This window comes from Brachyspira alvinipulli ATCC 51933 (assembly GCF_000518245.1).
Lineage (GTDB): Bacteria > Spirochaetota > Brachyspiria > Brachyspirales > Brachyspiraceae > Brachyspira > Brachyspira alvinipulli.
The window spans coordinates 267385-325055 of record NZ_JADF01000008.1; the positions used below are offsets into that span (position 1 = coordinate 267385).

Consider the following 57671-nt stretch of genomic DNA (forward strand, 5'->3'; position numbering starts at 1 on the left):
AGGTGAAATTACAACTCTTATAGTAAGTAAAGTTGCTAATTTAGCTGTGGATTTGCCTGATGCCAATGTTCTAATACAAATTTCCGGTACATTTGGTTCTAGACAAGAAGAAGCACAAAGACTTGGAAGAGTACTTCGCCCTAAAAAAGGTGAAAATAAAAGTTACTTCTTTTCTATAATTACAACTGATACCAAAGAAGAGGATTTTGCACATAAAAGACAATTATTCCTTACAGAACAAGGTTATCACTATGAACTTCTTGATAAAGATTCATTTGAGGAATTGGAATTCAATAATTAAAAAATTAGATTATATAGCCTTGTAAAACTACCCTATTGATATTCCATTTTCGCATTCTTCTTTTGTTGTTAATAGTACCACTTCTCCATTATCTTTAACTGCACCTAGTACTAAGCATTCAGAAAAAAAGTTAGCTATTTGCTTTTTTGGAAAATTAACAACAGCTATTATGCGTCTTCCTATTAAATCTTCTTTTTTATATAATTTAGTTATCTGAGCAGATGATACTTTAACTCCCAATGCTCCAAAATCAATTTTTAATTTATATGCAGGTCTTTTAGCTTTAGGAAAATCATCAGCTTCTATTATAGTACCTGTTCTGATATCAAGTGCCATAAAGTTATCAAAACTGCATTCTTCTTTTTTATCTTCTATTTCCATTATAAACTCCAAAACAAAACTATTTATAATATTTTATTTGTATATTAAAAAATTGTCAATTATATAAAAATATAAAGTTCTTTAGTTTAGTATTAAAATTTCGATATTAGTAACACTATTAAGGAATATTTTAAATTAAATAAAAAGGCAATATTTAATGAAAGGCAAACGTATAATAATAATAGGAGCTGGGCTATTGCAGGTTCCAGCCATACAAATCGCACAGGAAATGGAACTATATACAATAGTTTTTGATTATAATAAAGATGCTCCAGGTATGAAGATAGCAGATTATCCTATGATAATGTCAACTAGAGATGTTGATGGAAGTGTAAGGGCAGCAAGAGATTTGAGTCAAAAAATGGAAATACATGGGGTTATTACAGTAGGTACTGACGCTTCTACAACTGTTGCTGCTGTTGCAAATGCTTTGGGACTTCCAGGAAATAGATTTGAAGATGCTTATGCTGCATCCAATAAAATTAGAATGCGTGAAAGATTTAAGAAAAATAATGTCCCTCAACCAAATTTTTTTCCTGTATGGAATTATGAAGAAGCAATGGAAGCATACAAACACTTAAATACACCGGTTGTTGTTAAACCTGCTGATAATATGGGAGCCCGTGGTGTAATGAAAGTATCAAATGAAAATGATATATTAGCTGCTTTTAACAGAGCAAAAAGTGCATCACCTTCTGGAGAAGTTATAATAGAAGAATTTATGGATGGTCCGGAACTTTCTATTGATATGCTTATATATAATGATGAAATATATGTTACTGGAGTTGCTGATAGAATAATAGAATTTCCTCCATTTTTTATAGAAACAGGACATATTATGCCTTCTGCTTTAGAAAAAGAAAAACTAGATGACGCTATTAATGTAATGAAAGCAGGTATAAAAGCATTAAATCTAAAAATCGGGGCTGCTAAAGGTGATATAAAAGTAACAAAAAATGGTGCTATGGTTGGTGAAATTGCTGCTAGACTTTCAGGTGGATTTATGAGTGCCTATACCTACCCTCTTGCTACTGGTGTAAATTTAATAAAAAATGCCATAGAAATAGCTTTAGGAAATCCTCCAAGCGATTTAAAACCAAAATGGGATAAAGTATCAGTAGAAAAAGCATTTCTTCCAGGTACAGGAATAATAGAATCCATTGATGGTGTTGAAAATGCTAAAAAAATAGAAGGTATTAAAGAAGTATTTATTAAAACAAAATCTGGAGATATATTAGTTACACCTACAAACAATTTAGAAAAAGCAGGTAATATAATAGCTGTAGGAGATACAAGAGATGAAGCTATAGCAATAGCAAATAAAGCTATGAGCTGTGTACATTTCAAATTAACAGATGAAAAAAGTATTACTATAGATGAAATCAAAAAAGTCGCTAAAGAAAAACTATCATCTAATTCAAATGTTTCATATTTATTTGCAGAGGATACTGAAGATAAAACAGGACTTTCTGAATATAATTTCAGCCCTAGTGTAATTCATAAAGAACCAGAGGCAAATATAGAAACCAATCTATTTAATATGCATTTATCTCAGCCTACTATAATAGATACAATTCACAATTTAAAAGAAGCAATAAACGGCATTATGGATATAAAAGAATATTATGAAACAATTATAGATGTGGCCTCTAATTGTGAAGTACTTGCCATATTTAATGACTTTAATGACAATGAAATATTTGAACTATCATTAAAAACTATAAGTGGAAGAAAAAGAGGCATTATTATGATAGATGCCAATAATACCTTAGAAATAGTAACACAAAAATTACAATTAGCAGAAAAAAATGGTGCTTGCGCTGTTGGTATAGATTTTTCTTACTGCTATAATATAAATGAATTAAATAAGATACATTTTAAATCTGAAAAAGATTTAGCAAAAATAGTTAAGCAATTAGATATACCTTTAATCATAAAAGGGATATCTAGTAATAGAGATTTGGATAATATAAAATTATCTCATATAAATAATGTTTATCTTTCAAATAATAATAAGTATGCATTAAAAGGTATGGAAAAAGTTGCCGATACTGTTGATAAAGTGGATTTTAATTCAAATCAACACTTTAATATACTTGCAGAATCTCCTAGATATGGAGTTGATGTATTTAAATATTTAGTATTGGGAACAAATGCTGTTTGTGTTACTGAAGAAAGTTTTATTTCTATTATAGGAAAAGGAAGAAAGGGACTTGAATATTTATTATATTCAAATAGAGATAAATTAGAAAAGATGATAAAGCTATTTGGACAAACAGGCGATGTTAATTATATTAAATATTAATTAGCACAAAATTAGGTAACTATTATGGAAGCTAAACAAATAAACATGTCAAAATCATATATATACGGTTTCTTTGCCGCTATGATAAGTACATTGATATACAGTGCCGTTATTATACCTATTTACATACTGCTAATATCATCAAATCAGCAAAATTTCATGGTATATTTATTGTATGCTCTTGATGTATGGGTATGGATATGGATTGGTATATCTATATTATATGCATTTATAATAGTATTAATGCAGCCTACTAAAGCATATAGTTCATTAAGTAAAAGCATAGAAAATTTACTTTTCTTTATAGTTACTTCATTGATAATTATACTATCTCTTAGTTATGTACCAGAAATACAAAAACTTTTATATAAAAAAGATTATACATTTTACAGCAGTATATTAGCTATAGGATTATTTTTCATATCAATACAATTAGCATATAGTATAAAGAAATTAATTATATTTATGTATAAAACTATATTATATAATTTAGGATATAGTATAGAAGATGAAATATTAGATTCAGATAATGAAGATGAAAATGATGAAAACTACAGTACTATAAAAATTAGAAATGCAGAATATGAAATATTTTCTAATACTATAAAAAATGTTATAGCATTTTCACAAAGATATAAGCATGCTGTTGGAATAATAGCCTTTGGCATATCAAATAATAAATCTATAATAGAAGATTTTGGAGTTGATGGATATAACAAAATTAAAGATGAACTTATTAAGGCAATAAAGAAAAATGCTAGAATAGGTGAAAATCAATGCTTGGTTAATGAAAATGTTATATATTCAATAATATATGCTAATGAAGAGGAATCTTGGAAAGCTACAAAAAGATATTATAAAGCATTAAAAAATTATAACTTTGAATATAATGGCGAAAGTGTAGATATTAATATATCTATGGCCGTAAGCGGATTTGATTTTTCAAGTAATAAATCGAACAAGATGTCAGTTTATGTCATCAAGGAAAATTTAATGAAGAAAATTAAAGACGCTTTAAATGAATCAGAAGAAACTGGAAGTCCAGTTATATATTATGAATAATAAAAAGGGAAAAGAATCGTGGAAGCTTCATTAATTATAATATTAGTGCTAATAGTTTTATTGGGTTTCGCAACCAATTATGTTATAAAAAGTGGGTCATATCCTATAAAACTAAAAAAAATTGTTCAGGCTTATAATGATCAAAATTATGATGTAGCCATGAGAGAAATAAATAATTTAGACCCTAAGTATAAAAAAGATGCAAATATATTATGGATGAGTGCTAATATATATTATAAGCAGCAGCAGTATATACTGGCTATGGCAGCATTGCAGAATATGATAGATGGTGCATATTTTTCTAAAGAATTAACAGAATTAACTGTAAGAGAATTCCTAGCAAAAATATATGAACAAACAGGCAATACTAAAAAAGCAATAGATGAATATGATATGATTACAAAAATAAGAGATAATGATTATGATTCTCTATTTAAAGCAGGTAATGTTTGTTATCAATATGGAGAATGGGTACAAGCTCAAAAATATTTATCATTAGCTGTAGGACATAATGACAGTAACCCTCAGTTATTATATATGTTGGCATACTGTTTTTATAAAATCCGTTCATACCATGCTGCCCAGCAAAACATAGAAAAAGCTATAGCATTGGATTCTACAAATGCTCAGTATCACCTATTACTTGGTGAAATATTATCTTCAAGCAGAGACTTCCAAAATGCTATTAAAGAATTAGAAATTGCTTATGACAGTAATGAGATATCAGATAAAGATAGTATATCTTTAAATCTTGCTAATTCATATTATGAACTTGGAAATTATAGTAAGGCAAGAGAATATTATGGACAGGTATTAAATAAAGAAAATGTACCTAATGAAAAAGTAGTAGATGAAAGATATAGATATGCAGAAACTTTAGTTAAAAATAAACAATTTGAAGCTGCAGTAAAACAATGGGAAATAATAAAATCAATTAGAAATATATACTTAGACGTTGATCAGAAATTAAAAACATATAGTTCTATCATTGCTAATAATGCATTCAGAACTGCTTTGGAAATGGATATTATAGAATATTTGGAAAAGTATTTCTACAGAATATTAACATTAAATGGTTATGTAGTTACAGATCATACTAAGAAATCAGATACATTAGTATTTTTCGTTACTATAAAGAAATTTGGTTCTGAGGGACAATCATATAAGAGTACATTTGCTTTAGATACTTCCGGATATCCTATGAGACAGGAAACTGTAGATCAATTTATGGAATATGCAAGAGTATATAAGAGTGCTCACTCATTCCTAATAAGTATAGGTGACTTTGCACCTAACCTAAAAATTGATGATACAGTAATGATTATTGAACCAGAAAGATTTGAAGCTATTATTGAAGGTGTTATATCATTTAGTGATTAATGTAAGTAAGATTAGCTCATTTATTATACTCTATTAATAAAAAAGGTTATGATAATATTTTTATCATAACCTTTTTTAAGTTTAATTAAAATCTCTATTATTAATTTAAACCTAAAGAAACTATTACAAAGTTTTTAATGTTTGCAGTAGCACCTGCTTCTTTAGATATTTCATCTATCAAACTTTTAATAGATATTTTGTTATCAGTAAATAATTTTTGGTCTATAAGAACAGACTCAGAATACCAAGAACTCATTTTACCTTCAACTATTTTTTCTACCATATTTTCTGGTTTTCCAGCATCTCTAACTTGTTTTTCAAAGATTTCTTTTTGCTCTTTAACAGCATTTGCATCAACACCTTCTCTATTCAAAGCTAAAGGTTTTTCACTAGCAACATGCATAGCAATTTGATCAGCTATTTCTTGACATTTTCCTTTAGGCTTAACATCAAATTCAACTACAGCAACTAGTTTATTGTTAAAGTGAGCATAAGTACCGAAGAAACCGTCTGTTTTCATAACTTTTACATCTGCAAGAACAGTTTTTTCACCCCATTTCTGTATACCTTCATTTATCATGCCTTGAATAGTATCTCCGTTAGGACCTTTAGCATTTAAAAGTGCATCTACAGAAACATCAGAAAGCTCCATAGCTGTATTTGAAATTGCTTTAGCTAAATTTATGAATAATTCATTTTTAGCAACGAAATCTGTTTCACATTGAAGTTCTATACAAGCAACTTTAGTTTTATCATCATTAACACAAAAACCTATAGAACCCTCTTTAACTGTACGTTCATTTTTTTTAGCAGCAACAGCCGCACCTTTTTCTTTAAGAAGGCGAATTGCCTTATCCATATCACCATCAGTTTCTTGAAGAGCTTTTTTGCAGTCCATTATACCTACACCAGTACGCTCTCTAAGTTCCTTGATAGTATCCATACTAATATTTGCCATTAATTTTATCCTTTATATTAAAATATTTTATTTATAGTTTGCAAATTAATCATCATCTTCCTGAGAAACACCATACTGTTCAGCAATAGCCTCAGCAGCTTCTGTAGCACTATTATCATAAACTTCTTCAACTATCTCAGAAGAAGAATCTGTTTTAGCTAATGTTTCTTTACCTGCTTCATTTTGTCCTTCTATAACAGCAGAAGCAACAACACCTGCAAATAAGCTGATAGCTCTAATAGCATCATCGTTACCAGGTATAGGATGATCTATAACTTCAGGGTTACAGTTAGTATCAACAACAGCAACAACTGGTATTCCTAATTTTCTAGCTTCACTTACAGCAATGGCTTCCTGCATCGGATCTATTACAAAAAGCATATCTGGTAAATTTTCCATATCTTTAATACCAGCAAAGTTTTTCTCTAATCTTTCTTTTTCTTTAAGAAGAAGTATAACCTCTTTTTTAGGAAGTTTATCAAATGTACCATCAACCTCTTCTTTTTCTATTCTTTTAAGTCTTGCAATACTTTTTTTGATAGTAGCAAAATTTGTAAGCATACCTCCAAGCCAGCGATTATTAACATAGTACATATCGCATTTCTCAGCAGCTTCTTTGATGCTTTGTGATGCTTGTTTTTTAGTTCCAACGAAAAGAACATTTCCGCCGTTTCTAGCCATTTCTTTAACAGCATCATAAGCTTTTTTAACATAAGTTAAAGTTTTCATAAGGTCAATGATATAAATATCATTTCTCTCTTGGAAAATAAAAGGCTTCATTCTAGGATCCCATTTTCTAGTTGGGTGTCCGAAATGTACGCCTGCCTCTAAAAGGTCTTTCATAACTGGTAATGACATAATCATATCCTTTAAAATAAAAATAGAGTACCGACTACGGCACCCTATCCATAAATTCCAGACATTATTTTAAAACATTAATAGTATAAAAAATCATAATGCTTTGATTACTAATTTAAGTAACAACGTCTTTTCTATATTCAAAATTTATAATGAATAATTAAGAACGTTTTGCTATTATGGAAAAGTTTACCAATATAATCGGTGTATAATATACTATCATATAATAAAAAAAATGTCAATTATTTTTTATTAAAGTAAATTAGATTTTATATTTACCATAATAACTTTATAAAACTATAAAATAATTGTATATTACTCACCTGCTAATACAATTAACAATACAATACTGATTATTATTATAAATGTATTGATTAAAGCTAATATGAATAATATACGTTTAATATATAGAATTATTTTTTTATTTATACTATCATCTTTAATACTCTTTTGAACAATATGCAATATTGCGGACAATGAAAATAATATAATTATAAAAATAATAAAAAACATAAACTCATTATATTACAAGTACAATAAATATTCAATTATCTTGACATTAAGAATAATTTAAAAACATTTTACTATTATGGAAAAGTTCTCCAATACAGCCGTCATCATATATAAAAGTTAATAATGTTTTAAATAAATTTGTAAAAAATATAAATAGCATTATAATATTATAAATAAAAGTTAGAGGTATATAATAAATGGAAAAAAGAGAACTTACAGAAGAAGAAAGAAATGTCATTATTTTCAAAGGCACAGAATACCCTTTTATAGGTGAATACAATGATTTTTTTGAGGAAGGTATATATTGCTGCAAACAATGCGGGGCAGAATTATACCGCTCTGAAGACAAATTCAAATCTCATTGCGGATGGCCTAGTTTTGATGATGAAATAAAAGGTGCAGTAAGGCGCTCATTAGATGAAGACGGATACAGGATAGAAATTACATGCAATAACTGCGGCGGGCATTTGGGACATGTATTTCAAGGAGAACATCTTACAGAAAAAAATATAAGACATTGTGTAAACTCTATATCATTAATATTCAAACCTAAAAAATAAATTTTATTAGGAGATTATTATGGAAAATAAAGAAAACATTATAAAACTAATAAATGAACTTAGTATAAATAACTCTACCAGTGAAACATTAAATATAAATAATACGGTTTTTTATAAAAATAAAATGCTTTAATGATGGCATCTTATTTTGGTTTTGATGATATAGTTAAGAATTTAATAGGAAATAATAGAACATTAATATTATATAAATCAATTCTAAGCAAGTAAAGATTCTATTTTTCACTACTCATAAATATAATAAGTAAAAATATATATTATACAAAACAAAATATTTTTAATAAAATAAAAGGGCTTATATAAAAATATATAAGCCCTCTATATTCAGAAACTATAAATTATATATTTATTTTTCTTTACTATCTCTTTCTTTCTTAAAGTCCTGATAACCTTTAGATAAAACAGCAACTGTACCACTTAAAGCCAATACACCTATAATGTTAGGAATAACCATCATAGCGTTAAAACAGTCAGATAAAGACCATACTAAATCAACTTTTAAAGTAGAACCAATAAATATAAATATTATAGCAAGAATAGAATAAACTCTTACAGCTTTTTCACCAAATAAATATCTAATGTTCTGTTCACCGAAGAAATACCAAGCAATGATTGTAGAAAATGCAAAGAAGAATAAAGATATAGCTACAAACATAACACCTATGCTTCCAAATTTAGTTTTGAAAGATTCCTGTGCTAAACCTATACCTTTAAGTGTTTCAGGAATAGTAGCTTGAGTTACATTACTATTATATACTTGATCTAAAACTCCAGAAGTAAGCATTACTAAAGCAGTTAAAGTTACTACTAGGAATACAGCAAATACACCCATTATAGCAACAGCACCTTGTTCACATGGATGTTCAACGTCAGCTAAAGCGTGAGCGTGAGGAGTAGAACCCATACCAGCTTCGTTAGAGAATAAACCTCTTGCGATACCTAAACGTACAGCATTCATTACAGCAATACCTATAGTACCGCCTACTACAGCCTGAGGATCAAAAGCACCTACAAATATCATTCTGAAAGCCTCAGGTATTTTACCTATATTAAGAATTAAGAAAGCAAGAGCACCTAATATGTATAATACACCCATTATAGGAACTATTTTTTCTGTAGTCTTAGCTATTCTTCCTATACCTCCTAAGAATATGAATCCTGCAAGTACAGCAACTACTATACCGATTATCACTTTATTAACACCAAAAGCGTTATTGAAAGCAACACCTATAGAGTTTGACTGAACCATATTACCCATAAATCCTAAAGCAAGAATTATCAATATAGAAAATAATCCTGCTAAAAATTTACCAAAACTATTTTTAAATGCCTGTCTTATATAATATGAAGGACCACCTATCCATTTACCTTCTTTAGTTTTTTCTCTAAAATGAATAGCTAAACTAGCTTCAGCAAATATAGTAGCCATACCCAAAAATGAAGATACCCATAGCCAGAATACCGCACCAGGACCGCCTGCTAATAAAGCAGTAGCTGTACCTGTTAAGTTACCTGTACCAACCTGACCAGCTATAGAAGTAGCTAATGATTGGAAAGAACTGATTTTTCCTTCTTCTGTACCTGATTTTTTTGATGTTTTTGTGAAACTGCGTTTAGCACTATAAACAAACTCTCTTACTTGAACAAATTTTAATCTAAAAGTAAGAAATAGACCTGTACCTACTAATAATATAATTAGTAAAGGATCCCATAAAAACCCGGCAACCTTATTAACTATTACTAATAATTGATCATTAAATTGTTCAAATGTCATAACTTTTACCTCTTAATTCTTAGATTTTTTAATAAACAAAACTTCATTGAATGTCTAAAATAGACAAAAAAATGAATAGCCCAAACTTAAACCAATAACTAATTTCTAATAAAAATCAGAAATACCAATGAATAGTTATATTGGATAAGCTGCATGATAAAGTACAAGCATAATAAACTCCTATAATTTTAATATTTTTTAATGAAAATAAAAAAAATGGAAACACTAGATATTATTTTTAATAACTAATGTTCCCATAATTTGCAAAACTAGTAAAAGAGATTACTATAATTGTAATTAGTCTTTATGATGGATAATCTTAAACTAAGATATAAATCCGCCTTTTTTCAAAATAGATTCTGCATTTTCTTTATTCTTTTCACTCACTAATATGATAGGCCCAGTACAACCCATACCAGACTCAGCATATATACCATTTTCCATAACTAATTCTACAGCTGCATCTAAATCCATAACTTCTACACCAGGTATTTGAGCAGTTACAACTTCTTTTGCTACTGTAGGTTTAGCCTTCTCTCCACTGCCAGCAGCAGCGGCTTTAGGTTTTAAACTATCTAATATAGCATCAAAACCATATTTTTTCACTTCTTGTTCCTCTTTATTCATAACGTCTATTAAGTTACCACTAATACATTGATATGCATATTCAATAGCACCAGCAATAACATTAGAACCAGAAGCTCTAGAAATAATGAATATAGGAGTCTTAAATCCAAAACCTATTCCAGGACCATAACCATAACCTATAGCTTCATAGCTTCCGCCACTATTAAATGAAGAGAACATTTTTATAAGAATGTTTCCAGTAAGAGAATCACAAACTACAACATCAACAGCACCAGTAATAAGGTCATTACCTCTTAATACTGCTCCTCCGTCAGCACGGTTAGAAGCACCAAATTTGATGTTATAGCCGTTAGATGCTAATTCTTTTAAAGCTCTTTCTACAGTTCTAGCAGAATCTATATTTAATATACCAACAGTTGGTTCTTTAATACCGCATGCTTTAGCAGTAATAATACCATATATTGCATTTTTAAACATAGCCTGATCTCTTACAGTAGCTGAAGTACCTGTAGTTGTAGCAATAAAAGCCTCTTTACCATTAGCCTGAGAAATAACTCTTCCAACAGTAGATACTCCTATAGGGAAAGGATAATGCATAGTAACACAAGCATCTAATTCCCCTTTAGCAAGCATTTCTTCCATTATCTTATGAGCTTTTTCATCACAATCAGTTTCTATTGTTTGTAAACCAGTAGAATTTTTCTCACCGATTAAAACAACCTCAACATTTTTGTTTCTGCTCATAGCTATAACGCCGCCAAGAGATACTGCCTCTGCACCATGCTCAGAACCTCTGTTTGTAATACCAACTCTTACTTTTTTACCAAACTGGCCAGTTTCTAAAGCATTAGCTAATGAGAGAAAAGTCTCTCCTATCATAGATTTTATAGCTGAATTAGAAGCATCACTCATCTAATACCCCCTTACTCACCTAACATAGATTTAGCGAAATCTCTCATAGCATTAGCAATAAGTTTGTTAACTTCTTCTTTTGAAACGCCTTCGCTTGAACTCTTATCTCCGCTATTTTTTTCTATAATAACTGATATACCATCAAAAAGGTTAGTCATTCTTCCCAAGAATAATGAACCTTTACCTACTAACATTATACGATTTATTTTACCAGACATAATATCATCTATAGCAAAACCTAAATAAGGTACTCCAGATGGAATATGACCTTGAGTAGGAGCCCAACCAGACATACCATGTTTTTCAACAAATTCAGCTAATTGACTTCTATCTATATCACCTTTTTTAACACCTATAGCAGCTATCATTTTGTAGTTAGCTTCTGGAACATCACCAGCACCAGCAGGTTTAGTTACATCAGGATTTTGCATTTCTACTGTATATTTATCTATATCAGTAACTTTTAAATTAGCTTTTTCTAAAGGATTAACAATTAATGAAGTCATAACAGCCTGAGGAGCAGAACCTGTAGCAACAGTGTGAGTACCAAGTGCATCAGTTCTTATAACAGGATGTTCTCCGTCATTTTCACTAATTAATACAGCAAAAGCACCTAAAATATCTTCAATAATAGGAAGTTTTTTACCTACATGGCTTTTACCATTCATACCTAATTTTGCAGTAGCACCTCCTGCAACTATTACAACGTTTTTATAAGATCCAGCTTTTACTAATGAAGCAGCTGTTACCAAAGCATGTGAAGGAGCAGCACAGAATCCTCTAACATCAAATCCTGTAGCATTAGGTATTCCAGCTATTTCTGCAATACTTTTAGCGAAGTTACCGCCGCCTCTTTGGTTCATATCACCGCAAGCCTCTTCAGAACATTCTATAACTAGATCTACACATTTAGGATCTACATTTTTCTTTCTAATGAGTTCTTTTAATGCCATAACACCAGAAGCTTTAACTGCTAAATTTTCAAACATAACATGTGCACTTAAATTGATATCAACATCATGTGCTCTTTTTATACATCCAATAACTTTATCATTAAAATATAAAGGTTCAGCATGTTCTTCTTTAATTAATTTTTCGATATCAGCTATTTTAGTTTCACATTTAACATTTTCTAAATCTTTTTTTAATTCATCTTCACTTTTAAATTTAGATTCTCTTGCAACGTAATTGTCTTTCATTTTCTTTTCAAATTCAGCTTCTAAATATACTAATTCAAAAACGTCGCATATTTTCATCATAAATATAAATTCATCTTCTGGGAAAATTTCACCAAATTTACCGTTTCTGTCACCTTTGCAAGGAACACCTATCCAACTTCCGCCAGCTTTTTTTACCTCTTCAGAGCATTGAGAAGCTAATTTTTTTAATTCCTCAGGATGCATATTACCTATATAAGTTTGGTTAGGAGCATAATTTACAACATCTTCAAAAGGTCTTAAGTAGTTTTTTATCTCCTTTAAATATTCAGAATTAGGATTAACTTCCTTTTCAACTGTTTGTGTAGTACCATTGTGTATAACCATATCAGGTGCATGCACTATGGCATAAGCAGCAGCTTTTAATACAGCATAACTCATTTTTACATCTCCATTTTTTATTTTTTTATAAAAATAAGGGGATATACAAGTATAATTAAATATTTGTACTCCCCCTTAATTTTTACAAATATTTATATATTATTATATATAAATATTTTTATTTTTCAATATAATTATTATTTTTCAAATACTGTTTGTGAATCTACAGGAGTTGTTAAAGCTTTTAATGCTCTCTCAACTAATTCACGTCTAAGTTTTTTCTCATCCTCTTTAGACATATTTGGATTACCTAATGGGTGAGGTATTGCAACTGCTGGAACTATTCTGTTAGCACCAACTGTTAAAGATATAGGAACAATAGTACAAATATGAACTACAGGTATTCCAGTAGCTTCTATTGCTTTAACCATCGTTGCACCGCAACGAGTACAAGTTCCTCAGGTTGATGTTAATATAACAGCCTGAACACCATCTTTAACTAAAGTTTGAGCAAATTCAGTAGCAAATGCTTTAGAATTTTTAACTGATGTACCGTTACCAACTGTAGTATAGTAATAAGGATAAAGTTCTCCTATCTTACCTTCTTTTTGTATTTCTTTCAATACATCAACTGGTAATACTCTGTTAGGATCTTGGTTAGCATAAGTTGGGTCATAACCACCATGTGCTGTCTCAGCCATATCATTTATAGAATATCTTCCGAATTTAGAAGCAGAAGAAGATTCAATATGGTCTGGGTTACCAGCTGGTACTATACCACCACTTGTAACTAATGCTATTTTAGCTTTGCTTAAATCTTTAATAGCTTCACCAGGAGTTACTCTGTCAAAGTCTGGCATTGGATATTCTGTAGTAAATGCTTCGCCTTTAAGTTTGCTAACAAGCATATCAACAGCTCTTTCAGCACCAACTTTATCTCTAAATAATGGAACACGTACGCCTCTAGGCATATAACCTTCAGCTTCTGGAGCACCAATTTCTTCTTTTTTAAGAAGTTTAGAAGCTAATTTAGCTATAACTGGTAAAGCGTCTCTCATACCAGCAGCAGAATCTTTAGTAGAAACGATATAAACATCTTTCTTAAACATATCTGCACCTGGGTTTTCAATGTACATACCAGTAACAGCTGGGATTTTTAATTCATCTTGAACCATTTTAGCAACTGTACCGCAAGCTGTACCATAACGTCCAGCATTGAAAGCAGGACCTGCTATAACCAAATTTGGACTATAGCTTTTAATCATATCTAAAACTTCTTTTTTAGCTTTTTCCAAATTTTCATTGAAGTAAGAGTCACCGCAGATAACTGTAGCAACTACTTCAGCATCAATACCTAATTTCTTTAATTCGCCTTGTAATCCAGCACCTGGACCTACAACTCCATCTCTTTTTTCTGGAGCTATATCAGCTTTCTCTTCTCCACCAATATTAGCGAAGAACTGATTTATATAATGAACTATTTTATATTGTGGCATTTAAGCCTCCTAATTTTTTAATTTAGGCAACCCCAAATCGAGGCTGCCGGATTTTTTAAAAACCAAACTGGTTTTAACTACAATGGATTTTATTTTTTAGAGAATTTATTTTTTATCAAATTTTAAAAGTTTATATAGTTTGTATTACTTATATTTGCAGTTTTCATCACGCATTTTTTTGATTTCTGCGATGATTTCATCTACATTTAATGTCATTTCAGCCATACCAACCTGTTCATCATAAACACCAGCATCAACTGCTTCTTTGAATTCAGGTTCTACAGCGTGATAAGCAGCTAAGCCTAATGCAACTCCAGACAAAGCTCCAGCATAAGTAGGGTCTCCTATCATTACTGTTTCAGCTGCTAAGCCAGTAGCTTCTGCTTCTGCTGCTCCAAATAATACTACTATATTTTCTCCTCCAAATTTTTCAACAAATTCTTTAATTCTCTTTTGGTTCTCTAAATCCATCGCTCCTGCGGCTGTTCAAACAAAACACTCCGTAGCAGCAAACAAAACTTCTGCGTCTTTTACTGTTTCAACGCATGCTTTGATAGCTTCTCCAGGAATGCCGTCTCTATCGCCAATGATAATTACTTTTTTACCATTTAAAATACTCATGGCTTTCCTCCTAAAATTTTGTTTATATTTTAAAAATTCAGTATAACAAAACTAAATTATAGTCCTGTAGCACTAAATTTGTTAAAACCTAATTCGTTTGTAGCACCAGTAATAACTTGTATTTCTGCTTCAATAGAACCATCTGGTTTTAATGATCCGTCAAATCCGCCAGCAATTTTATCTGTGTAATCTAACATACCTATTATTTTATCCATTTTTGGTAAATTAATGATAACGTTAGCATTACCGCCTGATACAACAGCATTAGCAGATACATCAGCATCAGCTAAAGATTGTGAAGAACCATCTCTACCTGCATACTCATCTGTTACAAGACAAGTTTTGATACCTAAAGCTTCAATTTTCTTACAGTTCATTATCAAGTCTGTATCTGGGTTACCGAATCCTTCTTCAGATACTATTACACCATCTAAACCAAAGTATTTAGCTAATTTAGATGACCAGTCTGAAGAACGCATTTTATCTGCTAAGAATACGTTTTCATTTGTAATTATTACACCCATAAAGTTATAGTCTTTACCATGTCTTTCATATAAAGCTTTAATTATAGGGTTATTTAAGTGGTGATAAGTTGTGTTTTTATCACAAGCTGATACACAGTTACCACTTACTATAGCACCATCCATAACTTCTGTTGGATAAACAAATGTTGGAACTATTTTTTTAGCATCAACACCATAAACATAAGTATCATGTAACAAACCTTGAGTCTGAAGCATATATACATAACCTACTTTTGGTAAGTTAGGATACATTGCTGCTTGTTCAAATATAGGTTTAGTTTCATAAGTATAAGTTTTTTCAGGTTTTAAGTCTTTAGCTAATTTACCTAAATAATCAGCTACTCTTAAACCAGCACCTCTTACTGCTGCTTCATAATCATGTCTTTCTATAGGCTCAACAGGCTCTATAACTAAACATAAATTATTAAGCTTTGAGAATGGAGTATAATCAGCACCAGGACCTGTCATATCGATGATACCTTCTTGGAATCCAACGATTTTACCGCAAGTAACAACAGCTGCACCTTTTAATACATTAGTTTTACCTTCGCCAACTGTATCTACTTTTGCGATCATTCCTGGAAATATTCCGCCTCTGCCTTCAACTTTTACTCTTGGTTCAATTACGTCTTTTACAGGTGTAATACGTACTGATTCACCAGGACGAGCTACTTCAACTTTTACGCTTTTCAACTTATCGTCTTCAAGCACTATTTTTGTAACCTCTTCCTCATTTACGTAAAGCACGCCATTCTCGACTTTTGAAATTTTGTCAAGCTTTATATCTTTAATATAAATCTCGCCTACTTCTAACTTCATATAGTCTCCTTTTTTTAAAGTTTTTTATAAATAATATATTAATTATAAACAAACAAAAAAAGAGTGACAAATATATTATGCAATATATTTATCACTCTTATTTACCACAACTAACCCAGAAGAAAGTAAAGATTTAACTGTTAAACAATTTAATATATGCATATTATAAAACCCTATTTTATTAAATATATTATTAACAAAAAGATTACTAATTGCACCGCAATATAAATTGTTTACTCAAATATTAAATCTCATCACTTTTCTTCCTTAAATATTTATTTTAAATATAACATTATTTTTAAATAATGCAACTTTTTTATTTTTTAATCAGCAAATTTTTCTTCAATATATTTATTAGCAGAGATAGCTGCTATAGCACCATCAGCTGTAGCTGTAATAACTTGTCTCAACATTTTTGGTCTTAAATCTCCGCAAGCAAATACACCTTCAACATTTGTTTTCATTTCTTCATCTGTAATAATATATCCATCTTGCATGTTTACTTTACCTTCAAACAATTTTGTCAAAGGAACATAACCTACAAAAATGAATACACCAAATGTTCCATCATTTTCATCTGCTTTATATTCATATTGTTCGCCTGTTTCATTATTTAAGAATATAGCAGATTCAACTATACCATCACCTTTAACTTCTAAAAGCTCTGTTCTAAATTTAATTTCTACTTTAGGATTAGATTTAGCTTTCTCTTCTATAGAGTTAGCACAACGTACATAATCTTTTCTTACTATCAATGTTACTTTTCTAGCAAATTTAGATAAATACATTGCTTCTTCAACTGCAGTATCACCACCGCCTACACAGAACACTTCTAAGCCTTCAAAGAAGTTAGCATCACATGTAGCACAATAAGAAATACCTTTACCAGTATATTCTACCTCACCTTTACATCCTAATTTTCTAGGCTGAGCACCTGTTGCTATTATAACAACTTTAGACTCATAAGTAGCACCGTCAGCAAGTTTTACTTCTTTTATCTTGCCATCTAATTTAACATCTACTACTTCTTTATGTTCTATTTCGGCACCAAATTTTTTAGCCTGTTCTATCATTTTATTTATAAGGTTTTTAGGATGCTGCCCTTCTTCTGTTCCTTCAAAGAAACCAGGATAGTTAGCTATCTCATCAGTTATACTAATTTGTCCGCCGAAACTGCCTTTTTCAAAAAGAACAGTTTTTAATCTAGCTCTAGCAGAATATATGGCAGCAGCTAAACCTGAAGGACCACCGCCTATTATAATACAGTCATATAAATTACCCATAAAATCTCCCTTCTATTATTCAATTTTATAATAAACTTTCTATAGCTCCAACTACAAGTTTAAAATCTATTAACTTAAAGTCTTCATCTATAGTTTCCGTTAATTTCCTTCTAGGCTTATCTAAAAAGTTTTTTGTTAAAGCTATAGAACTCTCTATCATTTCTAAAGATTCTATATCAACAACATCATTATTATAAGCAAGAACTATACTTTTATATGGAGTTTCATAAGGCTTTATACTGCTTACTATAGGATGAGTCAAAAGCTTATAACACAAATGAACATGATCCCTAGCCTTATAAAGTATATCCATAAAATCCGAATCAGAAAAATACATTATCTCTACATTCTTACTATTTACTTCTTCAGCAATTTTTGGATTGTTAGTTATTAATATAGTTTTTTTACTGCTCATATTATATGTACATGTTATATTATTTTAAATATTTGTCAAGTTATTATTACAACAATATTCTACTTTATTAAAAAAATATTTATATAAAATAAATAATTACTATTTATAATATTTCACTCTAAAACTATTTAATTTAAAATAAAATCAATATTATGTATAATAAGTGTATTATTTTTAGAAACATTATTTATATATATAATATTTTATTTCACAGAAATATGTATATACCATTATATTTTTTTATATTTCTAAAATAATAATATATAATTACATAAAATCATAATTTCATTCATATAAAAACATATTTTTAAACTTTATACATTTTAAGCATTTTATAATAATTAAAAATATATACAATTATAAATTACTGCTTGATACAAATACAAGTCTTTTAAAAATATTTAATGCAAAATCATGATGCGCATGCATCATTTCAGGATGAAACTGCACACCAAGCACAAAATTACCATTTTCCATATATTCTATACTTTCAATTATATCATCTTCAGAATAGCCTGTAGCTTTTAAATTAGTTCCTAAATCTTTTATAGCTAAATGATGATATGAATTTACTCTTATTTTCTCTCCTAATATATCTCTTATTACACTGCCTTCCTTAGTTATAAAAGTATGAGTTGTCTCATAAGGTTTAGCACTTTGATTATGTTTTATATAACAATTCTCTATAAGTGACAAATCCTGATATAAAGTACCTCCAAAATATACATTTAAAATTTGTAGCCCCCTACATATTCCAAGTATAGGTTTTTTCATCTCCAAAGCAAATTTTATAATCTTTAACTCATACTCATCTCTTCTAGGGAAAATTCTTTCTAATTTATAATGAATTTCTTCATTCCAATAGAAAGGATCAATATCATATCCTCCTGACAGTATAACACCATCTACACGAGATACTTGAACCTTTATATCCTCTTCATCATCTACAATCGGCATAATATATGGAATTCCTCCAGCTCTTGTTACAGAAAGCACATAATCATCATTAACATAAGCTCTTTCATAACCGCAAAACTCATCATCGCTTTTAATACTTAATAAACTTCCGCTTATTCCTATTATAGGTTTCATATAAACTCCAACTTTTTTATATTATTTTTTAATGAAAATTGATTTAATTTTAGATAAAGTTTTTAACATCTTTACTTTTTTATTATTATGAACCTTATCAAAATAATATAAAGCATCTTTATAAAATGATTGTTTATAGTAAGCAAACCCAATATTAAAATAGACATCCTCATTTGCATTTCCTAACTCTATAGATTTTAGTAAATCTTCTGCTGCCTCTTTATACAATTTTAATTTTAACTTTGCTTCTCCTCTTTTCTGATAAGAAAAAGAACATTTTGGATCTAATTCTATGCTTTTATTAAGATCTTTTATAGCCTCTTCATAAAATTCTAATTTAATTTTTGATACAGCTCTATTATAATAGGCTTTAGGATAGTAGGGAGACAATTTCAATGCTTTATTAAAATATTCTAAAGACTCTTCATACATTCCTAAATCCTGCTTAACTATCCCTATATTATTATAAGCATATACATAATTATTATCCATTTTTATAGCTTTATTGAAATATTCAAGAGCCTCATCATATATTTTTAGATTATACTTTGATAACCCTATATTATAATAAGCTTTAAAATAGTTTTTATCCAATTCCAATGCTTTATTAAAATATTCTATAGCCTCTTCATACATACCCAAATCATTTTTTATCAATCCTATATTATTATATGTATGAGCATTCGGCGATATTTCTATGGTTTTATTATAATATCTAATAGCTTCTTCATAATTACCCAAATTATAATTGGAAAGCCCTATATTATTATAAGCCTGAATACAATTAGAATCTATTTCTATAGCTTTATTATAGTATTTTATAGCCTCTTTATACTCTCCAAGATTGTGTTTAACCAATCCTATATTATTATAAGCATGAACATAATTAGGATCCATACTTATAACCATTTCAAAATCTTTTATTGCATCTTCATACATTCCTATACTACTTTTAGATAATCCTCTATTGTTATAAAGCTCAATAATATCTCCATAATAAAAAATTAACTTATCAAAATATTCTATGGCTTTATTATAATCTTGTTTATTAAATGCCTCATCAGCTAATTTTAATAAATACTCAAGATTATTCATAAATAAACTCCTAAAACAAATAATACAGAATATATATACCTACAATTTCAGCTTATTTATAAAAATAAATAAAAAAGATTTACATATAAAATGAGTAAAAATATTTATCTATCGTAAAATTATATAGCAGCTTTTATATTTTTCAACTATTTTATCCTATTATACTCTATAATGTTCACATTTATATCATTATATGTGAAGTTACTTAATTGATTGGAATTAAATAATTTTTTATCAATATCTGGGAAAAATCTATCACAGTTATAATCTTTATTTATATGAGTAAGATATACTTTATCAGCATAATCTAAAGCCTTTCTGTATATAGATTCTCCCCCTATTATAAATATTTGATTATTCTTATCCAATAATAATTTAGAAATAGTATTCTCAAAAGATTTTTCATAAATTAAATTATCATACTGTTTTATAAGTTCTTCATTAAAACTAGATGATATAATAATATTTTTTCTTTTAGGAAGAGGTTTGCATCCCAAAGATTCAAAAGTCACACGTCCCATAACAACAGGATATCCCATAGTTGTGTTTCTGAAAAACTGCATATCTTCTTTAATATGTCCCCAAGGCATAATGCCATTCAATCCTATTCCATTTTTAGAATCAACTGCCGCAATTAGTGATACTATCAAACTGCAACCTCCGCTTTTATAGTAGGATGATATTTATAACCCTCTAATCTAAAATCTTCATAAATATGACTGAATATATTAGGACGTTCCTCTATAAATAATTCTGTTGTCTGTTCATAAGGTTCTCTTGAAAGCTGAGTATTAACTTGTTCTATATGATTATTATAAATATGAGCATCCCCAAAAGTCATTATCAACTCTGAAGCATAAAGTCCGCTATGCATAGCTAAAAGTCTTGTAAGTATAGCATAAGAACTTATATTAAAAGGCACACCTAAAAATAAATCCGCAGAACGCTGGTATAAATGTGTAATTATTCCACCTTTACTATTAACTGAAAACTGACACATCATATGGCATGGAGGTAAATGCATTTTATCAATCTCCCCTACATTCCAAGCATTCAAAATATTCCTTCTGCTTGTAGGATTATTTCTTAATGTGTTTACTATATTGGATATTTGATCTATTTTATTGCCTTCTTTAGTTTCCCAAGCTCTCCATTGTTTGCCGTATACCGGTCCAAGTTCACCCATATCATCAGCCCATTCATCCCATATATGAACATTATTTTCTAATAAGAATTTAATATTTGTTGATCCTTGCAAAAACCATAATAATTCTATAATAACACCTTTCATAAAAACTCTTTTAGTTGTTATAATAGGTATTTTATTTCCTTCAAATTTAAATCTTAACTGAGGTCCGAATATTCTTCTTGTTCCTACCCCTGTTCTATCTAAAGTTTCCTCGCCTTCTTCCAATACTTTTTTCAATAATTCTAAATAGTTTTTCATAGATTTTATACCTCAATATTGGTTAATTAATAAAGAAACATTATATATGTTTAAAATATTTTATCAATAGAAACATTCTCTCTAAATTAAAATAAAAATTAACTGACATACTATAATTATAATAATATACTCTTTAAAAAAAGAAAAAAGAAATATGATTTTTAGAATATTTACTATTATTTAAAATCATCCAATATTCAAATTAAAATTTATGAAACTAATACTTATCATTTGACTAACATTAATATAATCTTCACTTTCTTTTAATTCTGAAACTATATTCTTTGCTATGCAATAAAATATTCTTTTAATAAAGTTATCATTTCCTACTAACTCTATCTCAATAATGATTTTTTTACCGTCTTTAGTCTTTGCTTTCACACCCAGAATTGATTCTTTTAAATTTTAATTTTCTGCTAAATTATAAGGGTTAATAATTTCTAAATTGCTTACAGACTCAAAACCTGCATTATTTAAAACAGCATTAACAATATTTTCTAATATATCCTCATTGCCTTCTGTACCGATTAGATAGCGTACAAATAAGTCATTGAGTCTATTAATTTCTTTCATAATTCAATTATACTAAAAACATTATAATTTGTCAAAGTCTATAATTTTTAATGTATATAATTAAAATTATTAATTTTGTTTTATATTGCTGTTTGATACAATTCTTATTATTTCAAGTGTCGTTTCCAAACTCTTATGAAATGAAGGTATAGGCAAAAACTCATATATAGAATGGAAATTATGAGCCCCTGTAAAATAATTAGGAGTTAAAAGACCTTTTACTGATAAAGCAGAACCATCCGTACCACCTCTCATAGATATAGTTTTCGGTTCTATATTAATATTTCTCATAGCCTCGTATATAACATCTATGGCAAATCTCTCATCTTTAATAGAATCTGCAATATTTCCGTAAACATCTTCAATAGTTAATTCTATCTTTGCTCTAGGCTCCAATTTTTTGTACTTCTCAACAACTTCTACTATTTTATGCTTTTTCTCTTCATAAAGTTTTTTATTATGATCTCTTATATTTAGTTTTAAATATGCATTTCTTTGATTTCCTCCAATACCCTGAACCCATATATAGCCTTCTTTTTTCTCAGTATTTTCCGGAGTTTCTTTTCTGTCAAATTCATTAGCCATATCTTTGCTATTAGTATAGGATTTACTAATACTCCCTTGGCACTCATAGGATGAGCTGTTACCCCTTCTATATCTATGGATGCACTTCCTGCATTAAATGTCTCATACACAATTTCACCTATTTCGCATGAATCTATTGTATAGGCAAAATCTGGTTTAAATACAGTCAAATCTAATGCTTTAGAACCAAGCAGTCCTATTTCTTCATCCGGTACAAAAGCTATGTATATATTTCCATGCTCAATATTATTATCTATTATATATTTTAAAGTTGACATAATAGTAGCTATTGCAGCCTTATTATCTGCACCTAATACACTTGTTCCGTCAGAAAATATAATATCATTGTTCATATAATTATTAATTTCAGGATGATCTGATACTTTAAATATTATATTTTTTTCTTTATTCAAACATAAATCTTCACCTTTAAATTTAAGTATTTGTGGATGAACATCTCCTGTAAGTCCTATATCTACAGTGTCAAGATGTGATACAAAGCCGATAGAATATGTATTATCTTTATTTTTAGGAAGGAGTGCTGTAACTATCGCATTTTCATTTACAATTACATCCTTTAATCCAAAAGATTTTAAATCTTCAGCAAGAACTTTAGCAAGATTCATTTGCCCTTCAGAACTTGGAAGCGTTTTTGCTCCTGCTATACTTTGGCTTGGTATTGAAACATATTTAAAAAAACTATCTATTTGAAATTTCTTGATATCATCGTTTAACATACTAACCTCTTTCACAATACAATTAGAATATACAGATAAATGTATAATATATAATAATAAAAAATAATCATCAATAGAAAATTTTTATTTTATGATTTTTATTACGATATTATAATAAATACATTTTGAGGTATAATATGTATAAACTATATCTAATTATAATATTACTTTTTACTATAACTTCATGCCAAGAAAACAAAAATATAAGTGTAGAAAAACCTACTGTAGATACAAGATTTGTAGGTACATGGGTATTTAAAAATGATAATAATGTATATGAACGATATACTTTCTTCAATAATAATAAAATAGAATACAGTAATAATTATAATTACAATAACTCAGAAAGTAATAAAATATTAACCTACGAATGGAAAAAAGAAGGTCAAAACTATTATTATAGACTATGGAATAATAAATTAGACAGTTGGTCAGCTTTCCCAATAAAATATATTAATACAAATATGATAAAAATATATTCAGATTTCTTTAAAAAATCATATATTTAATATATAATATTAAATATTTTTTATTTGGATTTATTAAAAAGTGGATTTATTAGTTCTTATATTTTTTATAATAATCATTATTATATTTATATTAATGTTTGGAATATTATTCTTTGTTTCAGGAATTAGTAAAGTTGTAGATTTAATATCAATGGTAGTATTTAGAAATCATGAGGATTGTCCGTTTTGTAATTGCAGAAATTCTATGAGAATTATAAAAACATCAACAGGATATAAAAAAGTATGTAACAAATGTAAATTTTCCGTAGAAATAGAAGATAATAAAAATAAAATAGATAAAGATGATAAAAAAGAATAATATATTTGCGAGAGGAGGGAGTCGAACCCTCATGCCTAGGGCGCTAGATCCTAAGTCTAGTGCGTCTGCCAATTTCGCCACCCTCGCTTTTGTCTATATATTATACATTATATAAATTTTTTTTGCAAGAAGTGTTTTATGACTAAAATCCAAAAAGTTAAAAAATTTTTCAATAAATTAAAAGTATTCTTTACAGAAGACATATATAACCTAGATCAAAACTCATTCAAACCTGTACAAAGATTCCTTATAGATACATACAGGATTATAGTATTTGCTGTAACTGACTTTTTTAAAGATGACTGTACCATAAGAGCAGCATCTTTAACATATCTTGTAACATTGTCTTTTATACCCGCATTAATAGTAGGTCTTTTCATATTGAGAATATTTAATATATACCAGAATATATTTGTAGTTATATTTGAATGGATGGAAAAAAATGCTCCATTTTATGAACCAATGGTTAGGCAGATACTTAATATAGCGGATAATACAGATTTAGCCAGCTTTGGAATTATAGGAGTAATATCAACTATAATAAGTACAGCATTAATATTGCATAATATACAAAATTGTTTAATTAAAATATGGCGTGTAAAAATAAAAACTTCTATACCAAGAGTAGCAGCAAATTATATAGCATTACTCTTTTTAATACCTATATTAATAGGTATATCTTTTACTTTAATAACATATACATCTATAAGCTTGCATAATCTCCCTACCCTAATACGCATATTATTATCATGGGTAACACCTATAATAGCAATGTCTATATTAATTTTATTTTCTTATGTATTGGTGCCTCAAACAAAAGTAAATTGGTCTAATGCAGCTATATCATCTATTTTAGTAGCTGTAACAATAATTTCTTTGTTCAGTGTATATTTTAAGCTCAATATAAATGTAAAAAATTATAAACAGATATTTGATAGTGATAAATATAAAATAGAATATATTGTAAAAGAAATAAGCAGTTATAATAGTGATGCAGAAATGGAAAGCATGGAAAACAATATAGAAACTAATGAATCTTTAACTAATGAAAATATAATTAACAATACTATGAATAAAGAAATAAATCTAAAAAATGTATCTAATATTAAATTAGAAAGAATAAATTATATTATAAAAGAAAATATAGGTACTGGTTTAGGAGCAGCAACATATAAAAAAGAAGCTGTTTCAACTAATATTCTTAATTTTACCAATTTCTCACCAAATATAGAAGAGCAATTATTAAAATATAGTTTCAAGATAAATGATGTAGTAGTAATAAGTAGTGAAAATAATATGCTCACTAGTATAGCACCTGCCGAATTATCATCAGCAAGTTCATTTGCTCAAATACCTGTATTACTATTGTTATTATATATAGTATGGATAATTATACTATTTGGTGCCGAACTTACATATTCAATACAATACTTCAGATCTTATGGTGTAGATAAAAACAGTATAAAATTATCTTTTGCAGAAAAAGAAGTTATAGCATTGGAATTTATGCATATAATAACTTATAGATTTATAAACAGAAAAAAAGCAATAACCATGTACGAATTAGCCAAAGAATTAAAAACTGCCCCTACTATAATAAACGAAATATCAGAACCATTAGAAAAATCTATGTATGTTATAAAAGTAGTTAATGGCTCAAACATATCATATTCATTAGGATGTCAGCCGGAATCAATAACTATAGGAGATATTATACATGCATTAAAAATGGACGGCGGATTTAGGAATAAAAATTTAAATTCAAATGATAAATATAAAAACATAATATATCAAAATAAAGCTATATCAAATAAAGATTATAACACGAATTTATTGAATTTGGTACATTATAAGTATAATAAGAACTAATATTTGACTTATTCTATATATAATATATAATTATTATATAATTTCTACATTGAGGTCACCATGAAAGCCATATTTAAACATATGAACAATCTAATATTTAAATTTTTATTCCCATTTTCAGCATTTTTGTTAGTAGTATATATAGGATTGATTGTAATATATGAACCTGTATATAAAAAAGTATTTATTAATGAAAAAATAAATTTAATTAATAATATTAAAACAGATATATATAATTGGCTTTTATATTTTGATTCTAAAATAGAAATTATAAGATCATACAATACCAGTCCAATATCAAAAGAAGATATGTTAAACGCTTTTGGTGAAATATTAAAAGATAAAGGTATGGTAGATTTATATTTTGCCAATGATATACCATATAAAGATGGAGGCTCTTTTATTAACCTTTTGGAAGCTAGTCTTCCTCCAGATTACGACCAAACTACCAGAGAATGGTATCAGGGTGCTTTAAAAACAACTAATTTTTATATTTGTGCTCCTTATATTGCAGCTACTACAGGTGAAGTTGTGGTTACTTTTGCTAAAGCAGTTTATACAAATAATGCTTTAAAAGGTATTATTGGAATGGATATATCATTAAAAAATTTGGATGTTATAGCAGATAAATATTCTTCAAAATATGATGTAACAATGAATGTAATTACAGATAAAGGGGTATATCTAAACCATAAAGACCCTCAATATTTACTAAGTAAAAAAAATACTTTAGTTTCTAATCCTTTATTTTCAAAACATATGAATGACTTATTGAATAATAATCTTTTTTATAATTTGGGTAAAAAAGATTGGATAATGAGTACGCATATACCGTATGTTACTTGGATATGTACTGTTTCAGGAAATACTTCTCAATTAAATAAATCTATAATGTCATTTAGATTAATGTCATTAGTTGTTATTTTACTTTTAATTTTATTAGAAACTGTACTTGTAATTCTAATAGCTAAGCCTATTTCAAACAGTTTAAATATAGTATCAGATAATATTAGTCAAATGTCTAATGGAAATTTCCACATTCAATTTAATGAAAAATATACCAATAAAAAAGATGAAATGGGAAAAGTAGTAAATTCAATAAATAGAATGCAAGTTAATATATCAGAAGTAATATTTAATATAAAATCAGAAATTAATGTTATTAATAATGATGCTATTACAATATCAAATGGAAGTTCAAACTTATCTGACAGAACTGCATCTCAGGCAGCTTCATTGGAAGAATTGGCAAGTTCTATAGAAGCATTGTCAGCATCATTAAGAGAAACTTCAATAAATGTATCAAATGCCAAAGATGTTAGTTCAAAAGCAGCAGATGCTACTAAAAGCAGTGTAGAAGCATCAAGCAAAACATTAAAAGATATGCAGGAAATATCAGAATCTAGTAAAAAAATATCTGAAATAACAAAAATGATACAATCTATAGCATTTCAAACTAATATACTTGCTCTAAATGCCGCTGTTGAGGCTGCACGTGCAGGAGAACAAGGAAGAGGATTTGCTGTTGTTGCATCAGAAATAAGATCATTAGCTCAAACGGTAAATGATGCTGCAAGCGAAATAACAAATATAACATCTGACACTATAGAAAAAATTAATAAAGGTAATGAGGCGGTTGAACTATCAGCAAAATTATTAGGAGATATAGAGACATTTGTTGTTGAGGTATCTGAAGAATTAGCAAATATAACAAATGCGATAAGACAGGAAGATGAAAATATTTCTCAAATAAAAATTGCTGTTGATCAATTAAATGATATTACTCAGGAAAATTCTTTCATGGCACAAGAAAGTGCTGATTTAAGTAAAAATGTGTCTGAGAAAACTGAAAATATGGTGAAAAATTTAGATTATTTCTCTTTAGGTTAATAAAGAAAATACTTGACAGATTTGCATTTAAATATATATATTAATAAAATAAATTTGTTTTAAAAAAAGGAAATATTATGCCAACTTATGAATATAAATGTGAAAAGTGCGGTAATGAATTTGAGGAATTTCAATCAATGTCAGCAGAGGCTAAAGCAAATTGTCCAGAATGCGGTGCAGAAGCTAAAAGAATGATATCTCTTAATAGCGGAATCATATTCAAAGGCAAAGGCTTTTATGTAAATGATTATAAAGGAAAAAACAGTGCCTCTTCAAATGGAGATAATACAACTCCTACTAAAAGCTGCTGAGGAGTTTAATTTAACTTATAGGTTATAAGTTATTAAAGTAAAAATTATGCCTAAAAAAATATCAATAATGAATATCTCAGAAGATGAATTATCTAAATTCTGTGAGGATAATGGTTTTCCAAAATTTCATGCATCTCAAATACTTGATTGGATATATAAAAAGTATGCTGTAAGTTTTGAAGAGATGAGTAATATTCCTAAAAATTTAAGAGCTATACTTAATGATAATTGTTTCATACATAATTCTAAAATAGAAAACATATCAGAAGATGAGTATGGAACACAAAAATTATTAATATCATTATACGACAAAAAAAAGATTGAATCTGTTATTTTAAATAAAAATGATAGAGTAACTTTTTGTTTATCATCACAAGTAGGATGCGGATATGGATGTGCTTTCTGTGCCACAGGAAGTATGGGACTGTCTAGAAATTTGACTGCTGATGAAATATTAGCAGAATTTTTATTAATGAGAGCTGTCACTAAAAAAGTAAATTCTATAGTTTTTATGGGTATGGGAGAACCTCTTGCAAATACTAAAAATTTATTTAAAGCTATAGAAACTATAAATTCATTTAAAGGGTTTAATTTAGGAATAAGACATATTACAATATCAACATCAGGAGAGGTAGTTGGTATAAAGCAGCTTATAGAAAAAGATTTAGACTGCAGGCTAGCTGTATCATTGCATTCATTAAAGAATGAAGTTAGAGATAAAATAATGCCTATAAATAAAAGATATCCTATAGAAAATCTTATGGCTATTCTAAAAAGATACAGTAAAAATGGAAAAAGAATGATAACTTTTGAATGGGTATTAATAAAAGATATCAATGATTCTGTAAATGACGCTTATAGAATTGTAAATTTAAAAAAAGAATTTCCATTTAAAGTTAATGTAATACCTATGAATCCGGTAGAACATGCCCCTGAGTTGAAAAGGCCAAATAAAGATATTATACTAAGATTCAAATCTATATTAAAAGATAATGGAGTTGAAGTAGTGGAAAGATTCAAACAAGGTCAAGAAATTCTTGCCGGATGCGGACAATTAGCAATAAAAAATATGTAAAAAAATATAGTATTTATTTTTTGAATAACATTATATAATATTTGCTATAAATTATAAAAGAGTATCATATGGATAAATTCAATAGTTCTTTATTTTCTAGAAAATATCAGGGATATAATTTAGAAAAAGAAATATGTTCTATTAATAACAGTATAATAGAAAATGATATATATGCTCTTGATTTTTTAAGAGAAGCAAATTTTACATATCACACAGATAAAGAATATTTTTACATCATATATAATAAATTAGAAAAAAGTAATAACTGCGGAATATATTTAATACTTACTGCTATACTATTAAAAAATAATGATGAAAAAGCAAATCTAAAAATAGCTGATAAAAAAATAGATATATTAATGCATAAAATCTATGATTCCTACTATGCAAAATATAATATAGAAGAACATATAGGAACACCTAATAGCCTTACAATAATAAATGATGATATAATATATGAAGATGATAAAAGATATGAATTAATAAAGAAATTCAAAGTAAAAAAATCTGCCTATGGTTATTTCTGTGCTTCCAAACCATATGATCCGTATAATTTAAATAAAAAACCAAATAGAAATAATATAGCTTTTATAAAAAAATCATTATTAACAAATTATAGAATATATTATATATTATTATTATCTGAATATTCTAAAAAAGCAAAAAAATTATTAAATATAATAATAAAAACTAAAAGTTACAAATCATTTATATATTTAATTCTAACAAGAAAAGAAGGATTTAATTTAACATATCAGGAAAGTTTAGACTATTTTAATTCATTGGGAATAACATTATCTGATATTATAATATCTTATATATTTTTCTATTCATATAATGATTCTATATCATATTATGATTCTTTTGCTCTCCAAATAAAAAATAAAGAATTCAATGATTTCTTCTACTCCATAATAAAATGCAATCAGGAATATTTTGAAAACATATTTTCAAGCAAAAGTTTCGTTAATATCATCACTAAAAATAGTAAAAATTTTATACCATTTTTAAATCATCTTTACAGCAGTGATGTTAATTTTAATTCAAGTAAGGTATTATGCTCACTTTTAGATAATAAATCAAATAATATAAAAAGAACGGCCATTAAAATTATAAACCATAAAAAAAGAGAGGTTTATGAATATTTAAAAAATTTGGATAATGATTTGGCAAAAGATATAATAAAAAGATGGAAAAATAAAAAAATAATCAAATCAGGCTTCAAAGATATTAACAGCATAGTTAATTTTGTTAATAAAAATTACAATAAAAAATTTGAAAAGAATTTAATATGCATAGATGAATCTTTATTATACGGAGTACTTAGTAAGGATACAAACCAAAATATTCCAATAATAGTTATTAAATATATATATATGGAATATTCAAAATTAAAAAATCCAATAAAAATAAAAGATTTAGATAAAATAATATCATATTTTGATTTTAATTCATTTTTAGGGGTTATAAAAAATGTGTATGAGAGATGGATATTTGAAGGAGCTAATACATCATACAAATATATAATGATACCATATCTTATATATGAAAATGAATATAATATAGATAAAATTGTATATAAAATTAGAGAATGGTGCGAATCCGGCAGAATGTCATTAGCAAATTATGCCATATCAACATTATCATCTAATGGAAGTATATGCTCTTTAATGATAATAGATTATATATCAAATAATTTTCAATATTTCCAAATAAAAAACACTTCAAAATCGGCATTTAAATTAGCGGCTAAAAAATTAAAAATTACTGAAGATGAATTAAGTGATAAAATAATACCTAATTACAATATAGATAAAAATGGAAAAAAAATATTAAAAGATGAAAACAATTCATTTACTATATATATTAATGATAAATTAGATATTGATAAAATTGTTGATAATAAAACTAATAAAAATATCACTAAATTTAATAAAGATATAGGTGAAAATATAATTAATAATTTTTATATTATGAAAAATTATATAAAAATATCTTACAAATTTCAAATTTTTAGACTGCATAAAGCTTTAATGTCTGGAAAAAAGTGGACTTTTTCAAATTGGAAAAATATTTTTATAGAAAATTACATGATGAATATAGCATCAAATTTATTCATATGGTTAGTATATGATAAAAATAATAAATTATTAAATCATCTTAAATATGATAGGGTTAAAAATATATTTTATACTTTAGACCAAACTGAATATAGATTAAATAAAAATCATAAATTATCATTGGCAAGTCCGGTAGAAATGTCAAAAGAAGATATAGAAAAATCTAAACTGCTGCTAAAAAAATTAAAAATTAAACAGCCATTCAATCAGATGCAGAATATTAATTTTAGTTTTAAAGATGGGGATATCAAAGAAAATATTATTATAAAATATAGAAATATAGAGATAAAATTAAAAACTTTTAAAAATTTAGCACGTACACTTGATATAGAATTAGATTATGATAATTCTTATATAATAGGATATAAAATTATTGAAACATCTATAGCAACCGGCATTAAAATAAATTTAATCGGTATGGATAATGCAATAGATGATAATGATTTAATAATGTTTGGAGATATAGTATTTTATAATATAGAAAATGATGATATATTTTCCTATAAAAATATAATAGATCCTAGAAATACGAACACAAGATATGTTACTTATATAATGAATACTATAGATAATTATCTGAAAAAGAATTCATTAAAAAAATCAAATAATTAAAAGGTTATTTAAATGAAAGCTATAATTGTATTACCAACTTATAATGAAAAAGATAATATAGAAAAAATGATAAACACTATCTTGAATTTACCTGAATATATAGAACTATTGGTTGTAGATGACAACAGTCCTGACGGTACGGCTGGTATAGTAGAAAAATATTTAGATAATAACAGAGTACATTTATTAAAAAGAGAAAAAAAAGAAGGACTTGGACCAGCTTATATTGCCGGATTTAAACATTCATTTCAATATAATCCGGATTATGTTATAGAAATGGATGCTGATTTTTCTCATGATCCAAATTTTGTAATTAAATTTATAAATAGAATGGAGGAAGAAAAACTTGATTTAGTAATAGGTTCAAGATACTGTAATGGTATAAGTGTTGTCAATTGGCCGCTTAGAAGATTATTTTTATCCTATTATGGAAATAGATATGCTTCTTTTGTATTAGGTTCAAAAATTATGGATATTACAGGAGGTTTTAAATGCTTCAGAGTATCTGTTTTAAAGAATATGAATTTTGACAATATACTTTCTGCAGGATATTCATTTCAAATAGAAATGAATTATTCATTTGAAAGCAATGGATATAATGTAAAAGAAGAACCCATTATATTTTATGAACGAAGAAGCGGACAATCAAAAATGTCTAAAAACATCATAGCAGAAGCTTTATTTAGAGTTATACGTTTAAGATTTAGAAATAAAAAAAGATATTTTAATAATTAAATGCGGGAAAATTATGAAAAATGTTATAATATATTTAGTTTTGATAATTACACTGATAGTATCATGTTCAAAAAATGAAGAAAACAAGATTGATAATTACACTAAAATTAATGTTGGATATTTATCTGATTTTGCAGGAGCATCTGCTGTATCAGTAGCAAAAGAAAAAGGTTTTTTTGAAGAAGAAAATTTAGATGTTGAATTATTCAAATTCTTTAACGGGCCTGCAGAAATAGCATCCTTAATATCTAAAGAATTAGATTTTGCCTATATAGGACATGGGGCACATTATCATGCAATTATAGGAAAAGTGCAAGTATTATTTCCTAATGGAATAAGCAAAGCTGAAAAAATAATGGCTGGTAAATGGGCTAATATAAAAACTATAAATGATTTAAGAAGGAAAACTGTAGCAACACATTTAGGTACTTCAGGTCAAATTATTTTAGATATAGCATTGCAAAAGGCAAATATAAATCACAATGAAATAAACATAACAAATATAAATATTACAAATTTAGCAAATGCATTCATAAATAGAAAGGTTGATGCTGTATCAATTTGGGCACCATATACAGCAGATATTATCTCAAAAATGTCAAATCAATATATAATATTAGCTTCCACACAGGACTTCTCAGATGATGTTACATTTACGAGTAGTTTTATAACAACTAAAAATTATATTAATGAATATCCTGATATAGTCAAAAGATTTTCAAAAGCTATATTAAAAGCTATGGACTATAGAAAAGATAATATAGAAGAGACAGTTCTTTTGGTTGCTGAACTTACCGGTAATAATATAGAATTGGTAAATAGCGAAATAGATACAGGAGAGTGGTTTACATCAAAAGATTTAAAAAATGCATGTGAAAATGGAACTATATTAAAATGGTATGAAACTCAGCAGAAAGTATTTTTAAATACAGATGTTATTAAAGAATCTATAGCTATAACTAATTACTTGGAGTTAGAAATACTAAAAAGTATATTATGAAATATGATATAATAAAAACTGAGGATAAAATTATGAAAAAAATTATTTTTGTTTTATTTATTTTTGTTTTGATATCATGTAATAATAATATTCAAGAAAATAAAAAAACTGAAAAATAAAAATAAGAGTCGGTTATTTATCAGAATTTGCTGGTGCTGCAACTGTTGCTGTTGCAAAAGAAAAAGGTTTCTTTGAAGAAGAAAATCTGGATGCTGAATTATTTCAATTTTTTAATGGTCATGCTGCTATTATATCAATGATTTCAAAAGAGATTGATTTTTCATATATAGGACATGCTACTCACTTTCTAATAATAAATGGAAAAGCACAAATTTTATTTCCAGATTCTATAAGTAAAGCTGAGCAAATAATATCTGCAAATTATATTAACAGTATATATGATTTAAAAGGAAAAACAGTAGCAACACATTTTGGAACCTTAGGAGAAGCTATGCTTTATGCCGTATTAAATAGTTCTGGTTTAGAAATAGATGATATTAAGTTATCAAATATAAATGTAACAAATCTTTCTTACTACCTCACAAATAAAAAAGTTGATGCTATATCAACATGGATACCATACACTATAGATATAACAAATAACTATAAAGTATTAGCATATATAACAAACTATTCCAATGTAATTTCATTAACTACCAGCTTTGTATCAACTACAGAATATATAAATGAAAACCCAGAAATAGTAAAAAAATTTTCAAGAGCAATGTTAAAAGCTATGGATTATAGAAAGAATCATTTAGATGAAACTGCATATTTAGTTTCTAAACTTACTAGAACAAATGTAGAATTTATAAAAAAGGAAATAGATGCCTCTATATGTTTTGACTCCTCAGATATAAAGAAAGCATATGAAAACGGAGAAATATTAAGATGGTATGAAACTCAGCAAAATGTATTTTTAAAGTCCAGTGTTATTAAAGAAAGTGTTCCAGTAACAAATTATATACAATTAAAAATACTCAAAAATGTATTAGAAAGTCTATGAAATGCGAGCTCCTATACTTCCAAATTGTTCTATAAAATTAAAAGACGATTTATTTATAGATTCAGCATCATCTATAATAATGCTATTTTTGGCAACTATAGAAGCAACTGCTAAAGACATAGCTATTCTATGATCATTATGTGAAGTTGTTTCTCCGCCTTCCAATCTTTCAACACCCTCTATAAATATATTATCATCTGTAGCTTCTATTTTAGCCCCTATTTTATTAAAACTGTCTTTCAAATCGTTTATTCTATCACTTTCTTTATATTTCAATCTTCCAGCATTATATAGTTTAGTAGTACCTTTTGCAGTAGATGCTAATGCAGTTATTATTGGAGCTAAATCAGGTATATTTGAAACATCTATATCTAAAGCATGCAGTCTGTTTGCTTTTTTAATCGTTATAGAATTATCATCATTATATGTAATAGAAGCTCCCATAAATTTTAATATATTAATTATTTCTTTATCTCCCTGAATAGAATATTTATTAAGACCATATAAAGTTACTTCTCCGCCCAATGCACCAGCAACAGCAAAAAATGCTGCATGAGACCAGTCAGATTCTATTTCATAATCAATAGCAGAATATTCTTGATTTCCATAAACTTCTATAGTATTAATATTCTGTTTGCATATATCCATATTTGCAGATTTTAAAGTTTTTAATGTCATCATAACATAAGGAGCCGACTCTAACTCACCTTCTATAATAATTTTTGAACTGTCTTCTAACAAAGGCAAAGCAAATAATAAACCGCTTACAAATTGACTGCTGATGTTTCCAGGAATATAAAAATCTGAACTTCTTAATTTACCGGATACTATAAGAGAATCTTCTTTTAAATCAAATAATAACCCCTGCTCTTTCCATATATTTTTATATATATCCATAGGTCTTAAAAATAATTTTTTAGAACCTGTAAATGTACAATTTATTCCAAGTGCCGAAATAATTGGTATTAATAATCTTAAACTAGTTCCAGATTCCATTACATTTATCGTAATATTATCAGGATATTTTTCTTTTGGAATTATTTTAAGCAAATCATCAATCAATTCAAAATCAGCAAAATGTGATACAGCATTTTTAGTAACTTCAATATCAGTTCCTACATTATTAATCCAAGGCTTTATCATACTAGGCTTTTTGGCTAATGATGCAGAAATTAAAGCTCTATGTGCATCACTTTTACTTATTTGAATATAAACAGAACCAAAAATTTCAGAAGGCTTAACGGTTAGAGACATAATGAAACTCCGAAATAATTATTGTAATATAGAATCTACAAAACTTACGGCATCAAATTCTCTAAAATCATCAACCTTTTCACCAAAACCTCCATAAAAAATAGGCAATGATAAATAATGTGCTACACTTATAGCTACTCCGCCCTTAGCAGAACTATCCATTTTTGAAACTATTGCTCCCTGTATATCCAAAGCACTTGTAAATACTTTAGCCTGCTCTATACCATTATGACCAACATTAGCATCTAATACCAATATAGGAACAAAATTGAATTCTGAAAATCTTTCTGTTGCTATCTTTTTCATTTTTTCAAGCTGTCTAACCAAATTCTCTTGATTGTGAAATCTTCCAGCAGTATCAACTATAACAATATCAGCATTTACAGATTTTGCTTTATCCAAAGCTGAAAATAATACACTTGCTGGATCTCCTGCCTGCTGACCTTTAACTATGGTAACATTAAGTCTATTAGCCCATTCTTCTAATTGCTCTATTGCTGCTGCTCTAAATGTATCTGCTGCTGCTAATATAACCTTATGATCATTCTTTAGTATATTCGCAAGTTTAGCTATAGAGGTAGTCTTACCTACTCCATTTACTCCAACTACAAATAAAATATTCTTTTCTTTTAATTCTATTTTTTTAGAAATAAATTTTGATATTAGAATTTCTCTTAAATGTTTTTTAGCTTCTTCCGGTTCTTTTATATTTTCTTTCTCTACAACTTCTCTTAATTTTGAAATAATATCTTTTGTGGTTTCTACACCAGCATCGGCTGTTATTAATGTATTCTCTAAACTTGCAAAAAACTCATCATTAATTGCAGAAGTATTAAAAAGAGATGATAATGAAAATTTACTCTTAGAACTTGTTAATGATACTTTTGGCTTTTTAGTTCTTTTCATTAAAACCAAAATTACAATCACAGCTACTATAACTACACATACTGCTATTATTATATTTGTATATTGCATTCTTATTTATTCTCCATTATTATTTTTAAAGGTTTCAAATATTATATAAGCTATTAATATTTTTTCAAGTTATAAATTCAATAAAAAAAGCATTGATAATACCATAATATTATCAATGCTTTGCCTCTATAATATAAAATTAGTTTTTTATTATTTAAAAGCCTGAAAAGAACTAGCTGTAGCATTACAAAGAGGACATTTACCAGGAGCTGATCCTGCTTCTACATATCCACAAATAGGACATACATAATATCCTTCTGGTAAAACAGAATTAGAATTTAAAGCCTTAATAGTTTTATTATATAAAGCAGCATGAGTTTTTTCAACTGCAGCAATTCTGTTCATCAAATCAGCAACATTTTTATTGTTTTCTGAAGCAGCTACTTTACTAAATGCAGGATACATTTTTGTGTATTCATAAGTTTCACCAGCTACTCCTGTTTTCAAATTCTCTATATCTGTACCTGATTTTACAGCATTAATTTGAGCTGTCAAAGCTTTAGTAGATAATTTAGAAGACATAGCAATATCATTTAAAAGCTTAGCATGTATACCTTCAGCAGCAGAAGCGACTCTAAACATAGCAGCTACACTTTTATTTTGTGATTTTTTAGCAAATTCAGCATACATAGCTGATGCATTTCTTTCACCATTGTATGACTGCATTATACCATCTATTGTAGATTTTGCTGTTTGACCATAAATTAAAGCGGTAAAAACAAATGAAAATGAAATTAATAAAGTAATTTTTTTAACATAGCGTTTTCCTTGAAAAAATATAGTGTTGTATGCAGAGGCAGCATACACTATATATAACATATTATATATAGTAAAGTAAAATATTATATAAGATAATTTCACAAAAATATAAAAAATATAATTATAATAAACTAAATAAAACCATATTAAACAACAAATTAAACAAAAAAATAAATATTTAATATATATATAATAATTCACTATTTCAACTTATTTAGCCGAATAGACACATACTCGAAAAAAGAAGCGGCAATTTTATAACTTTATAACAAGCCTATGGATTATATTTTAAATACAACAATTATCCACACCGAATTTTACTGCATCATTATCATTATACTTATAATAAATATCTACTTTATTATTCTCTAATACATTTTCTGAAGAAATTCTATCTAAATAAAACATATTATTATCAAGTTTAAAAGTATAATACTTATTTACCAAACTATAATGATCCATATACTCTATAGTTATATATTTTCCTTTATGCACTGCATATGTAAAACTATAATGCATAAAAGGAAAAAAAATTCCTCCTATAAAAACAGCATTATTATCATTAATTTCCCAAAAACTTATATATTGATCTGTAATACTCTCTCCCCACCTTCCATAAGGAGAACCATTATCTACAGCAATGGAACTTAAATAATAATTTTTACCGTCTATTTCTATAATGGAATTTATTTTATTATTAACTCCGTCATATTCATAAAGCTTAAATTTATCATAGTCAAATTCATTTTCCGGACCTAAATTCTCTTTTTCTATATAAGCAGGCAAAATTTCATTTGCTTTTGTAAGAAGAGTATCTGTTATTTTATTAATCAAATTATTCTTATCATTGCCTTTTATACTCATTTTATTTAAAGCATCATTCATATTCTTCTCAAAAAAATTCTGCTCATAAGAATTTTTTAATAATGAATAATATAAATCTCTATGTTCCTGATTATCTTTATCAAACCATTCTTTCATATTATTTAAAGCATTAGTGTCATTAAGATTTACCCCATTTTCTACTAAAATATTAGCAGCACTTAAATTAGCATCTTTACAAAAAACAGCTAATATGCTTTCTCCATCTACACCTACAGCATTAATATCAGCACCTGATTTTACAAGACCTGAAACTATGTCAGAATATCCCATTTCAGCAGATTTGTAAAAGCCTCATAGAATTTTTTATCTTTTACAAATTTTTCTATTTCAGCTATACCATCATCGCCTTCATGATTTTTTAAAGCTAATTTTAAATCTTTATTGGAACCGCATGAAATAAAAAATAATAAAGATAAACAAATAAAGCATTTAAGTATGGTTTTCATTTTAATTTCCTTTAATAAATTAGTTTACTCTAAAACTGCGGTAATTATCATAACTATTATAACTGTTATTATAATTATCATTTATTGAAAATTCTATAGTGCTTTGTTTATTATTCTTACTATACTGACTAGGAAATTCTAATCTTATAGGTATTTCAATCTTATCATTTCCTTCTATAACAAAAATAAATTCATTATTAATAGAACTCTCTTGAACATCAACGTCATCATAAAGCTCTATTTGTAGTTCATATACAACACTATCACCTTCAGTATATTTATCAACTAATGCACCTGAAGAAAGTTCCATATTATATTCATTATATTCTACTTTTGGGACATACAATTTTATATTAAGATAATTATCAAGCACATATTCATCTTTGTTAGTCACCCTTGTATTTAAATACATAAGAACTTTTCTATTAATACCAAATCTTCTATTATCTTCTGAAGCATAAAATTTATATCCGGAATAACTGCTTTCGCTTACAGAATATCCGGGCTGATAATATTTAAATGTTGTTGTAAAATCTAAATCAGATTTTGATATATCCAATACAATCTCTTTACCTTTCACATTTGTAGCTGAATTTAAATAATTAAGCAGCTGTCTTTTCGAATAAGAATCAGTAATACTATCTAAAATACCATATCCATTATTGTCTTTTGCAGAAACATCTGCCCCATTTTCTATTAAAATTTTAGCAGCATCTATGTCATTATTTCTGCAAAATAAAATCAAAGGTGTAGCTCCGTCTAAACTTTTTTCTTCTATATCGGCACCAAACTTTACAAGTCCATCGACTATATCAGCATATCCGCTTGAAGCTGCCAAATATAATGCCCTTCCCAATTCTTTTTTTTGCACCAACTCTTTTATTTCAGAAACATTATTTTTTTCACTATTATTTTTCAAAGCCAGCCTTAAATCTTCTCCTCTATTAGAACATGACAAAATAAAAAATAATAGTAAAATAATTGAATTAAATAATTTATTCATAAATAAAACCTTAAATATATTTTAGAAGTATCCTTTTAAAAGCTCTATTATACTTTTTAAAGAATTTTGACCATTTTGGTTTAAATTAATTCTAAGAGAGGCTTTAAAAGTACTATCATTGACTAAATTAATAACTCCGCTTACAGATTTAACACTTCTAATTAATGCTTTTGTATTATTATCAGCACCTTTAGATAAGAAGCCTGACATACTATTAACATCTAAATGGAGAGAAATATCATTATTTTTAGCAAATTTTGAATAAGAATTAGAATTTACATAATTTTCTAAGTCAAAATTTGATCCAGACTTCGTTATAATCGCAATAGAATCTATTATATACATATCAAAATCTCCGCTTTCCAATAAAAGCACATTATTATCAATTCTTTGCAAATATTCTCCTGAATCTTCAAGAAAATTAATAAAATCTCTTCTATTCTTTAAAGAAATAAGTCCGACAAACTCAGGCTCAGGGTATGAGTCTTTAAGCATTACAACAATATCACCGCCCATCATATCAATAAAATCATAAAAATTAACTCCATCAATAATATCACTTCTTAATTCATAATCTAGTTCTGTATTAGCCAATGATTTTTTTAATAATCTATTAAGCTGTTTGGAGTTAAAAGCAAAAGATAAAAAGCCTATTGTATCTGAAGTATCCAAATATTTTGCTACATCGGAATTCAAAGATTTTTTTATTCCGCCTAATGATAGGTTTGGACAATACACTTCTGCATTTATAGCAATACTTTTATCATTAAAATCTAAAGAGGCTGCAAAAGATAAATCTTTATCAATATCATCAATATAATCTGCATTACTAGAATCAAAAGAAAGCAGAGATCTAACATTCGCCCATAAAGATATACAGCTTTGACTTCTTTCAAATGATAAAAAAGATCTATCTTTAATAGGATTACTTCTAAAAGCTATTTCACTTATTTTTTCTAATAATATATCTTCATCGTATTCACTATAAGTAAGACAAATCACATCATCAACAAAAACTGCTATTGCAGAATTATCTATTACAATAAATTCTTTATTTCTATATTTATAAACTTCAACTTGACTCGATGCAACTAAATCATTAAATACATACTTAGCAAAATCCATATCTGAAATTGGTATAATAAATGAAAATATTTCAGAAGAATCTTCATAAAGAATCATTCTAATATCATCATTAAAGTTTATAGATTTTATAACACCGTCTATAAAATCTCTGGTTTGATAATCTAAATCAGGAGTAAATTCTAAGAGCATATCATATATCAAATCTGATGATGTAGTAGAAAGACCATTTGCTGTACTAGCAACATTAATAGACAAAACAGCTGATGATGAATCAGGAACATAGTCTATAGTCCTAGAAAACAATACATTAATATTTAATATAAAGATAAATAATAGTATAAATTTTTTTAGACTCATAACAAACCCCATTAAATAATGTAAAAAAATTATATGACATTTAGAATAAAAAAACAACCAAAAATTATTAATTTTTACAAAAAAAGCATGTATATATTATTAATATATACATGCTCAATATATTGTATATTTTTTCAAATTTAATTATTTACGCATTTGCTCAACAACTTTTGCAACTATAGACATACCTTTATCTATCATCTCAGGTGTAGAATTAGTATAATTAAGTCTTAATGTACCTAATCCTCTTTTAGCTTCATAGAAAGGATCACCCGGTATAACAGCAACGCCGGCATCAGCAGCTTTAACACAGAATTCAACCGCATCTATTCCTTTAGGTAAAGTAGCCCATATAAACATACCGCCTTCAGGACGAGTCCAATGCATGTCATCAGGTAAATGCTTATCCATAGCTTCAAGCATACAATTGCACTGCTTGCCGTATAAATCTATTATCTTTTTAATATGTGCATCATAATCATTATCTTCAAAATACTGAGCAACAACAACTTGTGCAAATGTACTTGTATGCATATCTATAAGCTGTTTATACTCTTTCATTTTAGTCCATAATTCTGGAATAGAACAAACTATCCATCCAAGTCTTAAACCAGGAGCTACTGTTTTTGAGAATGTACCCAAAAGTATAGCCTGTTCTCCTAAATATGTATATAATGATCTCTGATGCTCGCCTTTAAATCTTAATTCTCCGTAAGGGTTATCCTCTACAAAAAAAGTATCTTTACCTTTCATAGCATCTGCTATTTTTTCTCTTACAGCATTAGTATATGTTATTCCTGTAGGGTTTTGGAAATTAGGAACGGCATAGAAGAATTTATGATCATATTTATTCATAGATTCTCTAACCTGTTCAATATCTGCTCCATCTTCATTTAAATCAACTGTTTTAATATTAGGATTATACAAATGAAATGATTGTAAAGCAGCCAAATATGACGGGTCTTCAACCAAAACATTATCACCAGCATCCAATAAACATGAAGAAATAATATCTAAAGCCTGCTGAGAACCATTTGTAATGAGTATGTCTTTTACTTCAACATTGACACCTTGCTTTTTGTATCTGTTAGCAATAAACTCTCTTAAAGGCACATAACCATCAGCACTATTATATTGTAATGCATATGCTCCTTTTGTCTCTAAAACTTTATTAGCCGCAGCTTTAATTCCTTCTACAGGAAAAGATGCAGGATTAGGTAACCCACCAGCAAATGATATTAAATCACCTTTTGCCGCTACTTCCAAAATGATCTTTACAAAATTACCCTGAAAATCTTCCTGTAATGCTCTTTTTGATAATCTTAATTTCATAATCCTATCCATTTAAAAAATTTCTTTATATTATATACTACTATTAATAAGAATGCTATATAATTTTAGAAAAAATATATCTTTTTTTATAAAAAACTATTTATCAATTTTTATTTATTATTGGATAAAGAATTTCTAAATATGGATATAGCATAAAGTACAGCAGCAAGTATTATAATTGCTAATGTAATACCTCTATTTAAATTAATTTCCTCTTTATAAACAAATATAGCTAGCAAAGTTGCAAAAAGAGGCACAAAAAACTGTAAAAAACCAAGTGTAGAAATTTGAAGTCCTTTAGCTGCTTTTGCATATAAATACAATGGTATACCGGTAGCAATTCCTGCAAACATTAAAGTAATCCATGAAGATACAGGCTGAGGTTCTGCAGGAAAATATATTTTACTTAAAATTATTGAAGGTATAAGTATAGCAGAAGTTTCCAAAAATAAACTTTCCCATCCTGAATAAATAGTCATTTTTTTGAATAATCCATATATTGAAAAAGTTAATCCTATAAAAAATGCCATAACAGGAGGTCTGCCTAATGTAATGGTTTGATAAATCATTCCAATAAACATTAAAACTATAGCAGCATACTCCAATATAGTTTTTTTCTCTCTAAAAATTATTATTCCTATTAATATACTTAAAATAGGTGCTATATAATAAGCTAGTCCTGCTTCAAGAACATGCCCTGAATTAACAGTATAAATATATAAATACCAATTGATTCCTAAAAATATACCGGCTATTATTATTGAAACCAAAGGTTTTACACCTCTATATAAATTAGATTTCTTATATATAATTATTATCAATGTAAATATAAAAGTAGTTATAACCCTAATACCTAAAACAAATGCTGAATCGAAATTTTGAACAGCTTTCCAATACACTGGAAGTAGCCCCCACATTATATATGCAGTTGCAGCTAGAAAAATAGATTTATTATTATTATTATTATTATTATCTGACATTTTGAATAACCCTGAATAATTTTTGCCTGCAATAATAAAACCTAATAAAAATATTTTCAATATGTTAGTTTCAAATATTTTTTAAAAAATTAAATCTTACATTTTTTAATTCTTCTTTATGTGTTTTATTATAAATTTTTTCATATGGTTTTATAGTTGTTATTAATATTTTTTGAGAATCTTATTTATATATTTTATTTTCATTAGAATTATTATCTAATTCTTACAATCCAGATTCCTTGTATATTTAAATATTGTTCAAAATTAATTTCCTCTTAATTTATTAATAGTGTCTTTTTTATTATCACTATCAATTATAGCACTTCCAGCTACAAGAAAATTAGCACCAGCCTCTAATACTTTATCACAAGTTTTTAAATTAACTCCGCCATCAACTGCAAGAATTATATTTCTATTTCCTATTAATTTTCTAGCTTCTTTGATTTTATTTAAAGATGATTCAATAAATTTCTGTCCGCCAAATCCTGGATTAACGCTCATTATAAGCAAATAGTCAATATCATCAATAATAGGCTCTACTACATCAACTCTAGTATGAGGATTAAGTACAATACCTGCTTTTATATTATGTGCTTTTATCTGATAAATTAATCTATGTATATGAATATTACCTTCAAAATGAACGCTTATAATATCGCACCCTGCCTTAGCAAAATCATCAATATGCTTTTCAGGATTTACTATCATAAGATGAGCATCAAGAGGTATTTTACTAATCTTTTTTATATCAGAAACTACTTTAGCACCAAATGTAATCTGCGGAACAAATACTCCGTCCATTATATCCAAATGAAGATAATCGCTTCCTGAGTCTTCAAGTTCCTTTATTGTATTTTCCAAATTAGAAAATGATGCTGTTAATATTGAAGGTGCTATTAATATTTTATTCATATATTTTCCTATGTTATTTATTTTGTTTGTTTCTTTTTATTGCATTGCTTACTGTCTCTATTTTATCTAATGCACTTTTTGCTGCTTCAGTCTCAGCCTCTTTCTTACTCCTTCCAAACCCAATAGAAAAAATATTGTTATTAACATAAACTTCTGCTTTAAACATTTCATCATGATTTTCATTATCAGATACATATTCAAAAGATTTATAAATAGGACTTATTTTATGTTTTTTCTGTATAAGTTCTTGAAATATAGTTTTATAATCTTTATCAAAGTTTTCTATATCTAATTTTTTAAGTTTTTCTTTATAAGCCATCATAACAAATTTAGAAGCATTATCTATTCCGGAATCCAAATATATAGCTCCTACAATAGCTTCAAATAAATCCTCAAGCATATTAGCTCTATAGCGTCCTCCGGAAACCTCTTCTCCATGACCTAAAAGCAAAAAATCACCTAATTTAAGTTCTTTTGAAAGTTCGGATAATGACTTCTGAGATACTAAAGATGATTTTACCTTTGATAATAAACCCTCTTTACTTGTATCATATTTTTTAAATAAATAATCAGATATTATTAAAGAAAGCACAGAGTCGCCTAAAAACTCAAGTCTTTGATTATATTTCATCTTTTTTTTGGATTCATTGGCATAAGTTCTATGAGTTATGGCCTCCAAGAGATAAGCTCTATTTTTAAACTCATATTTTATAGCTTTCTGACAATTATTTAATATTTCTTCTAAATTCATTCTGTATGCTGCCTAATAATATAGCATTTATCATACTATGAAAAAAAATACAGTCAAGAAATAAATATAATTTTTTGATATTTTTTATTATTTTAATTAAATATTAATTAATTATTTAACTGCCGAATATATTTGAATACATATTTCCAGTAATCTCTTTTACAGAACCCATTGAAGAATCATAGTACCAATTATAATCAAATAAACTCTTTCCAACATTAAACATAGGGGTACTTCCTACTATAAGAGAATAAAACCTATTTTCATTTTTCTTTTGTTCCATTACTAATTTATAATCATTGTCAGTAAATTCATTAAAAACAAAATCAGAAATAAAAATTAAATCAGATTTTTTATAATTCTCGGTATTCATAGTTTTTATAGCATGCCTTAATGCTGGTATAGGATCAGTTCCGCCATTAAAACTTAATCTTAAAAACTCTATTAAATTGTCCATAGTACTAGGGTATGTTAAATCCATAGTTTCTATTTGCGTACTAAAATTTATAAGATAACAATTTCTTTTCTGCTTCATTGCACGAGTAGCCAAATATAATGTAACAGCCTTTGAAACAGTTTCAGGAACTCCGCTCATAGATCCGCTTGTATCAACACATATTATAATAGGACCTTTCTTATCTTCTTCTTCTACTTGAATTTCTTCTTCAATATATCTATCATAATAAGAGTCAATATATCCTTCCTTCTTAAAAGTTAAAAGTCTATTCTCAAAATATTTTACTCCAAATAAAGTTTCAAGCACTCCTTCAGCTAAAAGCAGTTTCTCCTGAGGAAGTATATTATGTATATCCCTAGAATAAGTTATACCAACAATCTCCTCTTCTGAATTAATATCTCTTATTTTTGTGATGAATGTTTCTTTTCTTAAAATCTTTTCTGTTTTTATAGTTTCTTCAGACCTTATAAATCTACCAAGCATATCGCATAATCTTTTTATATCTGAATTTTCTTTTAATAAATTTAAAAGTCTTTTTATATATTCAATATCTCTTTTTAATAATTTTCCTATACTCAAATCAAATAATAATCCCGTATCTTCTCCAAATATATCCTGTATATATTTCAAATTATTCAAATAATCAAAAAATTTTTCCATATCTTGAAAAAATTTTTTTCTGTATTTATCTATTTCATTTAATACCCAATTCATATATTGCTTATCAAGTTCATCTTTCCAACTATTTAAAACTGATTTTCTAATAGCTATTATCTCATTATTATATTCATCTTTTTCTAAAGAATCTATTTTTGAATAGAAGAAGTCAGCATTATTATCGCCTGCAATTAATCTATAATTTTCAATATCATTAAAAAGAGCTTCCTTATCAGCTTCATTTTCTATAAAACTATTTTTAGCTTCTTCATAAACAGAATATGAATCTTTAAATGGATTATCATTTTTTAAATGTTTTTCTAAATTATAATTAAAATCATTTATTTTCTTAGTAATTTCTTTTTGTATGTCATTATTGCTCATAAAAATATCATACTGAGAAAATCTTTCTTTTAATATATATTTAGTTTCTTTTAAAATATCATCAATATTCATGAAAAACCTTAATAATTACTATTTAATTTCTCTATACAATGCTCAATATTAATTTTAAGAGATTTCAAACTAGATAAATAATCATTATTATAAATAGACTTCTGTATATATTTTTCATTTATAAAAACACTGTCACACTTTTCAATCATAGATTCCAAATCACTTTCATAAGACTCTATTTTATTATTTAATGTATTAAGCAAATCAGAGCAAACATACATATAACTATTTCTTTTATTGTATTCTATAGGTTTTATATCCCCTTTTCTAAACTTAAAAGGAATAGATACATTTAATGATAATACTACATCTCCATTTTGATCAACAAAACGGTTGTAATAACTATTAGTTTTTATATTAATAGTATTTGAATCTATCAATGAACAAAATACACTATCGGCTACAATATAATCACTAGAATTTTTCAAATTACTGTAATTATTATATCTTGGGCTTCTGCTGCTTGCATTATTAAAAGCATCATTCTCATATACATTTATTAAAGGACTAAATTGCGTATTATTATTAATTTTATCAATTTCAATATAAAATTTTACACTACTCATACTATTATTTCCATACGTATTTTTATATTCATAAAATACATCTATACCAAAATACTTTTTACCATTTATATTAATTTCATTTTCATATTCATCTCTGTCACTTATAGAATCTTTATCTATATTTGTTTTAATTTCTTCTGCTTCATCATATATTTTATCATAATCAAATTCATCAATATTATCATTCAAAAAACGCATTATAGATTTTTTCACTATGCTATTAACAGCTTTAATATTTTCCTCCAATGTCCATATACAATTAGAAATTAAAAAACAGTCAAAAGGTAGTATTTCTTTTCTATCTGAAAAATATGCAGAAGCCTTTAATATATAAACAATATTCTTCCACCTTCTATCAGAAATATAAATAGGTTCATTATTGCCGTTATTATATTCATCTATTTCATTTTTTATTGAAATTATAATATTGATAATATTAGAAGGAACTTCCACTTCTTCTATATTACTTTTTAAACTTTCCAAATATTCAGCTGATATTTTATCTTCTTCATTTAAATTAGCATTAAAATCAACATCTTTATCAACTATCAATGATTTAAAATTATCTATATCTTCTGCAGGATTAACTAATAAACGCATTATAAATCTGTCATACATTGCCTCAAGTCCTTGACCTTTAGTAGGAGTTTCATTACTTGATGCAACTAATATTTTTAAAGGAACTTTTTCTTCAACACTTCCATTTCTGTATATTTTTTCATTTATTATAGTTAATAATGTATTTAATATTGCAGGACTGCTTTTCCAAATTTCATCTAAAAATACAAAATCAGCTTTTGGCAAATAACCTTCTGTCTGTCTTTCAAATTTATCTTCTTTTAATTTTGATAAGCTTACAGGGCCGAAAACATCTTCAGGGGTTGTAAATCTGTTCATAAGCTGACCAAAATATTTTGAATCTTTAAAAGCTGAAGCTATTCTTCTTACAATTAAACTTTTAGCTGTACCTGGAGGGCCGTATAAAAATACTGATTTTCCAGCCAAAGCACATAAAAAAGTAAATGATATAATATCCTCTTTTTCATACAGTCCTTCTGAAAGTTTTTTAATAATACCGTTTATTTTTTCTTTGTTTAAATCCATATATAGTACCTTTAATTTGTCATATTTATAATTATAATAATAATATCATTAATGGCAATATACTATATTAATTATGCCATATAAGTTTAAATATATACTTATATAGATATATAATAAATACAATACATTTCAAACATATTTTATTTTACAATTTTATAATTGTTTTTTTACTTTATATATATTATAATGTTTTGTACTTATATTATATTTTTTATCAACATAATCAAAAGGAATAAAATGATATCAGTAGAGAAATTGAATAAATATTATGGTGATTTTCATGCTTTAAAAGGCGTAAGTTTTGAAATAAATGCTGGAGAAATTGTAGGAATACTTGGACCTAATGGAGCCGGAAAGTCTACTACTTTAAGAATATTAACATGTTATCTTTCACCTACAAGCGGTAATGCTATTATAGACGGTAAAAGCATATTAAACAATGAAAGAGAGGTGAAAAAGGTTATAGGATATTTGCCTGAATCAGCACCTCTTTATGATGATATGTGCGTGTTTGATTATCTTGTTTATATGGCAGAGATTCAGGAACTTGAGAGAAGCAGATTAACAGAAAGACTTAATTATGTAGTAGAAGCATGCAGTTTAAAAGATGTTATATCAAAGTCAATCGGAGAGCTTTCAAAAGGTTATAAACAGCGTGTAGGTATTGCAGGAGCTATTATACATGATCCTAAAATACTTATATTAGATGAACCTACTAACGGACTTGACCCTAACCAAATAGTAGAAATAAGAGAGCTTATTAAAGAACTTGGAAAAGAAAAAACTGTTCTTATATCAACTCATATATTAAGTGAAGTTGAAGCTACTTGTTCCAGAGCTATTATTATAAATCAAGGAAATGTTATAGCAGATGCTGATCCTAAACACTTGAGTTTAAATGATACAAGTAAAGAGAATAGAGTATCAACAAAAATAAAATTATCTATAAAAACTAATGATGATAATAATAAAATAATAGAAAAATTAAAAACTATAGAAAATGTTTATGATGCTAAAATTGAAGATAACGGTAATCTAAAAGATATTGTTATATTTTCCAATGATGAAGAACCTAGAGAAAAGATATATGTATTCATAAAAAATACTGATTGGATAATATATGAAATGACAAAAGAAAAACAAAATTTAGAAGCCGTATTCCATACATTAACAAAAGGAGACAAATAAGTGGAAAACATTTTTTCATTAAATAAATCAAATATTATATTAAAAAAAGAATTAAGACATATATTCTTTTCTCCAATAGCATATATATTTTCAGCAATATTTTTAATAGTAAGCGGAGTATATTTTTTCTCAAGATTTTTTATACTTCAGCAGAATGATATGCAGGATTTTTTCGGTATACTGCCTTTGATTCTATCACTAATAATACCTCCTATAACTATGGGATTATTATCAAGTGAGTTTTCAAGCGGTTCTTATGAGCTTATAAGCACTCAGTCAGTTTCATCATTAGAAATTATATTAGGAAAATTCTGTTCTGCTGTGATATTTATGCTTTTTGCGCTAGTTCCAACTATACTCTACCCTATCACATTAATATTTTTGGGAAGATTAGACTTAGGACCTGTTATTGCAGGATATATTGGAAGTGTATTTCTTATTATGGCTTTATGTGCTATAGGAATATTTGCATCATCTACTACAAAAAATCAAATAGTAGCATTAATTGTAGGGCTTGCAATTATGATATCTTTGAACATGTTTTTAAGATATTTAACTCTGCTTTTTCCTTCTATAGTTAATATTATAGAAGTTATTAGCGGAGATTATCATTTTGCAAACATTTCAAGAGGAGTATTAGATTTAAGAGATATTGTTTATTTCTTGTCCGTTACTGTTATATTTTTATATTTAGCTAATATTATGCTGGAAAATAGAAAATAATTTACGATATAAAAAATCAAAATAAAAAAATAGGATAAAAAAATGAATAAGAACGTTACAAAAATTATAATTCTTCTTGTGGTATTAGCTGTAATAGGTGTTATAGCATTTTTCACCACAAAACAAAAACGTATAGAAACTGAGGCAAATAAACCAAGAACTCAGATTTTTGAACTTAATGAAACAAATGTAACAAAATATGAATTAAGATATTCAGAAGAGCCAATAATAGTAGAAAAAATAGATGAAACTTGGAAAGTAACATCTCCTTCTAATAATTATAAAATAGACCAATTAGAGGCTTTTGCTAATGTTAAAAACTTTAATACTTTGAATATTGATATGATTATAACAAATCTTAGTGAAATTGAATCATTTGGACTTGAAAACCCAAGCAATGAATTTACAGTTTGGGAAGGAAATAAAGAATATAAAATATTTGTAGGAAATAAAACAGCTGATGAAGAAAGATATTATGTAAAATACAATGATGAATATTTTAGTGTTGAACTCGTATATATAGAAGCACTTAAAAAAACTATTGATATGTTAAGAGATAAAATAATATTTGATAAACCTATATATATAGATTCTGTTCTTAAAGTTGAAAGCAATATCAGAGATTATACAAATGTTATAAAGAAAGAAAACAGAACTAATTGGGTTGTTGAAGGAATAGAAGAAGAAATAAGTTTAGATAGAGCATACAGAGATTATGAAACATTATCTTTAGTTAAAGCAATTGGATTTGTTAATGATGACAATATGAAACAATATTTAGAGAGATTATTCAAAATTCCAGATGCAAAAATTACAATCTTTATGGAAGATAACACCAAAAAAGAGTATACTTTAGTTTATGATAATAATGAAGGCAAAGTATATGTAAAACCAGAAAGCGGTATAATTTATGAAGTAGACTATTCTATATACAATGCTGCTATGCGCGGAAAAGAATATTATATAAAAACAGAAGAAGATGAAAAAGAAGCCAATAATATGGAAGATGATCCTTATATGGATACAGCAGAAGATAGTATGAGATTAGATGAGAATATACAACAGCAATAATTTTAATAAAAATATTTATTAAAAAAGGAAGTAATTTATGAAAAAGCAAATACCTAATTTACTAAGTATTAGCAGAATAGTTTTATCTCCGCTTGTTATATTTCTGTACTTTTATAATTCTATGATAAGTGCAGTATTAGCATTAATATTTCTTATAATACTAGAAATAACAGACGCTTTAGATGGTGCTATGGCTAGAAAATTAAATTTGGTAAGTGATTTAGGTAAAGTTCTTGATCCATTTGCTGATACAGTATTTCATATAACAATGTTTACAATATTTTTATATGAAGGTTCTATGCCTATATGGATGTATATAATTTCACTTTACAGAGATATGTTTTCAATGTTCATAAGGATTTTAGGTGGATTAAGAGGTTTTGCTGTTGCTGCTAAATTTAGCGGTAAATTAAAAACAGCATCAAGAGCAGCTGCAGTAATTATAATATTTCTTATAAAAATATTGAAGCATACTGATATAGTTCTTCCTTATGATCAAATAACATATTATAGCTTGTTGATAGTAACAATAATAACAATATATTCATTTTTTGATTATATGCCTTTAATAACAGGAAAAGCAAATAAAAAATAATAATTATTATTACTAGTGATAAAGTTTCTTAAAAAATAATGGGTATTCATAAATATTTGAATACCCATTTTTATATATAATAAATATTAAATTATAGTTCTAAAATTAGAACCAATACCTAAAACCAAAATCTCCATAAAATCTAAAGAATTTAGAAAATGTCCATCCGCTGCTGCTTGGATACCATCCAAAAGTCCTAAACCCATCATTACCAACTGCTAGAACACTTAAACCATGAGTAACTTGCAAAAATATTTCCCAATCTCTATCAAGTATAAATGAAAAGCCTAAAGGAAGCCTAAAATTTGCCTCTATATTCCAATAATTATTTCCAAATTCCATTACACCTTCTACACCAGGTCCAAAATACAACCAAACATGAGACTCTCCAAGCATTCCTAATCTATGTTTTAATCCCCACCAATCTGCACTAGCACTGAGTCCAAAAAAAGCAAAGCCTGTTGATGATAGACCTATATTAAGTATTCCTCCAAACATAAATGGAACAACATCAAATTTACCAGTTACACCTAAAGATACTTGAGTTGGAAAACCAGCTCTTATAAAAAATCCTGCACTTTCTCCATTAGGATAAAAAGAGTATAATTTATTAAAAACTGATGTAAAGGACATCATAATAAATATATATATTATTATTTTTTTAGTCATCGCAATCAAGTCCAAAATATTTTATTTAAAAATATAAAAAATAATAGAAAAAAGTAAAGTAAAATAAAAGCCCCGTAATTAAACGGGGCTATAATTTCTTAAATAAAATTTATTAAATTTAGAACCAATATCTAAATCCAACTTGGAATGCTATGTGTAAGAAATTACCGAAATACCATCTGTCTCTGTCTCTATTTCCAAGGTATATACCAAGTATTGAAACTCCGTCTCCATCAGCATGTAAAACGTTAAGAGTAGGTGCAGGCTCTAAGAATATTTCCCATTTTTGTTTAATTAAGAAAGAAAAACCTATAGGCATTCTTAAACCGGCATTAATTGACCATATACCATGGGAACCAAAAGCAAAATCAGCAGCAAGCCCTGGTCCTAAATAGAAATGAACATCAGACTCACCAGCCTGACCCAAAGGTATTTTTAAACCCCACCAATCCATAGTTAAACCAACACCAAAATATTGATAATGAGGATTGAATAAACCTGCTACAGCTTGAACACCAAACATCAAAGGAACACCGTCAAACTGACCTACTAATGCTAAACCTTGATTAGGATATCCAAAAAATAATGAAGCTCCTATTGCAGCACCGTCAGAATAAGCAGCTTGTGCTTTGTTAGGCATAGCAACTGCTAAAATTAATATCATAGCAGAGATAAGTGTAATCTTTTTAAACATAATATTCTCCATTTTTTATATATCTACACTATACAATCTATGTCTAAAAATGTCAACAAGTAACATAACTAATTAAACATAATATCTATTAAATAATAACAAGAAAAAACAAAATTATTTTTTTATTTGCTGTTTTAGATATGCAGATATAAACTCATCTATATTTCCATCCATAACAGAATTCATGTTTCCGCTTTCATGCCCTGTTCTCAAATCTTTTACCATCTGATAAGGCTGAAATACATAACTTCTAATCTGATTACCCCAAGCTATATCCGTTTTTTCACCTGCTATTTTCTGCTTTTCTTTATCCAACTTTTCTTTTTCAAGCTGATAAAGTTTAGCTTTTAACATTTTCATAGCCATATCTTTATTATTATGCTGACTTCTTTCAGCCTGACACTGTACAACAATATTTGTAGGAATATGGGTTATTCTTATAGCAGATGATGTTTTGTTTACGTGCTGACCACCTGCTCCAGAAGCTCTGTATGTATCTATTCTTAAATCTGCAAGATTAATTTCAACTTCAATATCTTCGTCTATATCCGGCATAACACTTACAGCTACAAACGAAGTATGCCTCTTAGCATTAGCATCAAAAGGAGATATCCTAACTAATCTATGCACACCTATCTCAGAACGCAAATAACCATAAGCATAAAGACCTTGTACATAAAAACTGATTTGCTTTATTCCTGCTTCATCACCAGGAAGTTCATCTGTAGTTTCAACTGTAAAACCATGCCTCTCACAAAAACGCACATACATTCTTGAAAGCATAGAAGCCCAGTCGCAGCTTTCTGTACCTCCAGCTCCTGCATTTAATGTAAGATATGCATTTTTGCTGTCAAATTCCCCAGAAAATAAATTTTTAGTTTCTAACTCATCAAAAACTTTTTGAAGTTCTATGCATTCCCCTTCAAGCTCTTTCTCCATTTCTGTATCGCCCGATTCTATAGCCATTTCAACAAGTTCATATATATTATTAGAGTTTTTTATTAGATTTTCAACAGGCTCTATTTTGTCAAGAAGAAGCATTCTTTCTTTCATTAATTTTTGGGCTGCTATATTATCATTCCAAAAATCATCTTTTGCAGATATTTCATCAATCTCTTTTATTCTTTTATAAATAGCATCGGGGTCAAAGATACCCCCTTAATACTTCCGATTGTTCCTTAATATTTGCCACTGAATTTTTAATCTCAGATAATGTCATAAATTTTCCTAATTTATTATTAAAAATTAATTTTTTAATCAAAAATTATTCTTCTGTAGGTAATATTCTAGTACCATTAGATGACTTAAGTATATAAACATCAGCATCTCTTCTAGTTCTTTCTTTGTAATGTGTATATAGATTTTCTATAACATTTTCAACTTCTGTTTTTTTAAGTAATATTAAAACTCCGCCGCCGAAACCTGTACCTATCATTCTAGCACCTAAAACCCCATACATATTAAGAGATTCTTCAACTAAGATATCTAATTCAGCAGTAGAAACCTCATACAACTTGCTTAAACCATCATGCGTTTTTGATATTAAATTTGCCAAATCCTTAATAGAACCTTTCTTAATAGCCTTTACAGCCTGATTTACTCTATCCTGCTCTGAAGAAACATATAAAGCACGTCTTTGCTCTTTGTTTTGCAAAGTCTCCTTAATAAAATCAGCATCTTTAGGCTTTAAATCGCATAAAGATTTTAAATTAGTTTTTTTCTCTTTTAATTTTTTTAATGCATTCTCACATTCTCTTCTTCTTGCATTGTATTCACTATCACTTGAAGTTCTTTTTTTATTACTGTTTACAACAGCCATACAATAATCGCCCATATTAAAATCAAAATATTCATATTTAAGCGAACTCATATTAAAAAAGAATAATGTATTATCTTTTCCCATAAAAATTGCCGCATGATCGCTTAAGGATGTTCTATGAGATGCATATTTTCTTTCACCTTCATATGACAATTTTGCCATATCTAAAGGTTCAATATCCTTTATATTATTTATATCTAAAGCTGCATAAGTTAAACAAGCGCATAATGAGCTTGAAGATGCTAAAGATGTATTAAATGGCAAATCAGTATATACAAATAAATCCATACCATGTATTTTATATCCATTTTCTATAAGTACAGAATATACACCTTTAAAATAAACAGCCCATTCATCTTCTTTATTCTTTTCTAATTCATCCAAAGTAAATGATTTTTTAGCTTTAAAAGAATGAGCATATATATTAATTTTATTATCTGGTCTCTTTCTAGCTACTATATAAGTACCCCTATCTACTGCGGCAGTTATAGTATCGCCTCCTGAATAATCTATAAGCTCCCCTATAATAGTTACTCTGCCGGGTGAAAAATATAATTTTGTATCACCTTTATGACCAAAAACTTCTCTAAATCTTGCTACTATTTTTAAATGTAATCTAGGTATCATAGTTAACTTCTCTCAAAATTTATCTGTTATAAATATCATAAAATGAAAAAAAATCAATAGCATAAATAAAATATTACGGTTAAATATTAATAAATCGTAATTTTTTTAAAAAATTAGATATAAAATATTGATTTTGATAATAAAGAGTAATATAATAATTCGAAGTTTCTAAGTTAGAGGACTATTTCTATGGATAATAAATTATACAATAATTATATAGATATTTTAAAAGAAGAATTAGTGCCGGCATTAGGATGTACAGAACCAATAGCAATAGCTTATGCTGGAGCAAAAATAAGAGATATTGTAGGAGAAATACCTGATTCCATAGTAGTAAAATGCAGCGGAAATATTATTAAAAACGTAAAAGGTGTAACTGTTCCTAATTCTAATGGATTAAAAGGAATTGATATCGCCGCTGTTTTAGGATTAGTAGGAGGAGACTCAAGCAAAAATCTTGAAGTATTATCCACTGTTAAACAAGAAGATATTGATAAAACTAAAGAACTTGTTAAAAGTGGTTTTTGTGAATGTGATTTGATAGAAGGTTCTGAAAATTTACATATTATAATAGAAGCAAAATATAAAAATACCTATTCAAGTATTGAAATAAAAAATGCACATACAAATATAACTAAAATCATTAAAGATGGAAAAGAAATATTTACAGCTGACAATGCTAGTAATGAGAAAGAATTAGCTGACAGAGAATCATTAAAGATAAAAGAAATACTCAATTTTGCAAATGAAGTTAATATAGAAGACATTAGAGAAATTATATTAAGACAAATAGAAATGAATACAGCAATATCCGAAGAAGGCATAAAAAACGAATATGGTTCATCTATAGGAAGAACGCTTCTTAAATATTATGGGGATGATGTTAGAAATAAAGCTAAAGCCTATGCCTCTGCCGGTTCCGATGCCAGAATGGGCGGATGTCCTATGCCGGTAGTAACCAATTCAGGCAGTGGAAATCAAGGAATAACCGTATCAATACCTGTAATAGAATATGCTAAATATA

Annotated in this window: 52 protein-coding genes, 1 tRNA gene and 2 pseudogenes (2 of these 55 only partly in view); 20 read left to right on the top strand and 35 right to left on the bottom strand. The window is 27.4% G+C overall.

Annotated elements, in window-relative coordinates; translation table 11 throughout:
• Positions 1-301, top strand: partial view of a DNA repair helicase XPB gene (locus T324_RS0101055; protein WP_028328588.1) — the final stretch only. 1394 nt of this gene lie to the left of the window's left edge; the window shows 301 of its 1695 coding nt (coding positions 1395-1695); its start codon lies beyond the left edge, outside the window; its stop codon occupies positions 299-301.
• 27 nt (positions 302-328) lie between these two features.
• Here T324_RS0101055 and T324_RS0101060 read toward each other — a convergent pair whose 3' ends face one another.
• Entirely contained in the window at positions 329-682 is a 354-nt protein-coding gene (locus T324_RS0101060; protein WP_028328589.1) for a tRNA-binding protein, read from the bottom strand.
• Between the two features lie 157 nt (positions 683-839).
• Between T324_RS0101060 and T324_RS0101065 the strand changes: the two genes are divergently transcribed.
• Genes T324_RS0101065 through T324_RS0101075 form a run of 3 tightly spaced genes read left to right on the top strand, consistent with a single transcriptional unit; the run spans position 840 to position 5429 of the window.
• Complete coding sequence (locus T324_RS0101065) at positions 840-2987, top strand: ATP-grasp domain-containing protein (RefSeq protein ID WP_028328590.1); 2148 nt, start codon at positions 840-842, stop codon at positions 2985-2987.
• A gap of 24 nt (positions 2988-3011) precedes the next feature.
• Positions 3012-4049, top strand: coding sequence for a hypothetical protein (locus tag T324_RS0101070; protein ID WP_028328591.1), 1038 nt, complete (start codon positions 3012-3014; stop codon positions 4047-4049).
• 18 nt (positions 4050-4067) lie between these two features.
• Positions 4068-5429 (top strand): tetratricopeptide repeat protein, encoded by a 1362-nt coding sequence (locus T324_RS0101075; protein ID WP_028328592.1) that lies wholly within the window; start codon positions 4068-4070, stop codon positions 5427-5429.
• Positions 5430-5529: 100 nt separating this feature from the next.
• On the opposite strand, the gene tsf is transcribed toward T324_RS0101075, so the two are convergent.
• A complete protein-coding gene (gene tsf, locus T324_RS0101080; RefSeq protein ID WP_028328593.1) occupies positions 5530-6387 on the bottom strand; it encodes a translation elongation factor Ts in 858 nt (285 codons plus the stop codon).
• A gap of 45 nt (positions 6388-6432) precedes the next feature.
• A complete protein-coding gene (gene rpsB / locus T324_RS0101085; RefSeq protein WP_028328594.1) occupies positions 6433-7245 on the bottom strand; it encodes a 30S ribosomal protein S2 in 813 nt (270 codons plus the stop codon).
• Positions 7246-7955: 710 nt separating this feature from the next.
• Here rpsB and T324_RS0101090 point away from each other — a divergent pair.
• Positions 7956-8318 (top strand): methionine-R-sulfoxide reductase, encoded by a 363-nt coding sequence (locus T324_RS0101090; RefSeq protein ID WP_028328595.1) that lies wholly within the window; start codon positions 7956-7958, stop codon positions 8316-8318.
• A gap of 364 nt (positions 8319-8682) precedes the next feature.
• Here T324_RS0101090 and T324_RS0101100 read toward each other — a convergent pair whose 3' ends face one another.
• The 14 genes and pseudogenes from T324_RS0101100 to pepT form a co-directional block, all read right to left on the bottom strand.
• Complete coding sequence (locus tag T324_RS0101100) at positions 8683-10110, bottom strand: alanine/glycine:cation symporter family protein (protein ID WP_028328596.1); 1428 nt, start codon at positions 10108-10110, stop codon at positions 8683-8685.
• 324 nt (positions 10111-10434) lie between these two features.
• Positions 10435-11610, bottom strand: a complete 1176-nt coding sequence (gene grdD, locus T324_RS0101105; RefSeq protein ID WP_028328597.1) for a glycine/sarcosine/betaine reductase complex component C subunit alpha — start codon at positions 11608-11610, stop codon at positions 10435-10437.
• Between the two features lie 11 nt (positions 11611-11621).
• Entirely contained in the window at positions 11622-13208 is a 1587-nt protein-coding gene (grdC, locus tag T324_RS0101110) for a glycine/sarcosine/betaine reductase complex component C subunit beta (RefSeq protein ID WP_028328598.1), read from the bottom strand.
• A gap of 137 nt (positions 13209-13345) precedes the next feature.
• Positions 13346-14644 (bottom strand): glycine reductase complex selenoprotein B, encoded by a 1299-nt coding sequence (gene grdB / locus T324_RS0101120; RefSeq protein WP_084548572.1) that lies wholly within the window; start codon positions 14642-14644, stop codon positions 13346-13348.
• Between the two features lie 144 nt (positions 14645-14788).
• Positions 14789-15265, bottom strand: a complete 477-nt coding sequence (grdA, locus tag T324_RS0101125; RefSeq protein ID WP_084548574.1) for a glycine/sarcosine/betaine reductase complex selenoprotein A — start codon at positions 15263-15265, stop codon at positions 14789-14791.
• Positions 15266-15321: 56 nt separating this feature from the next.
• Positions 15322-16608: a glycine/sarcosine/betaine reductase component B subunit gene (locus T324_RS0101135; protein ID WP_028328603.1), complete on the bottom strand. Its 1287-nt coding sequence runs from the start codon at positions 16606-16608 to the stop codon at positions 15322-15324.
• 323 nt (positions 16609-16931) lie between these two features.
• Positions 16932-17891 carry an NAD(P)/FAD-dependent oxidoreductase gene (locus T324_RS0101140; protein WP_028328604.1) on the bottom strand — a complete coding sequence of 320 codons (960 nt, stop codon included), beginning with the start codon at positions 17889-17891 and terminating at the stop codon, positions 16932-16934.
• A gap of 25 nt (positions 17892-17916) precedes the next feature.
• Positions 17917-18306 (bottom strand): GrdX family protein, encoded by a 390-nt coding sequence (locus T324_RS0101145; RefSeq protein ID WP_028328605.1) that lies wholly within the window; start codon positions 18304-18306, stop codon positions 17917-17919.
• Positions 18307-18663: 357 nt separating this feature from the next.
• Positions 18664-19398 carry a gamma-glutamyl-gamma-aminobutyrate hydrolase family protein gene (locus T324_RS0101150; protein ID WP_028328606.1) on the bottom strand — a complete coding sequence of 245 codons (735 nt, stop codon included), beginning with the start codon at positions 19396-19398 and terminating at the stop codon, positions 18664-18666.
• 21 nt (positions 19399-19419) lie between these two features.
• Positions 19420-20493 (bottom strand): tetratricopeptide repeat protein, encoded by a 1074-nt coding sequence (locus T324_RS0101155; RefSeq protein ID WP_028328607.1) that lies wholly within the window; start codon positions 20491-20493, stop codon positions 19420-19422.
• A 146-nt stretch (positions 20494-20639) separates the two neighbouring features.
• Positions 20640-21143 carry a dihydrofolate reductase gene (locus T324_RS0101160; protein ID WP_028328608.1) on the bottom strand — a complete coding sequence of 168 codons (504 nt, stop codon included), beginning with the start codon at positions 21141-21143 and terminating at the stop codon, positions 20640-20642.
• Positions 21140-21940 carry a thymidylate synthase gene (locus T324_RS0101165; protein WP_028328609.1) on the bottom strand — a complete coding sequence of 267 codons (801 nt, stop codon included), beginning with the start codon at positions 21938-21940 and terminating at the stop codon, positions 21140-21142. The genes T324_RS0101160 and T324_RS0101165 overlap by 4 nt, the downstream gene beginning before the upstream one ends.
• Positions 21941-22129: 189 nt before the next feature.
• Positions 22130-22513: pseudogene (locus T324_RS16390) on the bottom strand (Rpn family recombination-promoting nuclease/putative transposase); the annotation flags it as partial.
• 69 nt (positions 22514-22582) lie between these two features.
• Positions 22583-23835, bottom strand: a pseudogene (gene pepT, locus T324_RS16395) (peptidase T).
• Positions 23836-23972: 137 nt separating this feature from the next.
• Here pepT and T324_RS0101185 point away from each other — a divergent pair.
• Positions 23973-24344 (top strand): hypothetical protein, encoded by a 372-nt coding sequence (locus T324_RS0101185; protein WP_028328611.1) that lies wholly within the window; start codon positions 23973-23975, stop codon positions 24342-24344.
• A gap of 40 nt (positions 24345-24384) precedes the next feature.
• Positions 24385-24663: a hypothetical protein gene (locus T324_RS0101190; protein ID WP_028328612.1), complete on the top strand. Its 279-nt coding sequence runs from the start codon at positions 24385-24387 to the stop codon at positions 24661-24663.
• A 6-nt stretch (positions 24664-24669) separates the two neighbouring features.
• Here T324_RS0101190 and T324_RS0101195 read toward each other — a convergent pair.
• Positions 24670-24750: transfer RNA gene (locus T324_RS0101195), tRNA-Leu, on the bottom strand.
• A gap of 51 nt (positions 24751-24801) precedes the next feature.
• Here T324_RS0101195 and T324_RS0101200 point away from each other — a divergent pair.
• The 8 genes from T324_RS0101200 to T324_RS16405 all read left to right on the top strand — a co-directional run bounded on the left by T324_RS0101200 (position 24802) and on the right by T324_RS16405 (position 35281).
• A complete protein-coding gene (locus T324_RS0101200) occupies positions 24802-26532 on the top strand; it encodes a YhjD/YihY/BrkB family envelope integrity protein (RefSeq protein WP_028328613.1) in 1731 nt (576 codons plus the stop codon).
• 60 nt (positions 26533-26592) lie between these two features.
• Complete coding sequence (locus T324_RS0101205) at positions 26593-28422, top strand: methyl-accepting chemotaxis protein (protein ID WP_028328614.1); 1830 nt, start codon at positions 26593-26595, stop codon at positions 28420-28422.
• Between the two features lie 77 nt (positions 28423-28499).
• Positions 28500-28733 carry an FmdB family zinc ribbon protein gene (locus T324_RS0101210; RefSeq protein ID WP_028328615.1) on the top strand — a complete coding sequence of 78 codons (234 nt, stop codon included), beginning with the start codon at positions 28500-28502 and terminating at the stop codon, positions 28731-28733.
• A 46-nt stretch (positions 28734-28779) separates the two neighbouring features.
• Positions 28780-29808 carry a dual-specificity RNA methyltransferase RlmN gene (gene rlmN / locus T324_RS16400; RefSeq protein ID WP_038374914.1) on the top strand — a complete coding sequence of 343 codons (1029 nt, stop codon included), beginning with the start codon at positions 28780-28782 and terminating at the stop codon, positions 29806-29808.
• A gap of 68 nt (positions 29809-29876) precedes the next feature.
• The gene (locus T324_RS0101225) at positions 29877-32540 is read left to right on the top strand and encodes a DUF4132 domain-containing protein (protein WP_028328617.1); all 2664 of its coding nucleotides are present in this window, start codon (positions 29877-29879) and stop codon (positions 32538-32540) included.
• A 12-nt stretch (positions 32541-32552) separates the two neighbouring features.
• Complete coding sequence (locus tag T324_RS0101230) at positions 32553-33275, top strand: polyprenol monophosphomannose synthase (RefSeq protein WP_028328618.1); 723 nt, start codon at positions 32553-32555, stop codon at positions 33273-33275.
• A gap of 13 nt (positions 33276-33288) precedes the next feature.
• Positions 33289-34275 (top strand): ABC transporter substrate-binding protein, encoded by a 987-nt coding sequence (locus T324_RS0101235; protein WP_028328619.1) that lies wholly within the window; start codon positions 33289-33291, stop codon positions 34273-34275.
• A 121-nt stretch (positions 34276-34396) separates the two neighbouring features.
• Positions 34397-35281, top strand: a complete 885-nt coding sequence (locus T324_RS16405; protein WP_245580602.1) for an ABC transporter substrate-binding protein — start codon at positions 34397-34399, stop codon at positions 35279-35281.
• Here the strand turns inward: T324_RS16405 and aroA are convergent.
• From aroA to T324_RS0101305, 13 genes are all read right to left on the bottom strand, one after another.
• Positions 35276-36535, bottom strand: a complete 1260-nt coding sequence (gene aroA, locus T324_RS0101245) for a 3-phosphoshikimate 1-carboxyvinyltransferase (protein ID WP_028328620.1) — start codon at positions 36533-36535, stop codon at positions 35276-35278. The two genes, T324_RS16405 and aroA, sit on opposite strands and share 6 nt — an antisense overlap.
• Before the next feature lie 18 nt (positions 36536-36553).
• Positions 36554-37510 (bottom strand): signal recognition particle-docking protein FtsY, encoded by a 957-nt coding sequence (ftsY, locus tag T324_RS0101250; protein WP_028328621.1) that lies wholly within the window; start codon positions 37508-37510, stop codon positions 36554-36556.
• A gap of 150 nt (positions 37511-37660) precedes the next feature.
• Entirely contained in the window at positions 37661-38329 is a 669-nt protein-coding gene (locus T324_RS0101255; RefSeq protein WP_084548579.1) for a rubrerythrin family protein, read from the bottom strand.
• A gap of 228 nt (positions 38330-38557) precedes the next feature.
• The gene (locus tag T324_RS0101260) at positions 38558-39424 is read right to left on the bottom strand and encodes an ankyrin repeat domain-containing protein (RefSeq protein WP_028328623.1); all 867 of its coding nucleotides are present in this window, start codon (positions 39422-39424) and stop codon (positions 38558-38560) included.
• Entirely contained in the window at positions 39406-39600 is a 195-nt protein-coding gene (locus T324_RS0101265) for a hypothetical protein (RefSeq protein ID WP_028328624.1), read from the bottom strand. The genes T324_RS0101260 and T324_RS0101265 overlap by 19 nt, the downstream gene beginning before the upstream one ends.
• 19 nt (positions 39601-39619) lie before the next feature.
• On the bottom strand, positions 39620-40603 hold the full coding sequence (locus T324_RS0101270) for an ankyrin repeat domain-containing protein (protein ID WP_028328625.1): 984 nt from the start codon (positions 40601-40603) through the stop codon (positions 39620-39622).
• Between the two features lie 21 nt (positions 40604-40624).
• Positions 40625-42046: a hypothetical protein gene (locus tag T324_RS0101275; protein WP_028328626.1), complete on the bottom strand. Its 1422-nt coding sequence runs from the start codon at positions 42044-42046 to the stop codon at positions 40625-40627.
• Between the two features lie 144 nt (positions 42047-42190).
• Positions 42191-43378, bottom strand: coding sequence for an aminotransferase-like domain-containing protein (locus T324_RS0101280; RefSeq protein ID WP_028328627.1), 1188 nt, complete (start codon positions 43376-43378; stop codon positions 42191-42193).
• Positions 43379-43488: 110 nt separating this feature from the next.
• Complete coding sequence (gene rarD, locus T324_RS0101285; RefSeq protein ID WP_028328628.1) at positions 43489-44358, bottom strand: EamA family transporter RarD; 870 nt, start codon at positions 44356-44358, stop codon at positions 43489-43491.
• A gap of 264 nt (positions 44359-44622) precedes the next feature.
• Entirely contained in the window at positions 44623-45270 is a 648-nt protein-coding gene (rpe, locus tag T324_RS0101290) for a ribulose-phosphate 3-epimerase (RefSeq protein WP_028328629.1), read from the bottom strand.
• Positions 45271-45283: 13 nt separating this feature from the next.
• On the bottom strand, positions 45284-46021 hold the full coding sequence (rnc, locus tag T324_RS0101295; protein ID WP_028328630.1) for a ribonuclease III: 738 nt from the start codon (positions 46019-46021) through the stop codon (positions 45284-45286).
• A 115-nt stretch (positions 46022-46136) separates the two neighbouring features.
• Positions 46137-47591 carry a VWA domain-containing protein gene (locus T324_RS0101300; protein ID WP_028328631.1) on the bottom strand — a complete coding sequence of 485 codons (1455 nt, stop codon included), beginning with the start codon at positions 47589-47591 and terminating at the stop codon, positions 46137-46139.
• 8 nt (positions 47592-47599) lie between these two features.
• Positions 47600-49261, bottom strand: a complete 1662-nt coding sequence (locus tag T324_RS0101305; protein WP_028328632.1) for an AAA family ATPase — start codon at positions 49259-49261, stop codon at positions 47600-47602.
• 237 nt (positions 49262-49498) lie between these two features.
• Between T324_RS0101305 and T324_RS0101310 the strand changes: the two genes are divergently transcribed.
• The 4 genes from T324_RS0101310 to pgsA are packed head-to-tail and all read left to right on the top strand — an operon-like array spanning position 49499 to position 52838.
• Positions 49499-50449 carry an ABC transporter ATP-binding protein gene (locus T324_RS0101310; protein ID WP_028328633.1) on the top strand — a complete coding sequence of 317 codons (951 nt, stop codon included), beginning with the start codon at positions 49499-49501 and terminating at the stop codon, positions 50447-50449.
• Positions 50450-51172, top strand: a complete 723-nt coding sequence (locus T324_RS0101315; protein WP_028328634.1) for an ABC-2 transporter permease — start codon at positions 50450-50452, stop codon at positions 51170-51172. It begins immediately after the preceding gene.
• Between the two features lie 42 nt (positions 51173-51214).
• A complete protein-coding gene (locus T324_RS0101320) occupies positions 51215-52243 on the top strand; it encodes a DUF4340 domain-containing protein (RefSeq protein WP_028328635.1) in 1029 nt (342 codons plus the stop codon).
• A gap of 37 nt (positions 52244-52280) precedes the next feature.
• Positions 52281-52838 carry a CDP-diacylglycerol--glycerol-3-phosphate 3-phosphatidyltransferase gene (pgsA, locus tag T324_RS0101325; RefSeq protein WP_028328636.1) on the top strand — a complete coding sequence of 186 codons (558 nt, stop codon included), beginning with the start codon at positions 52281-52283 and terminating at the stop codon, positions 52836-52838.
• Between the two features lie 105 nt (positions 52839-52943).
• On the opposite strand, the gene T324_RS18360 is transcribed toward pgsA, so the two are convergent.
• From T324_RS18360 to galK, 4 genes are all read right to left on the bottom strand, one after another.
• Positions 52944-53507: a hypothetical protein gene (locus T324_RS18360; RefSeq protein WP_028328637.1), complete on the bottom strand. Its 564-nt coding sequence runs from the start codon at positions 53505-53507 to the stop codon at positions 52944-52946.
• A gap of 118 nt (positions 53508-53625) precedes the next feature.
• Positions 53626-54201: a hypothetical protein gene (locus T324_RS0101335; RefSeq protein ID WP_028328638.1), complete on the bottom strand. Its 576-nt coding sequence runs from the start codon at positions 54199-54201 to the stop codon at positions 53626-53628.
• Positions 54202-54315: 114 nt separating this feature from the next.
• A protein-coding gene (prfB, locus tag T324_RS0101340) for a peptide chain release factor 2 (protein WP_156920130.1) occupies positions 54316-55420 on the bottom strand; the annotation gives its coding sequence in 2 pieces (ribosomal slippage) (positions 54316-55347 and positions 55349-55420; 1104 coding nt in all).
• Between the two features lie 45 nt (positions 55421-55465).
• Positions 55466-56647, bottom strand: a complete 1182-nt coding sequence (galK, locus tag T324_RS0101345) for a galactokinase (RefSeq protein ID WP_028328640.1) — start codon at positions 56645-56647, stop codon at positions 55466-55468.
• A 189-nt stretch (positions 56648-56836) separates the two neighbouring features.
• On the opposite strand from galK, the gene T324_RS0101350 reads away from it, so the two are divergent.
• On the top strand, positions 56837-57671 hold the 5' portion of the coding sequence (locus tag T324_RS0101350; protein ID WP_028328641.1) for an L-cysteine desulfidase family protein. Its footprint extends 434 nt past the window's final position; the window shows 835 of its 1269 coding nt (coding positions 1-835); it begins with the start codon at positions 56837-56839; its stop codon lies beyond the right edge, outside the window.

What these genes read in the sequence shown, in the direction of transcription:
- rpsB (WP_028328594.1), bottom strand. Translation starts at nt 7,245, where the DNA reads ATGTCATTACCAGTTATGAAAGACCTTTTAGAGGCAGGCGTACATTTC.
- T324_RS0101135 (WP_028328603.1), bottom strand. Translation starts at nt 16,608, where the DNA reads ATGAAGTTAGAAGTAGGCGAGATTTATATTAAAGATATAAAGCTTGAC.
- T324_RS0101060 (WP_028328589.1), bottom strand. Translation starts at nt 682, where the DNA reads ATGGAAATAGAAGATAAAAAAGAAGAATGCAGTTTTGATAACTTTATG.
- T324_RS0101140 (WP_028328604.1), bottom strand. Translation starts at nt 17,891, where the DNA reads ATGGGTAATTTATATGACTGTATTATAATAGGCGGTGGTCCTTCAGGT.
- T324_RS0101265 (WP_028328624.1), bottom strand. Translation starts at nt 39,600, where the DNA reads ATGAAAACCATACTTAAATGCTTTATTTGTTTATCTTTATTATTTTTT.
- T324_RS0101310 (WP_028328633.1), top strand. Translation starts at nt 49,499, where the DNA reads ATGATATCAGTAGAGAAATTGAATAAATATTATGGTGATTTTCATGCT.
- rlmN (WP_038374914.1), top strand. Translation starts at nt 28,780, where the DNA reads ATGCCTAAAAAAATATCAATAATGAATATCTCAGAAGATGAATTATCT.
- pgsA (WP_028328636.1), top strand. Translation starts at nt 52,281, where the DNA reads ATGAAAAAGCAAATACCTAATTTACTAAGTATTAGCAGAATAGTTTTA.
- galK (WP_028328640.1), bottom strand. Translation starts at nt 56,647, where the DNA reads ATGATACCTAGATTACATTTAAAAATAGTAGCAAGATTTAGAGAAGTT.
- grdC (WP_028328598.1), bottom strand. Translation starts at nt 13,208, where the DNA reads ATGAGTTATGCTGTATTAAAAGCTGCTGCTTATGCCATAGTGCATGCA.
- T324_RS0101235 (WP_028328619.1), top strand. Translation starts at nt 33,289, where the DNA reads ATGAAAAATGTTATAATATATTTAGTTTTGATAATTACACTGATAGTA.
- tsf (WP_028328593.1), bottom strand. Translation starts at nt 6,387, where the DNA reads ATGGCAAATATTAGTATGGATACTATCAAGGAACTTAGAGAGCGTACT.
- aroA (WP_028328620.1), bottom strand. Translation starts at nt 36,535, where the DNA reads ATGTCTCTAACCGTTAAGCCTTCTGAAATTTTTGGTTCTGTTTATATT.
- T324_RS0101150 (WP_028328606.1), bottom strand. Translation starts at nt 19,398, where the DNA reads ATGAAACCTATAATAGGAATAAGCGGAAGTTTATTAAGTATTAAAAGC.
- T324_RS0101280 (WP_028328627.1), bottom strand. Translation starts at nt 43,378, where the DNA reads ATGAAATTAAGATTATCAAAAAGAGCATTACAGGAAGATTTTCAGGGT.
- T324_RS0101185 (WP_028328611.1), top strand. Translation starts at nt 23,973, where the DNA reads ATGTATAAACTATATCTAATTATAATATTACTTTTTACTATAACTTCA.
- rarD (WP_028328628.1), bottom strand. Translation starts at nt 44,358, where the DNA reads ATGTCAGATAATAATAATAATAATAATAATAAATCTATTTTTCTAGCT.
- rnc (WP_028328630.1), bottom strand. Translation starts at nt 46,021, where the DNA reads ATGAATTTAGAAGAAATATTAAATAATTGTCAGAAAGCTATAAAATAT.
- T324_RS0101100 (WP_028328596.1), bottom strand. Translation starts at nt 10,110, where the DNA reads ATGACATTTGAACAATTTAATGATCAATTATTAGTAATAGTTAATAAG.
- T324_RS0101210 (WP_028328615.1), top strand. Translation starts at nt 28,500, where the DNA reads ATGCCAACTTATGAATATAAATGTGAAAAGTGCGGTAATGAATTTGAG.
- T324_RS0101335 (WP_028328638.1), bottom strand. Translation starts at nt 54,201, where the DNA reads ATGTTTAAAAAGATTACACTTATCTCTGCTATGATATTAATTTTAGCA.
- T324_RS0101155 (WP_028328607.1), bottom strand. Translation starts at nt 20,493, where the DNA reads ATGAATAATCTTGAGTATTTATTAAAATTAGCTGATGAGGCATTTAAT.
- T324_RS0101225 (WP_028328617.1), top strand. Translation starts at nt 29,877, where the DNA reads ATGGATAAATTCAATAGTTCTTTATTTTCTAGAAAATATCAGGGATAT.
- T324_RS0101255 (WP_084548579.1), bottom strand. Translation starts at nt 38,329, where the DNA reads ATGTTATATATAGTGTATGCTGCCTCTGCATACAACACTATATTTTTT.
- T324_RS0101205 (WP_028328614.1), top strand. Translation starts at nt 26,593, where the DNA reads ATGAAAGCCATATTTAAACATATGAACAATCTAATATTTAAATTTTTA.
- grdD (WP_028328597.1), bottom strand. Translation starts at nt 11,610, where the DNA reads ATGAGTGATGCTTCTAATTCAGCTATAAAATCTATGATAGGAGAGACT.
- T324_RS0101065 (WP_028328590.1), top strand. Translation starts at nt 840, where the DNA reads ATGAAAGGCAAACGTATAATAATAATAGGAGCTGGGCTATTGCAGGTT.
- T324_RS0101145 (WP_028328605.1), bottom strand. Translation starts at nt 18,306, where the DNA reads ATGAGCAGTAAAAAAACTATATTAATAACTAACAATCCAAAAATTGCT.
- T324_RS0101305 (WP_028328632.1), bottom strand. Translation starts at nt 49,261, where the DNA reads ATGGATTTAAACAAAGAAAAAATAAACGGTATTATTAAAAAACTTTCA.
- T324_RS0101200 (WP_028328613.1), top strand. Translation starts at nt 24,802, where the DNA reads ATGACTAAAATCCAAAAAGTTAAAAAATTTTTCAATAAATTAAAAGTA.
- rpe (WP_028328629.1), bottom strand. Translation starts at nt 45,270, where the DNA reads ATGAATAAAATATTAATAGCACCTTCAATATTAACAGCATCATTTTCT.
- T324_RS0101275 (WP_028328626.1), bottom strand. Translation starts at nt 42,046, where the DNA reads ATGAGTCTAAAAAAATTTATACTATTATTTATCTTTATATTAAATATT.
- T324_RS18360 (WP_028328637.1), bottom strand. Translation starts at nt 53,507, where the DNA reads ATGACTAAAAAAATAATAATATATATATTTATTATGATGTCCTTTACA.
- T324_RS0101270 (WP_028328625.1), bottom strand. Translation starts at nt 40,603, where the DNA reads ATGAATAAATTATTTAATTCAATTATTTTACTATTATTTTTTATTTTG.
- ftsY (WP_028328621.1), bottom strand. Translation starts at nt 37,510, where the DNA reads ATGCAATATACAAATATAATAATAGCAGTATGTGTAGTTATAGTAGCT.
- T324_RS0101165 (WP_028328609.1), bottom strand. Translation starts at nt 21,940, where the DNA reads ATGAAAAACTATTTAGAATTATTGAAAAAAGTATTGGAAGAAGGCGAG.
- T324_RS0101090 (WP_028328595.1), top strand. Translation starts at nt 7,956, where the DNA reads ATGGAAAAAAGAGAACTTACAGAAGAAGAAAGAAATGTCATTATTTTC.
- T324_RS0101230 (WP_028328618.1), top strand. Translation starts at nt 32,553, where the DNA reads ATGAAAGCTATAATTGTATTACCAACTTATAATGAAAAAGATAATATA.
- T324_RS0101320 (WP_028328635.1), top strand. Translation starts at nt 51,215, where the DNA reads ATGAATAAGAACGTTACAAAAATTATAATTCTTCTTGTGGTATTAGCT.
- T324_RS0101260 (WP_028328623.1), bottom strand. Translation starts at nt 39,424, where the DNA reads ATGGGATATTCTGACATAGTTTCAGGTCTTGTAAAATCAGGTGCTGAT.
- T324_RS0101300 (WP_028328631.1), bottom strand. Translation starts at nt 47,591, where the DNA reads ATGAATATTGATGATATTTTAAAAGAAACTAAATATATATTAAAAGAA.
- T324_RS0101070 (WP_028328591.1), top strand. Translation starts at nt 3,012, where the DNA reads ATGGAAGCTAAACAAATAAACATGTCAAAATCATATATATACGGTTTC.